The 40,889-nt window shown below is 65.9% G+C and carries 33 protein-coding genes and 2 rRNA genes (1 of these 35 only partly in view); 26 read left to right on the top strand and 9 right to left on the bottom strand.

All coding sequences use genetic code 11. From position 1 onward, the window contains the following. From HHAL_RS01700 to HHAL_RS13175, 12 genes are all read left to right on the top strand, one after another. Positions 1 to 553: ribosomal RNA gene (locus HHAL_RS01700) — 23S ribosomal RNA — on the top strand (it extends 2,342 nt beyond the left edge of the window). 94 nt (positions 554 to 647) lie between these two features. Then, positions 648 to 764: ribosomal RNA gene (gene rrf, locus HHAL_RS01695) — 5S ribosomal RNA — on the top strand. 223 nt (positions 765 to 987) lie between these two features. Beyond that, a complete protein-coding gene (locus HHAL_RS01690) occupies positions 988 to 2,526 on the top strand; it encodes a PilN domain-containing protein (RefSeq protein ID WP_041594998.1) in 1,539 nt (512 codons plus the stop codon). Positions 2,527 to 2,532: 6 nt separating this feature from the next. Then, positions 2,533 to 3,192 (top strand): type II secretion system protein GspM, encoded by a 660-nt coding sequence (gene gspM / locus HHAL_RS01685; RefSeq protein ID WP_011813148.1) that lies wholly within the window; start codon positions 2,533 to 2,535, stop codon positions 3,190 to 3,192. A gap of 1 nt (position 3,193) precedes the next feature. Next, entirely contained in the window at positions 3,194 to 3,565 is a 372-nt protein-coding gene (locus HHAL_RS01680) for a hypothetical protein (RefSeq protein ID WP_011813147.1), read from the top strand. Beyond that, entirely contained in the window at positions 3,562 to 5,178 is a 1,617-nt protein-coding gene (gene mshL, locus HHAL_RS01675; protein ID WP_011813146.1) for a pilus (MSHA type) biogenesis protein MshL, read from the top strand. Before HHAL_RS01680 ends, mshL begins: the two co-directional genes overlap by 4 nt. 29 nt (positions 5,179 to 5,207) lie before the next feature. Then, positions 5,208 to 6,083, top strand: coding sequence for an ExeA family protein (locus tag HHAL_RS01670; RefSeq protein ID WP_011813145.1), 876 nt, complete (start codon positions 5,208 to 5,210; stop codon positions 6,081 to 6,083). Further along, positions 6,080 to 7,321: a tetratricopeptide repeat protein gene (locus HHAL_RS01665; RefSeq protein ID WP_011813144.1), complete on the top strand. Its 1,242-nt coding sequence runs from the start codon at positions 6,080 to 6,082 to the stop codon at positions 7,319 to 7,321. The genes HHAL_RS01670 and HHAL_RS01665 overlap by 4 nt, the downstream gene beginning before the upstream one ends. Positions 7,322 to 7,344: 23 nt before the next feature. Next, positions 7,345 to 9,183 carry a GspE/PulE family protein gene (locus HHAL_RS01660; RefSeq protein ID WP_011813143.1) on the top strand — a complete coding sequence of 613 codons (1,839 nt, stop codon included), beginning with the start codon at positions 7,345 to 7,347 and terminating at the stop codon, positions 9,181 to 9,183. A gap of 12 nt (positions 9,184 to 9,195) precedes the next feature. After that, positions 9,196 to 10,416 carry a type II secretion system F family protein gene (locus HHAL_RS01655; protein WP_011813142.1) on the top strand — a complete coding sequence of 407 codons (1,221 nt, stop codon included), beginning with the start codon at positions 9,196 to 9,198 and terminating at the stop codon, positions 10,414 to 10,416. 199 nt (positions 10,417 to 10,615) lie between these two features. Then, positions 10,616 to 11,119 (top strand): type II secretion system protein, encoded by a 504-nt coding sequence (locus HHAL_RS13630; RefSeq protein ID WP_011813141.1) that lies wholly within the window; start codon positions 10,616 to 10,618, stop codon positions 11,117 to 11,119. Between the two features lie 809 nt (positions 11,120 to 11,928). Then, positions 11,929 to 12,498: a hypothetical protein gene (locus HHAL_RS13175; protein ID WP_144446066.1), complete on the top strand. Its 570-nt coding sequence runs from the start codon at positions 11,929 to 11,931 to the stop codon at positions 12,496 to 12,498. A 276-nt stretch (positions 12,499 to 12,774) separates the two neighbouring features. Here the strand turns inward: HHAL_RS13175 and HHAL_RS12845 are convergent, their stop codons facing one another. Continuing rightward, complete coding sequence (locus HHAL_RS12845; RefSeq protein WP_011813139.1) at positions 12,775 to 13,914, bottom strand: site-specific integrase; 1,140 nt, start codon at positions 13,912 to 13,914, stop codon at positions 12,775 to 12,777. A 668-nt stretch (positions 13,915 to 14,582) separates the two neighbouring features. Between HHAL_RS12845 and HHAL_RS12840 the strand changes: the two genes are divergently transcribed. From HHAL_RS12840 to HHAL_RS13170, 6 genes are all read left to right on the top strand, one after another. Further along, on the top strand, positions 14,583 to 15,068 hold the full coding sequence (locus HHAL_RS12840; RefSeq protein ID WP_081432130.1) for a type II secretion system protein: 486 nt from the start codon (positions 14,583 to 14,585) through the stop codon (positions 15,066 to 15,068). Between the two features lie 167 nt (positions 15,069 to 15,235). Beyond that, a complete protein-coding gene (locus tag HHAL_RS13395) occupies positions 15,236 to 15,388 on the top strand; it encodes a hypothetical protein (protein ID WP_187147872.1) in 153 nt (50 codons plus the stop codon). A 372-nt stretch (positions 15,389 to 15,760) separates the two neighbouring features. Then, positions 15,761 to 16,360 carry a pilus assembly FimT family protein gene (locus HHAL_RS01640; protein WP_011813136.1) on the top strand — a complete coding sequence of 200 codons (600 nt, stop codon included), beginning with the start codon at positions 15,761 to 15,763 and terminating at the stop codon, positions 16,358 to 16,360. After that, positions 16,350 to 16,895, top strand: coding sequence for a type II secretion system protein (locus tag HHAL_RS01635; RefSeq protein WP_011813135.1), 546 nt, complete (start codon positions 16,350 to 16,352; stop codon positions 16,893 to 16,895). The genes HHAL_RS01640 and HHAL_RS01635 overlap by 11 nt, the downstream gene beginning before the upstream one ends. After that, positions 16,852 to 17,376 carry a PulJ/GspJ family protein gene (locus tag HHAL_RS01630; RefSeq protein WP_144446065.1) on the top strand — a complete coding sequence of 175 codons (525 nt, stop codon included), beginning with the start codon at positions 16,852 to 16,854 and terminating at the stop codon, positions 17,374 to 17,376. Before HHAL_RS01635 ends, HHAL_RS01630 begins: the two co-directional genes overlap by 44 nt. Before the next feature lie 13 nt (positions 17,377 to 17,389). Continuing rightward, complete coding sequence (locus HHAL_RS13170; protein ID WP_144446064.1) at positions 17,390 to 18,205, top strand: hypothetical protein; 816 nt, start codon at positions 17,390 to 17,392, stop codon at positions 18,203 to 18,205. 47 nt (positions 18,206 to 18,252) lie between these two features. Here HHAL_RS13170 and HHAL_RS01625 read toward each other — a convergent pair whose 3' ends face one another. Beyond that, positions 18,253 to 19,290, bottom strand: coding sequence for a type IV pilus twitching motility protein PilT (locus HHAL_RS01625; RefSeq protein ID WP_011813133.1), 1,038 nt, complete (start codon positions 19,288 to 19,290; stop codon positions 18,253 to 18,255). 162 nt (positions 19,291 to 19,452) lie between these two features. Here HHAL_RS01625 and HHAL_RS01620 point away from each other — a divergent pair, with 162 nt between their 5' ends. Next, positions 19,453 to 20,067 carry a hypothetical protein gene (locus tag HHAL_RS01620; RefSeq protein ID WP_011813132.1) on the top strand — a complete coding sequence of 205 codons (615 nt, stop codon included), beginning with the start codon at positions 19,453 to 19,455 and terminating at the stop codon, positions 20,065 to 20,067. 41 nt (positions 20,068 to 20,108) lie between these two features. Beyond that, the gene (locus HHAL_RS12420; protein WP_144446063.1) at positions 20,109 to 22,049 is read left to right on the top strand and encodes an Ig-like domain-containing protein; all 1,941 of its coding nucleotides are present in this window, start codon (positions 20,109 to 20,111) and stop codon (positions 22,047 to 22,049) included. 142 nt (positions 22,050 to 22,191) lie between these two features. Here the strand turns inward: HHAL_RS12420 and HHAL_RS01610 are convergent, their stop codons facing one another. Together HHAL_RS01610 and HHAL_RS01605 are read right to left on the bottom strand one after the other, a co-directional pair. After that, complete coding sequence (locus HHAL_RS01610) at positions 22,192 to 23,310, bottom strand: PilT/PilU family type 4a pilus ATPase (RefSeq protein WP_011813130.1); 1,119 nt, start codon at positions 23,308 to 23,310, stop codon at positions 22,192 to 22,194. An 11-nt stretch (positions 23,311 to 23,321) separates the two neighbouring features. After that, complete coding sequence (locus HHAL_RS01605) at positions 23,322 to 24,686, bottom strand: sensor domain-containing diguanylate cyclase (protein ID WP_011813129.1); 1,365 nt, start codon at positions 24,684 to 24,686, stop codon at positions 23,322 to 23,324. A gap of 245 nt (positions 24,687 to 24,931) precedes the next feature. On the opposite strand from HHAL_RS01605, the gene HHAL_RS01600 reads away from it, so the two are divergent. The 6 genes from HHAL_RS01600 to HHAL_RS01575 all read left to right on the top strand — a co-directional run bounded on the left by HHAL_RS01600 (position 24,932) and on the right by HHAL_RS01575 (position 33,413). Continuing rightward, positions 24,932 to 26,851 carry a PAS domain-containing sensor histidine kinase gene (locus HHAL_RS01600; RefSeq protein ID WP_011813128.1) on the top strand — a complete coding sequence of 640 codons (1,920 nt, stop codon included), beginning with the start codon at positions 24,932 to 24,934 and terminating at the stop codon, positions 26,849 to 26,851. 87 nt (positions 26,852 to 26,938) lie between these two features. Beyond that, a complete protein-coding gene (locus HHAL_RS01595; protein WP_011813127.1) occupies positions 26,939 to 28,438 on the top strand; it encodes a protein adenylyltransferase SelO in 1,500 nt (499 codons plus the stop codon). Between the two features lie 182 nt (positions 28,439 to 28,620). Beyond that, entirely contained in the window at positions 28,621 to 29,913 is a 1,293-nt protein-coding gene (locus HHAL_RS01590; protein ID WP_011813126.1) for an arsenic transporter, read from the top strand. 60 nt (positions 29,914 to 29,973) lie between these two features. After that, the gene (locus HHAL_RS01585; RefSeq protein WP_011813125.1) at positions 29,974 to 31,440 is read left to right on the top strand and encodes a circularly permuted type 2 ATP-grasp protein; all 1,467 of its coding nucleotides are present in this window, start codon (positions 29,974 to 29,976) and stop codon (positions 31,438 to 31,440) included. Further along, positions 31,440 to 32,372 (top strand): alpha-E domain-containing protein, encoded by a 933-nt coding sequence (locus HHAL_RS01580; RefSeq protein WP_011813124.1) that lies wholly within the window; start codon positions 31,440 to 31,442, stop codon positions 32,370 to 32,372. The genes HHAL_RS01585 and HHAL_RS01580 overlap by 1 nt, the downstream gene beginning before the upstream one ends. Before the next feature lie 3 nt (positions 32,373 to 32,375). After that, complete coding sequence (locus HHAL_RS01575) at positions 32,376 to 33,413, top strand: zinc-binding metallopeptidase family protein (protein ID WP_011813123.1); 1,038 nt, start codon at positions 32,376 to 32,378, stop codon at positions 33,411 to 33,413. On the opposite strand, the gene HHAL_RS01570 is transcribed toward HHAL_RS01575, so the two are convergent. From HHAL_RS01570 to HHAL_RS01550, 5 genes are all read right to left on the bottom strand, one after another. Further along, positions 33,365 to 34,117: a proteasome-type protease gene (locus HHAL_RS01570; protein ID WP_011813122.1), complete on the bottom strand. Its 753-nt coding sequence runs from the start codon at positions 34,115 to 34,117 to the stop codon at positions 33,365 to 33,367. The two genes, HHAL_RS01575 and HHAL_RS01570, sit on opposite strands and share 49 nt — an antisense overlap. A gap of 58 nt (positions 34,118 to 34,175) precedes the next feature. Next, positions 34,176 to 35,804, bottom strand: coding sequence for a FecR family protein (locus tag HHAL_RS13625; RefSeq protein WP_011813121.1), 1,629 nt, complete (start codon positions 35,802 to 35,804; stop codon positions 34,176 to 34,178). Further along, entirely contained in the window at positions 35,794 to 37,140 is a 1,347-nt protein-coding gene (locus HHAL_RS01560; RefSeq protein WP_187147870.1) for a tetratricopeptide repeat protein, read from the bottom strand. Before HHAL_RS01560 ends, HHAL_RS13625 begins: the two co-directional genes overlap by 11 nt. A 100-nt stretch (positions 37,141 to 37,240) precedes the next feature. After that, positions 37,241 to 39,253, bottom strand: a complete 2,013-nt coding sequence (locus HHAL_RS01555) for a CHASE2 domain-containing protein (RefSeq protein WP_011813119.1) — start codon at positions 39,251 to 39,253, stop codon at positions 37,241 to 37,243. Between the two features lie 2 nt (positions 39,254 to 39,255). After that, entirely contained in the window at positions 39,256 to 40,884 is a 1,629-nt protein-coding gene (locus tag HHAL_RS01550) for an HD-GYP domain-containing protein (protein WP_011813118.1), read from the bottom strand. Between the last annotated feature and the right edge of the window lie 5 nt (positions 40,885 to 40,889).

Raw genomic sequence — 40,889 nt, 5'->3', positions numbered from 1 at the left:
AGACCTACAAGTCGAGCAGGGGCGAAAGCCGGCCTTAGTGATCCGGTGGTTCTGTATGGAAGGACCATCGCTCAACGGATAAAAGGTACTCCGGGGATAACAGGCTGATTCCTCCCAAGAGTCCACATCGACGGAGGAGTTTGGCACCTCGATGTCGGCTCATCACATCCTGGGGCTGTAGCAGGTCCCAAGGGTACGGCTGTTCGCCGTTTAAAGTGGTACGCGAGCTGGGTTTAGAACGTCGTGAGACAGTTCGGTCCCTATCTGCCGTGGGCGTCGGAGACTTGAGAGGCTCTACTCCTAGTACGAGAGGACCGGAGTGGACATACCGCTGGTGTTCCGGTTGTCACGCCAGTGGCACAGCCGGGTAGCTACGTATGGAAGGGATAACCGCTGAAAGCATCTAAGCGGGAAGCCCGCCTCAAGATCAGGTCTCCCTGGACCCTCGAGGTCCCTAAAGGGCCGTCCAAGACGAGGACGTTGATAGGCGGGGTGTGGAAGTGCAGCAATGCATTAAGCTAACCCGTACTAATGGCCCGTGAGGCTTGGCCATATAACACCCAAGCGGATTGAGCACCGACATGCCGTAAGCGCGTGACGGCAACTTCCCCAAACACCAGTGGCTCCACCAGGCCACACCGTTTTTGCCTGGCGACCATAGCGAGCGGGAACCACCCGAACCCATTCCGAACTCGGCAGTGAAACCGCTCAGCGCCGATGGTAGTGCGACCACGCTGTCGTGCGAGAGTAGGTCATCGCCAGGCTCCTACACCAAAACCCCCGACGTCCGATAGGACGCCGGGGGTTTTTTTTGTTGGCCCCAGGTTGTGACAAGAAGACCCATATGGGAGGTGTCGGTGTTCCTTGCGTCTGGCGTGGGAGTATGGTGTTCTGTCGATATCCGCATTAAACGTCAGGCTTCCGCCGCGGATCCCCCCTCCCTTGGCAAGCCTTAACAGGCACTGGGACAAGCAAGGTGACCTTGTGTTGAACGACCTCAGGCAGTGGCTGCCCCTGCCCGGACTCCGCCGTCGGACGCGGGTCGGGGTGTTCCTCGGCAACGAGCATATAGCACTGGCAGCGGTCTCCAGCGATGGCGAGCAACTGCTGGCCTGCGACTTCCGGGACGCCCGGCGCGACAACCAGCAGATGGCACTGCGCGATCTGGTCGAGCAGTACGGCCTGGGTGGCTCCGAGGCCGTGGTCGTCCTCGACGGCACCGACTACCAGACCCAGCAGGTCGATGCCCCGCGGGTCCCCGATGAAGAGCTCTCCGGGGCCGTGCGGTTCCAGCTCAAGAACCTGCTCTACATCCCGCTGGAGCAGGCCATGGTCGGGGCCCACCGACAGCACAGCGATCGCTGGAATCAGGAGGGGCAGCGCGCCCTGGCGACCATCGCCTCGCGCACGCGGATCGAAGGGATCCAGGAGCTGGTCGCCCGCGCCGGGCTCAAGCTCCAGGCCGTACTTCCCCGCGAGACGGTCCTCAACGATCTAAGCGCCGCGGCGACCGAGGGCGCCGGCGGGATCGTCCTCGCCACCCTCGGACGGGACGACGGGCTGATCACCATCAGTCGCGGCGAACTCCTCTACCTGGCCCGTAGCCACTCGGTGGGCACGCGGCGGCTGGCTGAGGACGGCCAGGCCGTCGAGATCCTCGAGGATGAGCTGCGTCGCTCGATCGACTACTTCGACGGGCAGCTGTCCACGGGGCCGGCGAGCCGGATACTGCTCGCGCCCTGCGAGGCGAATCGTGAGCCGCTGATTGACCGTTTCAACGACAGCTTCGAGATCCCCTGCGCCCGGCTGCGCCTCGAACAGATCTTCGACCTGGAACCGCTCGGTGATGAGCTCGACGAGCACACCGAGGCCCACTGCCTACTGGCTGTGGGCGCGGCCCTGCCGCGGCCCGCCGAGGCGAGCCTGTCGATGTACGTTCGTTCGCGTCGGCAGCTGGAGCCCCTGTCGCCGGCAGCGCTGGGGAGCTATGTGGCCGGCGGGGCGCTCTTCCTGGGCCTGATCTCGGCGGTGCACACGCCGCTGTCGCTCGATCGGGAGGGGCGTGCCGCGGAGCGCGAGGCGCAGCGGGACGAGCTGCTGGCGTCGGTGGCGGACCTGGAGGCGGAGCTCGAGGCGCGGGAGATCGACCCCAGCCTCCTCGACGAGCGCGAGGCCATTGAGCGGGACCTCGCCCTGCTGCAGCAGTTCGAAGCCCGGCTGGACACCCTGGATGACCGCGCCCTGGCCGGCTTCTCGGAGCCGCTGCGTGGCCTGTCGCGCCAGCGCGCGGAGGGGGTGTGGCTGACCCACATCCGGCTGCGCTCCGGCGCCGGCGTGTTTCAGGGGCGGGCGGTGGCGGCGGAGGATGTACCTGCCTTCCTCGACGGCCTGGCCCAAGAGCGCGCCTTCCAGGGGTGGCAGTTCGAAGAGTTCCACATCCAGCGCGCCGCGGCTGCGGAGGATACCGCCGATAGCGTCCGTTTCCGCGTGGCCAGCCCCGGTCTCGCCGGTGACGGAGAGGAGTAGCCCGTCATGGACATCCGCCGCAGCCTGCAGCAACTCAACGACGCCCTCAACGCCCGCACGCCGCGCGAGCGCGTGCTGATGGTGATCGCCGGCCTCGGGGTCATCGGCGCGGGGTGGTACTATCTGCTCTTCGAGCCCATGCAGCAGCGCAGCGCCGATGCGCAGCAGCGCATCGAGTCCGCCGAGCAGCAGATCCGCGACCTCCGCACCCAGCGCGAGAGCCTGGAGGCCGAGCTGGGCGACGATCCGGAGGCCGATGTCCGTGCCGAGCTCGATGCCCTGCGCGATGAACTCCTGGCACTGGAACGGGACGTCGGCGAGCGGGTGCCGGAGTTCATCGAGCCCGAACGCATGCGCCAGGTGCTGCGGGCGGTGCTCGCCGAGCACCAGGGGGCGCGGCTGGTCCGCCTCGAGCGCCTGCCGGCGCAGGAAGTGGCCGGCGTGGAGGATGGCGACGACGATGCCCCGCAGATCTTCCGCCACTCCGTCCACCTCGAATTCGAGGCGGACTACGCCACGACCGTCGCCTACCTGCAGGCCGTCGAGGCCCTGGAGTGGCAATTTGCCTGGGAGAGCCTGGACTATGAGGTCACCGATCACCCGCGGGCCCGCGTGCGCGTCCGACTGCACACCCTCAGCGGCCACCGTGCGTGGTTGGGGGTCTAGCGTGCGCGGTGCGCTGACCACCCTCGCGCTGCTCAGCCTCCTGGTCACGCCGCTGGTCCTGGCCGGCGGTGACCCGACGGCGCCGCCGCGGGTCATGCCCCAGGCGCTGGGGCTGCCCGGCGCCCCCGGCACCGAAGGCGAGCTGCCCCGACCGGGCATGGTCCTCAGGGAGGGAGGGCAGCGCTTTGCGCGCTTCGACGGCCGCTGGTACCGCCTGAACGAAGAGGTGGAGGGGGCGCGCATCGTACGGATCGGGTCCTATGGGGTCGATCTGGAAGTCTACGGGGAGCGGTACTACCGACCGGTGGTGGATCACGGGGTCGAGAAGCGGATGCGCACACGCCAAGACGGACTGGGAGGAAAAGGGAAATGAACGCACCACTGAGGCCCGTGCGCCTGTGGCTGGGTGTCGCCGGCGCCGCCGTGCTCCTGGGGGCGTGTGCGTCATCGGGGGATCGGGCGCAGGAGCGCTCCGATCGCGCCGCCGATCACCTGGCGCCGACGGAGCCCGACGAGCAGGTCCGCCAGGAGGATCAAGCCTCCACGCAGGCCCTGGACGACGCGCTCGGTGCCCCCGGCCTGGGTGATCCGCTGGCGCTTCAGCCCGAGGATCCGCGCTTTGACATCACCGCCGACGGCGTCGGTGCCCGCGAGTTCTTCCACGGCCTGGTGGAGGACACCCCGTACAACGTGGTGGTCCACCCGGATCTGGAGGGCGAGCTGTCGCTGACCCTGCGCGACGTCTCCGTCCCCGAGGTGATGGACACCGTCCGCGAGATCTACGGCTACGAGTACAAGCAGGCGCGCACCGGCTTCCTCATCCTGCCCGCCCGCCCGCGGGCCGAGGTCTTCCACCTGGACTACCTCAACGTCCATCGTAGCGGCCACTCCGGCACGCGGGTGACCTCCGGCGAGATCACCGGCGAGGACGACGGCGACGGCGTGATCGGCAGCCGGGTGGATACCGCCTCGAACTCGGATCTGTGGGGGCAGGTCGAGGAGACGGTGAGCCGCATGATCGACGACGACGACACCGCCTCGGTGGTGGCCAGCCCCCAGGCGGGGACCCTGGCCGTGCGCGGCATGCCCGAGTCCCTGCGCCGCGTCGAGGCGTTTGTCGACCGTCTGCAGGGCAGCCTCAACCGGCAGGTGATCCTCGAGGCGCGCATCCTCGAGGTCGAGCTCGGCGACGACTTCCAGGCCGGGATCAGCTGGGAGTCGCTCGGCCGGCACGACGGCCAGGCCCTCGAGGGCTCCTTCCGCCCGGGCGATAACCTGGAGCTGAGTTCGGCCGGGGTGTTCAACATCGGGATCACCCGGGGCCAGGACGGGCAGCGGGGCTTCTTCGAGGGCTTCCTGCGTGCCCTGGAGCAGCAGGGCGACGTCCAGGTCCTCTCGACGCCGCAGGTCTCCACGCTCAACAATCAGAAGGCGGTGATCAAGGCCGGAACGGACTCCTTCTATCAGACGGACTTCAGCATCAACTACCGGACCGTGGAGGTGGGGGGGCAGACCACCACCCAGCCGGAGCTGGATCCCGACTTCGAGCCGTTCTTCTCCGGCATCGCCCTGGACGTCACCCCGCAGATCGAGGAGAGCGGCTGGATCAACCTGCACGTCCAGCCCTCGGTGACCGAGGTGCGCGAGCGGGAGCGCACCCTGAGAACCGGCCGGGGCGATGACGAGGTCCGCTTCTCGCTGGCCGAGAGCGACGTCCGCCAGTCCGACTCCATCGTCCGCGCCCGCAGCGGCGAGATGATCGTCATCGGCGGTCTGATCGAGGAGCGCGAGCAGCAGGAGACCTCCCGGGTGCCGCTGCTCGGGCGGGTGCCGCTGCTGGGCTGGCTGTTCACCCAGGAGCGACAGGAGTCGAGCAAGTACGAGCTGGTGATCCTGCTGCGCCCCCGGGTCGTCGGGGAGGACACCTGGGCCGGCGAACTCGAGGAGCACTCCCGGCGCATCCAGGGGCTGTACGACCACTACTGAGATTGAGACCGCGGAGGTCTGCCGACGCCATGTACCTGGAGCACTTCGGGCTGCGCGAGTACCCGTTCCAGCTGACACCCAACACCGGGTACTACTACGGCCGGGCCAGCCACCAGGAGGCGTTGACCATGCTCTGGGCGGCCCTGGAGAGCGGCGAGGGGTTCCTGCGCGTCACCGGCGAGGTGGGCACCGGCAAGTCGCTGGTCTGTCGGCAGCTGCTGCACAAGCTCGGCGACCACTGGCAGGCGGCCCTGATCCTCAACCCGGCCCTGGATCCGGCCTCGCTGCGCCAGGTGGTGGCCGATGAGCTGCAGCTCGACGCTGGCAACGACTGCATCAACGCCCACGAGCTGCTGCGGGCGCTCCACGCCCGGCTGCAGGAGAACGCCACCGCCGGGCGGCGCACCCTGCTGATCATCGACGAGGCGCAGGTCATGCCCGACGAGAGCCTGGAGACCCTGCGCCTGCTCACCAACCTCGAGTCCGAGGAGGCCAAGCTGCTGCAGGTGGTCCTGCTCGGCCAGCCGGAGCTCGACCAGCGCCTGGCGCAGCCCCACCTGCGCCAGCTGCGCCAGCGCTGCACCTTCCGCTACCGGCTCCAGCCACTGCCGCTGGAGGTGGTCGACGACTACCTCCACCACCGGGTGCAGACCGCCGGCTACCGCGGCCGCGGCCTGTTCATGCCCAAGGCCAGCCGGCTCATCGGCCGGGCCGGGCAGGGCGTGCCGCGGACCATCAATACCCTGGCCCACAAGGCCCTGCTCGCCGCCTTCGGCGATGGGGTGCAGCAGGTGGTGCGGGAGCACGTGGTCCGCGCCATCGAAGACACCGAGACGGCGGACGCCTCGGCCATCGGCATCCGACGCTGGCTGCCGGGGCGCAGCCGTGGGGAGGAACGCACTTGAGTCTGATCAACGAGGTCCTGCGCCAGGCCGCCGAGCGGGAAAAGCGGCCCGGGGCCGGCGATGGCGACGCCGGTGTACAGGCGGCATTCTCGGTGGCGCGCAAGCCCCCGCGCCGCCGCCGCTGGCTGGCCGCCACGCTGGCCGGCACGGTGGTGGTCGCGGCGGTCGGTGGTTCGGCCTACTGGCTGCTGGCCGAGCGCGACACCACCCCGGATCAACTCGCCCTGATCGACGACCCGGACGGGGCCCCCGCCGAGCGTCCCGACGACGTGACACGGCCCGAGCAGAGGCCGGCCGAGGCGGTGGTCAACGGCCTGCTCGAAGAGCGCACCGACGACCCGCAGCAGTGGCTGGTCGCCGCCGGCGTGGACCCGGATCCGCCCGCCGCCCCCCAAGAAACGGCCGAGGCGCCGCCGCCGGCCGCGCCCACCGCCGTGGCGGCGGCGCAGACCGTGGCCGCCGACGCCGTCGCCGAGGGCCGTGCCCAGACCGCGCCGGTGCCCGAGGAGGACGCCGCCGAACCGCTGGGTGCGCTGGTGGAAGAGGCCGCTGCCGAGGCCGAGTCGGCCGCCGCCCCCGAGGCCGCCGAGGCGCAGCCGGAACCGCCCGCCGAGACCGAGTCCCGCGGCACCTTCGTCCGCGAGCCCAGCCGGCCGGACGGCGGCGCCCGGGCCGACAGCCTCATCCAGCAGGCCGAGACCCACCAGCGGGCCGGCGACACCCTGAGCGCCTCCCAGTCCTATCGCCGCGCCCTGGAGATGGATCCGGACCGGCACGAGGCGCGCGTCGGCTACGCCCGGATGCTGGCGCGGGCGCAGCGGACGGAGCGGGCCCGCGGCGTCCTGCAGGAGGGGCTGGAACGGGCCCCGGAGCACGAGCGCATGGCCCGGCTCTACGCCCACCTCTCCGAGGAGCGCGGCCAGCCCCAGGACGGCATCGACGCCCTGGAGCCGGTCTACCGCGCTCAGGAGGGCGAGCCCGGAGCAGTGGCCGCCCACCTGGCGGCGCTCTACCGCCAGACCGGCGCCCACGACCAGGCGCTGATGCTCTACAGCGAACTGGCCGAGGCCGAACCGGACAACGGCCTGTGGCAGGCGGGGATCGCCGTCGCCGCCGAGCAGATGGGCGATCACGAGGGCGCCCTCCGGGCCTGGGAGCAGGCCCGCGAGCGCGAGGGCCTCAGTGCCGAGGTGCAGGCCCACGCCGAGGCGCGCATCGAGGCGTTGCAAGGACGATGAATCCAGCAGAGGGAGTGGCACCCATGAAACGGCAGAAGATTCGCCTCGGCGATCTGCTCATCAAGCGCGGGGTGATCACCCAGGCGCAGATGCAGCAGGCCCTGGAAGCGCAGAAGCAGAGCGGCCGCAAGCTCGGTGCGCAGCTCATCGCCATGGACTTCGTCACCGAGGACCGGATCCTCGCCGAACTCTCCCAGCAGCTCGACGTGCCGTGGGTCAACCCCAACGACTACTGGGTGGACCCGGATGTCGCCAGCAAACTGCCGGAGAGCTACGCCCGGCGCTTCTCCGCGCTGATCCTCGAGGAGACCGAGACCGACTTCCTGGTGGCCATGGCCGACCCCAGCGATCTCATCGCCTACGACGAGATCACCCGGGTCCTGCGCTGCCCGGTGCGCCTGGCCGTGGCCCGCGAGAAGACTCTCCAGGAGCTGATCAACCTCGTCTACCGCCGCACCGACGAGATCAGCAACATCGCCGAGGAGCTCGGCCGCGAGATCACCAGCGCCGACGACATCGACCTCTCCACCCTGCCGGTGGGCGAGGGCGGCGCCAGCGCCCCGGTGGTCCGGCTGCTCCAGTCGCTGTTCGAGGACGCGGTGCAGGTGGGCGCCTCGGACATCCACATCGAGCCGGACGAGCAATCCCTGCGCATCCGCATCCGCCGCGACGGCGTCCTGCAGGAGCAGCTCTTTCGCCAGCGCAATATCCACGCCGCCATGGTCTCGCTGCTCAAGCTCATGTGCGGGCTGAATATCACCGAGCGCCGCCTGCCCCAGGATGGCCGCTTCCAGGTCCGCGTCCACGGCCGCAGCATCGATGTGCGCCTGTCGACCCTGCCGCTGCAGCACGGCGAGGGCGTGGTCATGCGCCTGCTCGACCACAGCGCCGGGGTCAGCTCACTGGATCAGACCGGCATGCCGGCCGACATCCTTCAGCGCCTGCGCCGGCTGATCAAGATGCCCTACGGCATGGTGCTGGTCACCGGCCCCACCGGTTCCGGCAAGTCCACCACGCTCTACGGGGCGCTGTCCGAGATCAACCGCCCCGAGGTCAAGGTCATCACCGTCGAGGACCCGGTGGAGTACCGCCTGCCGCGGGTCAACCAGGTTCATGTCCGCGAGAGCATCGGGCTGACCTTCGCCCGCGTGCTGCGCACCACCCTCCGCCAGGACCCGGACATCATCATGGTCGGCGAGATGCGCGACGAGGAGACCGCCGACATCGGCTTCCGCGCCGCCATCACCGGCCACCTGGTCTTCTCAACGCTGCACACCAACGACGCCGTCTCCACCGCCAACCGCCTGGTGGATATGGGCGTAGAGCCGTACATGATCGCCGCCGGCCTGCGCGCCGTGCTCGCCCAGCGCCTGCTGCGGCGGATCTGCACCCAGTGCCGCGAGCCCTACACCCCGGACGCCAGCGAACGGGCCTGGCTGCGCACCATCTTCGGCGCCGACGAGACGGAATCCCTGTCGCTCTACCAGGGCCGGGGCTGCGCCAGCTGCAGCAAGACCGGCTACAGCGGCCGCATCGGCGTCTTCGAACTGTTGGAGATGGACGCCGATAAGATCGACGCCCTGCGCCGCGGCGACCAGTCCGGGTTCGCCGCCGCCTGCCACGCCGACCTCAGCTACGAGCCCATGAGCCGGGTGGCCCTGCGCTACGCCCGCGAGGGCATCACCACCCTCCAGGAGGTCTCCCGCGTCCTCGGCGAGGCCGACGAGAGCGCCCTGCGCGATGAGGTCCGGGCCGTGCGCGAGGCGGCGCCGACGGACCCCTCCGAGGCGGAGGGGGTGCTCAACGACCCGGCGTCCACGGACACCGACAGCGCCTCGACCGAGGCGTGGCGCCAGGGCTAGGGGGAGCCGCCAATGCCCAAGTTCCACTACCGCGGGCGCACCGGCGCCGGACAGATCCGCGAGGGGACCGTCGAGGCGGTCTCGGTCTCGGCAGCCGCCGACGAGGTCTTCGACCGCGGCATCACGCCCATCGAGGTGCGCCCCGCCGCGGCCGGCGGCGGCAGCCTGGACGCCTTCATCCGGCAGCTCAGCGAGCGGGCGGTCACCCTGGACGAGCTGGTGACCTTCACCCGGCAGTTCCGCGCCCTGCTGCGCGCCGGCGTGCCGGTGGTCCGCGCCCTGCGCGGGCTCGGGCAGAACACCGCCAACGCCCGCCTGGGCCGCACCCTGGAGGAAGTGGCCCAGGGCCTGGAGAGCGGCCAGACACTGTTCGACGCCATGAGCCGCCACCCCAAGACCTTCCCGCGCCTGCTGCTGGCCATGATCCGCGTCGGCGAGGAGAGCGGGCAGCTCGAGGAGTCCCTGGAGCGCATGGCGGCCAGCCTGGATCAGGAGCGCACCACCCGCGAGCGGATCAAGGCCGCGCTGCGCTACCCGACCTTCGTGATGATCGCCATCATCGCCGCCCTGGTGGTGATCAACCTCTTCGTCATCCCGCCCTTCGCCGACCTCTTCGACGGCATGGGCACCGACCTGCCGGCGATGACCGCGCTGCTGATTGGCTTCTCGGAGGGCTTCGTCGAGTACTGGCAGTGGCTCTTCGGCGGCGCGCTGGTGGTGGGCCTGGGCGTGCGCGCCTCCATCGGCACCGACGAGGGCCGATTGCGCTGGGATTACCTCAAGCTGCGCCTCCCCGGCGTGGGCAGCATCATGCGCCGCGCGCTGCTGGCGCGCTTCGCCCGCACCTTCTCCATGGCGGTGCGCTCCGGCGTACCGCTGCTCCAGGCCATGGACTCCGTGGCCGAGGCCACCGATAACGCCCACATCGCCCGCGGCATCCGCGACCTGCGCACCGGCATCGAGCGCGGCGAGGGGCTCTACCAGGTGGCCGAGCGCAGCGGCCTGTTCACGCCCCTGGTCCTGCAGATGCTCGCCGTGGGCGAGGAGACCGGCCAGGTGGCGGACATGATGGACCAGGTGGCCGAGTTCTACGAACGCGAGGTGGAGGAGGACCTGAAGAAGCTCTCCTCCTACATCGAGCCGTTCGTCATCGGCTTCATCGGCGTCCTGGTCCTGATCCTGGCCCTGGGCATCTTCATGCCCATGTGGCAGATGGGCGCCGCCGCCATGTGAGGGCGGGGTGCCTGCCATTTCGATCGTGAAACCTTGTACAACGCGCGGAAAGAGCGTTTAATCAGAGATACGGAGGTGCCACGCAGACAACCAACCGCAAGGACGGTCCCTCGTGGACGCGGTGGGACCTGGCAACACCGGCAACCCGCACACGGAATCTCATCCAAAGACGTTGGAACCAACAGGAGCAAAAGCATCCATGACGAATCAGATGCAGGAACAAACCGGACACACCGGCGTCACCGGACGCCGCAGCGGGCTCATTGAACTGGCCATGAACTTCGTCCACCGCCACAGCAGCGAGCAACGCCAGCGCCGTCAGCGTCAGGAAGGCTTTACGCTGATTGAGTTGGTGATTGTTCTGGTGGTGCTGGGTATTCTTGCGAGCATTGCGATTCCGCAGTTTGCTGACCTTCAGGAACGCGCAACGATAAGCTCCATGGCTTCAACCATGGCAAACGCGAATAGCACCAACGTTATTAATGAGAGACTCGATGGTGCAGGCGTGAGCACTTCAAGCTGGGATAGTGCCAGCGCTGTCGGAGGTTGGGTCAATGACGTTCTGGAAGGCGATCCGTGGAACGATGAATATAATGTCGTTGCTATCACTTGTGAGGATGACCCTGGGACAACTTATGAAAACTTTACCTGCACCCTGGGTAACGACGACGAAACTGTTTCGATCACAAGTATTGAAGAATAAGGCTAGCAGTGCTTGATATTATTAGGGAAGGCTCCGGCCTTCCCTTTTTTATTTCTTTCTTCACCCCCCTTCCCCCAGCATCATCCCCGAACCCCTTCCAGTACCTTTCCCTTGCAACTTGCCATGCATACCCCCATGATGAAACCTCCTAAGCCAATAGGAGGGAATCATGAAAGAATCAATCGAAAATCCATCTTGACGATAAAATCAATGATCTCGTATTTCTCGGCCTGATGCACGATGAGATCATTGTAGACATCCATGAGGACGGCCGTGACAACGACATGGAAGTTCCGATGGTTACTTTGAACGATCTGATGGATGAAGCCTTCAGGGAGGCCGACTCGTTGTATTCGTGATACTGGCGAAACGCTTCGGAGCGTTCGACCAGATCCCTGACAAGGAAGCGTGTGCAATTCTTGGCGTACTGGTCGTAGGGTACCCTACCTTCCAGGCGAAGTCTTTGCAGGTGGCGCACAGAGAAGCCTGTGATCTTGCTGGCGGTCTTTGGAGTGACAGGATCATCGGTGCAAGGGTGCTTTAAACGGACCATCCTTCTCTTTTGCGATCTTGCACACCTTCCCGATTTTCAATTCGTTTTGTTTGGTGATGATTGTGACTAAATACACGTGGAGCAATCTCTAACGCTATAAGGCGATTGGTTGCGCTTCTTTGTGTCGGCTGAAAACAACTTGATCACTTCTCGCGAAAACAGACTGCTGTTTTCCTTGGTTTAATAGTGCCTAAAGAAAAGAGAAATTCTTTATGAAAATGAAGAGATGAGATATAACAACTAAGGAGATAACAATATGGATAATGCAGAACGTCTTAACGATTACAATACTACAAACGATTCTAAGAATTCCCGTGAACAATTTTTGAAATGGTTAAATGAATTTTCCTGTGCCAACAACGTGAAATGGAAGTATTTCATCACATTAACCTTTAAATCGGAAATGAATGATTATGCAGAAACAACGTTCATTGCAAGAAAATTTTACAAAAAATTAAATAATGCCATCTTCGGAACACGATCAAGGAAATCGCTTCGATCATTAATGTTCGTAGAGAAAAGTTACTTTCATGGCTATCATGTACATCTTGTCATTGAGGATTTTATTTCCCGACTTGAAACCAATTCCCAGATAAGCCGTGCCGGCGATGACGATAGATTCAAGCACATTGTCACAATGATTTGGAATAACGTTGATAAGAGAACTGGCAAACCGGATTTTGATCGCTTCTTATCGAGTTTCCAACTTATTGATAACCAAGAAGGTTTATTCCAGTACCTAACGAAGACGTTCCCTTACAATGGTTCCGATTGCTTTCTCTATGACCTTGCGAACTTCACAGGACGATATAATACCCATATCTAAAAGAAAACCCCGATGAGATCTGTTTGATAGTTGTCTCATCGGGGTTTCTTGGTTGCTCCTGAAAGACACTTTAAAACATCACAACTGACCCAACACCTTCCATACACCTCATCCACCCTCACATCAGAGATCACACCTGAACGGACAGAACGTTAGAGACCTCGCTTCATGTCATCATCTATTCCGCTCTATCGCGACACGAAGACTCGACCCTACACCCTACAGCCTCATCCCCGAAAGTCTCTCACACGCTCTGTGTGTCGCTCTCGCTGTGTGTTAGATGATGGTCTCGGCCAGACGGTTGCTGTGGTTGCGAAGACCCTGGGCAGACAAATGTGCATATCTCATGGTCGTTGTGATTTGTGAATGTCCCAAAAGCTCCTTTACCTCATAGATGTTAACACCACCCTGAACAAGAAGGCTTGCATACGAGTGGCGCAGATCATGGAACCGGACACTTTCATCAATCCCGCTATCCCGAAGAACAGCTTTAAAGGGCTTTTGGATGCACTGATACGGCTTGTCTGTTCCTGGCTGCGGAAACAAAAGATCAGTCCCTTCTTGTTTTGGTAGTTCTTTAACCATTTGAACGGCCTTCTCAGCCAGAATGACTTTCCGAGATCCATTTTTGCCCTTTGGGATGTTCCAAATCTTATTGTCTAGATCGAAATCCTCAAATCTTGCAGAAAGAATCTCTGCCTTTCTGGCTCCGGTCAAGACAGCCATCCGAATGATCGAGTAAATATGTGGGTGGTTTCTTCTCCTTGCTGCTTCGAGCATTCTGTTGACTTCTTCACGCGTGAGATAGTTCTCAATTTTGTTATCAATCACGGGTCTTTTAATCTTCTCGGTTGGATTCGAGACAACTCCTGGGATTTCGTTATCCATAGCCACCTTGAACATATAAGAGATTAGTGTTAAAACACGATCCACAGTCGAAGGTGCGTAACCTCTGCTTTTCATGTCATTCATGATGGCCTCAACTTGGTTTCTGTTGATATCTGACATCTTTTTTGTTCCGAGGGTTGGAAGGGCATGATGGTTGAGCATGATCTCGTCCGTTTTCCATGACCTTTTGTAACTTTTAGCATGCGGGAGGTAGCACTCTTCAGCATATTCCTTCAATGTCGGGGACGCTCTGCGAGTGTTCTTTTCTTCCTGTGGATCATGCCCAGATGCCACAATACTGGCCTTTTCTCTTGCAAGGCTTCTGGCATCTTTTAAACTAATCTCTCTAAAACGTGCAAGCTTGCATGATCTCGTCAGTCCGGCATGATTGCGGTAACGATAAAAGTACGTTGCCGAACCAGTCGGTCTTACTTCTACGATAAGGCCAGGAGCCTTTCGGTCAGACAAAACTTTCTTTCTCTTCTTCGCAAACTCCTTTTTAATTGATTGTTCAGTAAGGTTTTCCATTGGTTTCTTCTCCTTGTATTATTGGTTGGGCATCGACACCTGAGTACATAGTAATGACATCTGATGCATCACGCAAGAGGTTTGAGGTAGACATCGAAGTCCTGGCTCTCGTCGCCGGCCTCAGGGCAGCGCGAAGCTTTCTCGGCGTTTCCCAAAAGCATATCTCAGAAGAAACAAATATATCTTTGCCGACCCTAAACCGTCTTGAACGACTAGAGCGATTCCCACGGTATAGCACCATCCTCAAACTTACAAGGTACTTCCGAGAAATCGGGATACATCTTGTCTACACTGAGGGAGACGGTTTTTATTTAAACGTAGAGCAGAGGGTGCTAGAAGGAATAAAAAGACGCATCGAAAAAGGCGAGCCAATTACGGCGAGGGCGGGATTATTTAAAGATAGGGGCAAAAACGAACCGAATGGTTAGGTATATGTTTGGTCATTTCGATGGCATCCTTGTCCGAGTACTTGTGCTTTGCGCTACCAGTGTGAAAGGCTTTCAAGGATGTGGGTGATGACTCGGTCGACGTTCAATGAACCCCTAGAGTGAGCCTTCATGTTGTGCATGTGATATGTCAGACTCACAGCGCAATCTTTGATCGTTCGTAAACGACTGTTCTGCAAGGGAATATCGGAACGCTGCTGTTTATGGCTCATTGAACTGGCCATGAACTTCGTCCACCGCCATAGCAGCGAGCAACGCCAGCGTCGTCAGCGTCAGGAAGGCTTTACGCTGATTGAGTTGGTGATTGTTCTGGTGGTGCTGGGTATTTTGGCGGCGATTGCGGTGCCGCAGTTTATCGGTGTGCAAGAAAGGGCAACAATTACCAGCTACACTTCTGCGATGGCCGCCGAGCTTCAGAACGCCAATGTTCAGAACCGCATGAGGGGCGAAGGTTCCAACTCTAATTTGCCAACAAATTGCGACTTTGAAGGCGGGGATTTTAACACTTTTACTGGTGGCAGTGTTGTGGACGGAATAGATGTGTCCGGTTACGAATTCGTGACCGATGAGGAGCCGGAAAGTTATATTGGTCGGTATACCATCCCTGATCTAGACGGCGGGACGGATCCAACCCGTTGTTATGTTGTTGAAACTGATAGTAATGGCGAAAATGGCGAAAATGGCGAAGGCGGTGATGACGATGCTTAGTAAATGAAAACCTTAGCTATCAGCGGGAAGGCCCCGGCCTTCCCTTTTTTATTTCTCTCTTTACCCCATCCCCCAGCATCGTCCCCGAACCCCTTCCTATACCCTTCGCTTGCAACTTGCCATGCGTACCTCCATGATGAAACCTCCTAAGCCAACAGGAGGGAATCATGGAAGAATCCATCGAAACCCGAACCCATCTTGACGATAAAATCAATGATCTCGTATTTCTCGGCCTGACGTACGATGAAATCATGGTAGACATCCGTGCGTACTGCCGTGAGAACGGCATGGATGTTTCGATTCCTATCCTTGAACGATAGGATGAGTGAAGCCTTCAGGATCGCCTTTGATCTTGATGGCGCAATACACGCTCGATGCGCGTGACACCGCAGTGTGTGGATCCCACAGCCCCGCACAGGATGCCAGACGGGCGGGCAGGCTCCGCCGGGATCTGCGTACACCGAACGGCCGCGGCTGCCGGCAGTCGCCGGTGCCTCCACCGCCCGGGGTGAGTCCGACGCATCCAAGATTTTCGAGGTCGACCGCGGCTCAATATCCCCGTTGCGTGCAGTGCTATTCGCGCCTATATTGGATGTGTACCGGTCCGCACCCTAACCCCCGTCGGGTCGCCGGAAGCGGCGATACACCCCGCAACCACCGGACATGTCCGCGCCACACTGGGATGGTCTGCCATGCCGCGTCCCCGCGATGTCACGCCCAGCGCCCCGCGGCGCGGGTCGGAGCTCCCGAGCGCCCGCCGGCGGGTTGGCGGTCGGCGGCGTGATCCGGCCCCGCATCGGTGGGGCAGTGGGGCGGTTACAGCGCGCCACCGGGGCGTAACCCTCATCGAACTCATCCTGGTCCTGGTGATCCTCAGCATCCTGGCCGGCATCGCCGCCCCGCGCCTGGGCGGCTTCACCGACGGCCCCAGCGTGAACGCCGTCAAGAACGGCCTGATCAGCGACCTGCGCAGCGCGCGGGGCAAGGCCATGGCGTGTAGTGGGGCGGATTTGAAGGTGGATCTGGGTCGTGCTTGGGCGATGACTTGGGAGTCCTCGGGCGACGGTTGCGGCCCCCTACGGGGGCTGACGGAGCGGGATGGCGTGACGGTGACCAGTTCGCCCGATGCTTTCCGCCTGACCTATCCGCACGGCGAGCTGGTGGCTGACGATGGCGGAGAAATCAACGACAAATCCTTCGAGGTCGCGCTTAGTAAGGGGGACGCCTCCCGAACGATGTGTGTTCGTGTAGCGACCGGCAGTGTCACCCGGGGGGAATGCAATGAAGACTAGCGGCCTGCGGCTCCACCTCAATACGGCACGTCCTGGCGGGAGGCACGGGAGCGGGTTCCGCCGCAATACTCGATCGGCCCAGCGTGGCCTCACGCTCATCGAGATGATTGTGACCATCGTGGTGCTGGGGATCGCCATGGCGGCACTGGCGTCCTTCTATCCGTTCTTTGCCACGCTGCCCGATGCCGAGCGGGTGGAGAAAGCGGCCAGAAATGCGGAGAGCTGTGCTGAGTTGATTATCGCGGCATCGCGGACCGATGACGAAGACGAAAATGCGGTGTTCGACCCGCATCGGATTAAAGACAATACGGAAAATGGCGAAGACCTAACCGCTGAGAGCCCCGGAATTGGGATTGCGGCGGATCTCTGGAACCGTTTTTGTGGCGCTGCTGATGAGGAAACGGACTCGCTCGTCCGAGTTTCTCGTGTTGAAGAAGATGACGCGGCGGCGGTGCTAGTCATCAGAATCGGCTATGAGGGGCCGGGGGTCGGTGGCCTTGATCCGCTTTATGTGGGTTTCGACGCTGATGAGTGAGGGGGCGGTGAGTACCACCCACAAGCGCAACCCGAAAGGGGTCAATAAACAGGCAGGACTCACCCTCTGGGAGCTGATCCTCGTTCTGGTGCTGGCCGGTATGGTGGCGGTCATGGCAGCGCAACCGATTTCGGCACTCTTTAACATCTCTTTCGCGCTTGAGGAAGAGCTAGACAAGCGGTCGGATGTGGTGTACGCGGTTCAGCGCCTGAGGCAAGAGATTCGTTCACGTCCAGGTACCTCGTTCTCGTGCAGCGATATAAAAGCTAAAGAGGATGAGATAACGCTTGAAAGGGAGGAGGATCCGAGCCTGCGAGTGCCGGTTCGCGGGCTGATCGTAAATGGGAGCGAAGTGCCCTGTGAGAACCCGGAAGATACGGGCGTGGACGGTTTTTATGTCATCACGCTGACCGTGAGCCAAGGCGATGATGTGGTAAGTTATGACTTCGGAGTAACTCATCGAGCAGCTTTGAGCCCATAGCTTGGGAGGGCGGATGGAGTATTACTCACATACGTTAGGAAGAGCGGAGGTGGCCGTCCGCTTTAAAAAAACTCAGGCTGGATCGATGTTGGTTATGGGAGTCGTCACGATTCTTGCTATTGGACTTTTGTTAGCTGGCATAGGAAGAATGGTAGAAAGCCGCGCATCCGTGGTTGTTGACAGCCTAGTCGACGCGCAGGCCTTTTATGCGGCTGAGAGCGCTCGGATGAAGAGGGGGGATGTTGACTTCCCTGGCGGGCAGATCTACTCCAAAAAAAATCCTGGTTTCATAAGTGGCAATCCCTGTGAACAAATGGATTTGTATGTCGGGTGGGTTGGGGAAAGCCAATCATGGGGCAATGCTCATGCTAGGCACGCGATTTGTTACCCCGGTGGGAGTGAGTTGGATAGGGAATATGCCGAAAGGGAGGATGACTGGGACGCTGTAGATGGGTGGGATAAAAAAGATTACGAGAACGTTTTAATCCCTGAGGGCGAAAAAGCACAAGGTGGTGGTAATGCCGTGGTTCGTGGGGGGGCATGTCTAGCGAGTGGCGCTAGCATTACAGGTAAAGTGTCATTTGAAGGTGACGTGTTTATCCAGTCCAAAGCTGAGGGGAATAATCCGGATAAGGAATATTTCTCTGGGGGTGCGCCAGATTTTGGGGGGTGTATCTATATTGAGGGGGAGGTAGCCGAACCGTCTCATATTCATCAATATGGCGGATGTGATGAAGAGCCGGGTGAGCCGACTGAAAACGGGCATTGGTGTGGGGTGTTTGAAAATGACCCCGCGAGCGGTGGCAATTGGGGATATGCGGTTTTCTAAGTAAAAAGGCGTTAGCAAGATCAGCTTTTAAGGAGAGGGTGAGAGATCTATTGGTATGCCTGAGACCGCCCACCCCTCCGCCCCGCCTCCTCCATTGACACCACGCCCTGCTGCACCAGCTGCTGCAGGGCGTGGTCGAGGGTCTGCATCCCCTGGGACTGCGCCGTCTGCATCGTCGAGTACATCTGCGCCACCTTGTCCTCGCGGATGAGGTTCCGGATGGCCGAGGTGCCGAGCATGATCTCGTGGGCGGCGACGCGGCCGCCGTTGGCGCGCTTGAGCAGGGTCTGGGCGATCACCGCCTGGAGCGATTCCGAGAGCATGGAGCGGACCATGGCCTTCTCGGCGGCGGGGAAGACGTCGATGATGCGGTCGATGGTCTTCGGGGCCGAGGAGGTGTGCAGCGTGCCGAAGACCAGGTGGCCGGTCTCGGCGGCGGTCAGGGCCAGGCGGATGGTCTCCAGATCGCGCAGCTCGCCGACGAGGATCACGTCCGGGTCCTCGCGCAGGGCGGAGCGCAGGGCGGCGTCGAAGCTCTGGGTGTCGCGGTGGACCTCGCGCTGGTTGATCAGGCAGCGCTGCGGCTCGTGGACGAACTCGATGGGATCCTCGATGGTGAGGATATGTCCGTAGTCGCTGCGGTTCTTCTCGTTGATCATCGCCGCCAGGGTGGTCGACTTGCCGGAGCCGGTGGGCCCGGTGACCAGGATCAGCCCCCGGGGCAGCTGGCAGAGGTCGCGGAAGATCCGCGGCGCACTCAGGCCCTGCAGGGTGGGGATCTCGTCGGGGATGGCCCGGAAAACCGCCCCCATGCCGCGGTCCTGCTGGAAGGCGTTGACGCGGAAGCGCCCGATGCCGCGGGCGGCGAAGGAGAAGTCGGTCTCCATCCGCGCCTCGAACTCGCGGCGCTGGCCGTCGTTCATGATGTCGTAGACGCGGCGCTGGACGTCCTTGTGGCTGAACGCCGGGGCGTCCACGCGGCGGATGTCGCCGTCCACCCGGATGATCGGCGGCTGCCCGGCCGAGAGGTGCAGATCCGAGGCGCCCTGTTCGACGGCGAAGCTGAGCAGCTTGGTAATGTCCATGGGACCCCTCGGGGAATTGGCCGGTTTGTTAGCAGACTATCAATCGGGTCAGCCACCAGCAAGCAGAAGCTGAGACGGGATGAGCTGCGGCAATAAGGCGCGGCGGTGGAGTGGGGGAATCTGATAAAATTCACACCTAAACCGGTGAAAAGGAGCTTCGCCATGCGAGGCCTGCGTCTCTCCGTGCTAACCGCAGCGCTGATCCCACTGGCAGCCACCTCCTCAGCGGTGCATGCCCATCTGTCCCATCAGCCCACTTTGGACATCGGCGTTTACGGCGCCTGGATGGATATCGATCCGCTGGATGACGATCTCATCGGCATCGGCGGCGAGTTGGAAGTCAACTGGGGCTGGCTGCTGGCCCGCGGGGCTATCGAGGGCTACGAGGGCCAGGGGGCGGACACCGAGGCAGTGCGGGGCGCGGTCGGGCTCGGCCTGATCCAGCCCTGGACGGAAGATATCGCCATGATTGGTGAGGTCGGTGGACGTTACCTGGATCACGACCAGCAGCTGCCTTGGGGGAGTGATCGCGCCGACGTCACCGTGGAGTTCGGGCTCCGGGCCTGGTCGCGAGCCTGGCAGGAGACTCAGGCGCGCCTGAGAACTGACATGCGGGCCGTTGTCGCCTACCCAACCGATTCCGATGCGGACCCGCAGGCCGGCGGGCGCCTGGAGCTCAGCGCCGCGCCCGCCGAGGCCGGTTTCGCGCTCTTCGCCCGCGGCGAATGGCTTTCGGACGAACGCAGCGCCGCCGTCGGCATGCGCTACCGCTACTGAGTCGATTGCGCAGGGAGCAATGAACCATGGAGGTTCTCAAGGTGAGCAGTCCCATCCCCCGCGTCTGCTGGCTGGCACTGATCCTGGCCGCCTTCCTGACGGCCGGTTGTATCAGTGACAGCGATGACGACGATGATGCGAGTTCGGAGACCCAGGAGGAGTCGGGGGAGAACGGTGACGAAGACGACGGTGATGATGATCCACTGCCGCCCTCCGAGCCGTCCGATAAAGCGCTGCAAATCGGCGCGTGGGGTGACGGTGGTGAGTTTGAATCGGGTTCGCTGACCTTCGGCCTGGACGGCATCGGCCCCAGTGGGACGACCTCGGTCGAGGCGGTCGTGGTCGATGAGGATGTTGATCCGGTCGGCGAAGATGACAACGTCCAGGTGCGGTTCACCTCGGACTGTGTCGAGGCGGAGGAGGCTGCGTTCAGCCAGAGCCGCGTGGAGGTCATCGATGGGGTCGCGCAGACCGATTACACCGCGCAAGGGTGTGCGGAGAGCGATACCATCCGCGCCGAGGTGGAGTTGACCGATGAGACGATCCAGGCCTCGGCGGACCTGCGGATCCTCAATATCGGGTCACTGGTTTTCGAGGAAGCGGATCCGGAGCACATCGGTCTGGAAGGGATGGCCGGGGTGCGGGAAACCACCTCCAACGTTCGCTTCCAGCTGCTGGACGTGTACGGCGATCCCATCGAGGGCGAACGGATCGAGTTCGAGGTGACGCCCAAGACGGGAGGGCTGGAGCTCGATCGGACCAGCGCGCGCACCGACGAAGAGGGGCGAGTATCGGCCCAGGTTCTGGCGGGCACGGTTGCGACGCCGGTCCGTGTGACTGGGCGTGTCCAGGGCAATCCCAATATCGCGGGTCAGTCTGAGCGGCTCTGGGTCAGCACGGGGATCCCCACGGAGGAGGGCCTGTCGCTCTCTGCCGAGCGTCTGAACGCCGATGCGTGGAGTTGTGACGGTGAAGTCGTCGAAATCACCGTTCGTGCCCGTGACCGGTTCTCAAACCCGGTGATCGACGGGACGACCATCAACTTTTCCACCCAGGGTGGCGCCATCGAGCCGAGCTGCCAGACAGAGGATGGGGTGTGCACCGTCGAGTGGCGAAGCCAAAACCCGCGTCCGGAGACCGGACGCACGACCATTCTGGCCTACGCGATTGGCGAGGAGAGTTTCCTCGACCACACGGGGGACGGCCGATTTGGTCGGGCCGAGGCAGAGGCCTGGGTGGATGCGAGGGACGACGACGACAAGGACAAGAACCAGATCTGGGCCGATACCGGTGAGCCGTTCCGCGACGATCACGAGCAGTGGTTCGATGAACCCATGGACTACGCCTCTGAAGAGTTCACCCCCGGGGTGGATGGGATCTTCTTCGACTTCGATGGCAGCAGCCTCGCATCCGAGGGGTACGACTTTGAGGAGAGCAACAGCGGGACCTGGACAGGGCCGAACCAAAAGTTTGATGGCCTCCTCTGCAAAGAGGATGAGCTAGAGAGTGTTCCAGAGGTTGGGTGTGGTGAGGACTTCGCGGGTATCGGTGCGCAGACGGTCCTGGTGATGTCGGGTCGTCTGCCGTTCAGGATCGAGCCAGAGAGCGATGAGGATGTCGTCCTCGAAGACGGTGCCAATGATGTAACCTTCGTCGTCCGTGATGGCAATGACCAACCGCTCCCGGCCGGCACGGAGGTCCGCATCGATGCCACCGTCTATCAGAGCAGGATCGACGAGGACTTTGATGTCGATCTGGTCCTGGGGCCCCGGAGCTTGACCGTCGGCAGCACCAACCAGGATTCGTCAGCGGACGACTGGAGTGGGGAAGAGGGCGTGGATGAGTTCACCTTCACGCTCAGGCCGCTGCCGGATGGGCTCGAGGATGGGTGGCCGGTGGTCATCGAAGTGGAGACGCCCGGCGAGGCCTGCTGGCCGGTGCAGCGGAGCCGCTCCATCTCCGTGAAGAGCCCCGACCCGTAAGGGTGTAGCAGAAGCCGTCGATCAGCGCCGGAGCCCGATATCCTCGGCGGGCTCCGGCCTGAGTTCACCCCACGGATCCTGTTCGCGCAGTGTCGGCGTGGCGGTGTGGCCTTTCGGCCCCGCCGCCGTGCCCCCGCTGGCATCAATCCCGCAGCCGCAGCCCCGGCCCGTCGTCCGACTCCGGCCCCGTGGGATCCTCCCCCTCCAGCTTCACCCGCAGCCGCACCTCGTTGGCCGAGTCGGCGTGGGCGAGGGCGTCCTCGTAGCGGATCCGTCCGGCGCTGTAGAGCTCGAAGAGGTGGTGGTCGAAGGTCTGCATGCCGGGCTCTTCCGACTGCGCCATGGTCGCCTTGAGTTCGTGAATGGCGCCGTTGCGGATGCGCTCCTGGATCAGCGGCGTGTTGAGCAGGACCTCCAGGGCGGCGACGCGGCCACGGCCGTCGGCGGCGGGGATCAGCTGCTGCGCCACGATGGCCTGCAGGTTCAGCGACAGGTCCATGAGCAGTTGCTCGCGCCGGTCGCTGGGGAAGAAGTTGATGATCCGGTCCAGGGCCTGGTTGGCGTTGTTGGCGTGGAGGGTGGCCAGGGTCAGGTGGCCGGTCTCGGCGAAGGCGACGGCGTAGTCCATCACCTCGCGGGAGCGCACCTCGCCGATGAGCACCACGTCCGGCGCCTGGCGCAGGGCGTTCTTCAGGGCGGTCTCGAAGCTGTCGGTGTCCACGCCCACCTCGCGCTGGGTGACGATGCTGCGCCGGTGAGGGTGGATGAACTCCACCGGGTCCTCGATGGTGAGGATGTGCCCCGGGTGGTGGGTGTTGCGGGCGCCGATCATCGCCGCCAGGGAGGTGGACTTGCCCGTGCCGGTGCCGCCGACGAAGAGGATCAGCCCGCGCTTGCGCCCGGCCAGCTCGCCGAGGATCCCGGGCAGGGCCAGCTCCTCCAGGGTGGGGATCTGCGTCTCGATGCGGCGGATGACCAGCCCCGGCTCGCCGCGCTGGTAGAAGGCGCTGACCCGAAACCGTGTCCCGTCGTCGAGGACGATGGCGAAGTTCGCCTCGCGGGTCTGCGCCAGGGCCGTCTGCTGGGTGTCGTTGAGGGTCGCCGCCACCAGGGCGTTGACCGCCTCGGAGGAGAGGGGCGGTTGGTCGGTCAGCGGGGTCAGGGCGCCGTCGATCTTCAGCGCCGGCGGGCTGCCCACGGTGATGAACAGGTCCGAGGCCTGGCGGGCGACGGCCTGGGCGAGGAGGGCCTGAATGTCCATGGCGGGGACTCCTACAGCTGGGAGTAGCGGACCGTCCGATTGCGGCCGCGGTGTTTGGCCGCGTAGAGGGCCCGGTCGGCGCGCTGCTCCAGCGACTCCAGGCTGGTGCCGGGTTCGGCCGCCGCCACCCCGAGGCTGATGGTCACCGTGCCCACGCCCTCGAAGGCGGTGGTCTCGACCTGGTGCCGGATGCGCTCGGCGAGCACCTCGGCGCCGGCCTCATCGGTCTGGCTGGCCAGGATCAGGAACTCTTCGCCGCCCCAGCGGCCCATGTGGTCGGTCTCACGCAGCACCGATTCGATGCGCCGGGCCATGAGCCAGAGGACCGCGTCGCCGGTGGCGTGGCCGAAGCGGTCGTTGACCTGCTTGAAGTGGTCCACGTCGAACAGCAGTACTGCGAAGGGCGTGTGGTGGCGGATGTAGGCGGCCTGGGCGGCGCGCAGCAGCTGCTGGATCTTGGCCCGGTTGAACAGGTCGGTGAGCGGGTCGTGGGCGGCCCGGTACTCCAGCTCGCTGTGCAGCTCGCGCTGTTCGGTGATGTCCTCGTTGATGCCCACCAGGCGCTGGATGCGCCCGTGCTCGTCGTCGATGCGCTGCCAGACGGCGCGGATATCGCGGGTCCGGCCGTCCGGGCGCTGGATGCGGAACTCCACCTCGCGCCGTTCGCCGTAAGTGGGTTCGCGGCGGGTGAGCGCCTCCAGGCGGTCGTGGTGCTCAGGGTCGAGCAGGGCCACCCAGTCGCGGTAGGTGACCGGGCGCTGGGATTCCTCCAGGCCGTAGATGGCCATCATGCGCTCGTCCCAGTGGTAGGTGTCGGTGATGGCGTCGTATTCCCACACCCCCAGCCCGGCGGCCTCGGTGGCCAGCTTCAGGCGCTGCTCGCTCTCGCGCAGGGCGCGCTCGTAGTAGTCGTACTGCTCGGTGAGGTCGGTCATGGCCAGGGCGACCAGCGCGGTGTCGCCACCATCCCCCGGCAGCGGTGCGGCGTTGATCGACAGGACGTGCCGCTCTTCGCCCCCGACGGCGATCTCGCAACGGGCGTCGGACAGGGGGGTGCCGGTGATGGCCACCAGGCGGAAGGCGAGGATCTCGGCCGGCGGTGCCGGGGCGTGGCCGTCTTCCGGCGTGGCGGTCTGGTCGAGCCCGAGCAGCTTGCGCGCCTGGGGGCTGGCGAAGACGATGCCGCCTTGGCCGTCGAGCACGGCGATGGCGGCCACTTCCGTGGCGAGCACCAGCGCGGGCAGCGCCAGTCTCAGCTGCTGGTCCTCCGGCTCGGCAACCGGTGGGCCAGTGAAGGCTCGGTCGAGTTCCTCCAGCGCCCGGCGGATCAGTTGGTTCGAGCTTTCCTTGTCTGCGCGGCTCTCTTCTGACGCCATCCAAAATACCCGTTCCTGAACGCCCGTGGCAGCCGCGCGAGGGGGGAGACGCGCCTTCCCTGCTTGCCGTGGGATTTCCTTGACCGTATCCAAGTTAAGCCAGTGCCGCCCACGCGTCCACCGCCTGGCGCCGCTGGCCCGAGTTCGCGTGCAGAAAGCCTCGGGCATCGTGCGGGTACTTAAGGTATCATGAAACCACCAATGTTTGCTGCCGGGGTGCATGGAGGCGCCGCACGGAGGAGCGAGTGACGGAGCCTTCCCGCTACGGTTGGGACGACGCGATCAACGCCGTCCACAGCCTGGTCTTCCTGCACGATGGCGACTACCGCATCCTGCGGGCCAATCGCGCCTACCTGGAGTGGGCCGGCGCCTCGACTGAGGAAGAGGTCATCGGCCGGCCCTATTGGGAGGTCTTCCCCCGTGGTGACGGCCCCCTGCCGGCGTGCCGCCGGGCCATGGAGCAGCTCGGCGCCGGATCCCCCCAGGCCGGGGATGGCGTCGAGTCCAGCGAGGAGATCGAGTTGCCGAGTGGCGAGATCTTCCGTTCGCGCTCCTACACGGTGCGCGAGGCGGATGGCAGCTACCGCTGCTCGGTCCACATCCTTGAGGACATCACCGAGCAGCGGCGTCTGGAGCAGGCCCGGCAGGGCGCCGAGGCCAAGGTAAAGGCGATCGCTGCGGCGGCCCGGGACGCCATTGTGCTGATCGACGATGACGACCGCCTGGTCTACTGCAACGCCGCCTTCGAGGCGCTGCTCGGCTACGAGGCCGGGGAGCTGGTCGGCAGCCCCTTCCACGAACAGGTGGCGCCGAGCCGTTACCGGACCTCGGCGCGGACGGGGATGCGCCGCTTCCGGGTCTGCGGGGGTGGGGCGGTGATCGATCAGCGCACCGAGATCGAGGCGCTCCACCGGGATGGCCACGAGGTACCGCTGGAGCTCTCGGTCTCGCCGCTGCAGCTCGACGGGCGCTGGCACGCCGTCGGGGTGATGCGGGATATCAGCGAGCGTCGGGCGTTGGAGGTGGATCGTCAGCGCGCCGAGGCGGATCGCAATATCTTCCTGGCGGCGATCAGTCACGACCTGCGCACGCCGCTCAACGCCATCGTCGGTTTTACCGACCTGCTGGCCCGCTCCGAGCTCGATACCGAGCAGCGCCATCACGTCGGGCTGTGCCGCAGCGCCAGTCAGACCCTGCTCGGGCTCATCGATACCGTCCTCGAGCTCTCGCGTCTGGAGGCCGGTCGCGTGGAGCTGCGCGACGAGCGTTTCAACCTGCCGGCGTTCCTGACCACGCAGATCGGTCTGCTTCAGCCCATGGCCGAAGAAAAAGGCCTATCGCTGATCTGGTCGCTGGAACCGGACATGCCCGGCTGGGTGCGCGGCGATCCGGTACGCTTCGGGCAGGTTCTCTACAACCTGGTCAGCAACGCCCTGAAGTTCACCGAGACCGGCTCGATCCGCGTCGATGGCGCGCGCAGCACCTGCGGGCGTCTGATGTTCACGGTGGCCGATACCGGGCCGGGGATCCCCGAGGCGGATCAGGGCCGGATCTTCGACGCCTTCTGTCAGGGCGGTCCGGTGCTCGCCCGCAAGGAGGGCAGCGGGCTGGGGCTGAAGATCTGCCAGGAGCTGGTGCGGCTGATGGGCGGCACCATCCAGCTGGTGAGCACCCCGGGCGTGGGCACCACCTTCCGCTTTACGGTCACGCTGCCGAGCGCGGAACCGGACCGGGCGGAGGCCGCGGCGGTGCCGCAGGAGGCCGTGGATACCGAGGCGCCGGTGGGGCAGGGGCTCTGGGTGCTGGTGGCCGAGGATGATCCGACCAACGCCTTGCTGTTCCAGAAGCTGCTGGAGCAGGCCGGCTGCCATGTGACGGTGGTCGGCAATGGCCGGGAGGCGGTGCGCCACTGGCAGCGCGCGTCGCCGGATCTGGTGCTGATGGATCTGCAGATGCCGGAGGTGGACGGCCGCGAGGCGACCCGCCGGATCCGCGCCCGGGAGGCCGAGGACTGGCTGCCGCGCACCCCCATCGCCCTGGTCACCGCCCACGCCCTGGACAGCTTCCAGCAGGAGTGTTTTCGCATCGGTTGTGATGCCTACCTGACCAAGCCCCTGGATCGGGCGGAACTCTGGCAGTTGCTGGCGCGGGTGCGCGCCGCTTAGCCGGCTTTCCCGGATGGTCCGTGGGCCGAATGCGGCCGGGCAGCGCGGCATCATGGTTTTCTAGCCAGCGGATTGCGGGGTTGTGCCATGCATCCACCGGTCAGTGCGCTCGACAGCCTCCCCTGGGAGGCCACCTACGCCGCGTTGCCCGCAGCGTTCCACGTCCGGCTCGAACCTACGCCGGTGGGCCACCCCCGGTGGGTGCAGCTCAACCTCCCGCTGGCCCGGCAGCTCGGACTGGATCCAGAGCGGCTGACGACCCCCGAGGCGCTGGCGGTCTTCGCCGGCAACCGCGTCCCCGCCGGGGCCGACCCCATCGCGCAGGCCTACGCCGGTCACCAGTTCGGACACTTCGTCCCGCAGCTCGGCGACGGCCGGGCGCTGCTGCTCGGCGAGCTGATCGATGTCGATGGGGTGCGTCGGGATATTCAACTCAAGGGGGCGGGGCGAACGCCTTTCTCCCGGGGCGGGGACGGGCGATCGCCCATCGGCCCGGTGGTCCGGGAGTATCTGGCCAGCGAGGCCATGGCCGCCCTGGGGGTGCCCACCACCCGCTCCCTGGCGGCGGTGGCCACCGGCGAGACCGTCTGGCGCCAGGGCCCGGAGCCCGGGGGCGTGCTCACCCGGGTGGCGGCCAGCCACGTGCGCGTGGGCACCTTCGAGTATTTCGGCCAGCGCGGTGATCGCAGCGCGCTGCGCCGGCTGGCCGACTACGTGCTCTACCGTCACTATCCGCACTGTGCCCAGGCGCCGCGGCCGCATCAGGCGCTACTGGAGGCGGTGGCCGCCGCCACCGCGGAGCTGATCGCCGCCTGGATGCATATCGGCTTCATCCACGGGGTAATGAACACCGATAACCTCTCCGTCGCCGGCGAGACCATCGACTACGGGCCCTTCGGTTTCCTCGACGCCTTCGACCCCGCCACCGTCTACAGCTCCATCGACCGTTTCGGCCGCTACGCCTTCGATCAGCAGCCGGCCATCGGCGAGTGGAACCTGGCGCGCCTGGCCGAGGCCCTCCTGCCGCTGCTCGATGACGACCCGGACACCGCCGTCGATCTCGCCCGTGAGGCGCTGAGCGGCTACCGGCCGCGCTTCGAGGCGGCGCACCGCGCCGGACTCCGGGCGAAGATCGGGTTGGCCGAGGAGCGCCCCGGCGACGACGATCTGGTCCACGACCTGCTCCGGCGCATGGCCGCCGAGGGGGCGGACTGGACCCTGACCTTCCGCCGGCTCAGCGATCTCGACGGCGCCGATGCCCGGGGCGATGAGCCGTTCCGGGGCGGCTTCCGGGATCCACAGGCTGCCGACGACTGGCTGGCGGCCTGGCGGGGGCGGCTGATGGCCGAGCGCCGCAGCGATGCCCAGCGCCGTGCGGCTATGCGAGCGGTCAACCCCGCCTTCGTCCTGCGCAATCACCTGGCGCAGTGGGCGGTGGACGCCGCCACCGAGCGCCTGGACTTCGCCCCCATGGAGCGGCTGCTGGTGGTGCTCGGCGACCCCTTCTCGGATCAGCCGGAGCACGCCGATCTGGCCCGTCCCCCAGAGCCGGGGCAGGCCGTGACCCGCACCTTCTGCGGGACTTGAGGCGGACCCTGCGGGGCTGGCCCCGTCCGGACGGGGCGGGGGTGGCCGGGCGGTGCCGCGCGAGGGATCGAGCCGCGCGCTCGTCAAGATATGGTTGACCGTATATACGTCTGCTCATACCCTCTCTTGCGAACAATCAAGCCCGCTTCCATCGGCCGACCGGCCAAAAGGATAACCACCCCATGCTGTTAGCCGCGATTGCGATCTTCGTCGTCACCATCGCCCTGGTCATCTGGCAGCCCAAGGGCCTGGGGATCGGCTGGAGCGCCACCGCCGGCGCCCTGGTCGCGCTGGCCACGGGCGTCGTCGAGCTCAGCGATGTGCCCATCGTGGTCGATATCGTCTGGAACGCGACCCTGACCTTCGTGTTCATCATCATCATCTCGCTGCTGCTCGACGAGGCCGGCTTCTTCGAGTGGGCCGCACTCCACGTAGCGCGCTGGGGCAGGGGCAGCGGTCTGCGCCTCTACGCCTTCATCATCCTGCTCGGTGCCGCGGTGGCGGCGATCTTCGCCAACGACGGCGCGGCGCTGATGCTCACCCCCATCGTGCTGGAGATGCTGCTGGCTCTGGGCTTCACCGCAGGGGCGGCCTTCGCCTTCGTGATCGCCGCCGGGTTCATCGCCGATACCGCCTCGCTGCCGCTGGTCATCTCCAACCTGGTGAACATCGTCTCGGCGGATTTCTTCGGCATCGGCTTCAAAGAGTATGCGACGGTGATGGTGCCGGTGACCGTGGTCTCGGTGGTGGCCTCGCTGGCGGTGCTGACCCTGTTCTTCCGCAAGCAGATCCCGCGGGTTTACGAGACCCACGGGCTGCGCGATCCGCAGGAGGCGATCAAGGATCCGGCGGTCTTCAAGGCCGGTTGGGGGGTGCTCGGCCTGCTGCTCTTCGCCTTCCTGGTGATCGAGCCGATGGGGGTGCCCATCTCGGCGATCGTCGGCGTCGGCGCCGCGATCCTGCTCGCCGTGGCGGCGCGGGGCCACGCCATCGCCACGCGGACGGTCCTCAAGAACGCCCCCTGGCAGATCGTCATCTTCTCGGTGGGCATGTACCTGGTCGTCTACGGCCTGCGCAACGAGGGGCTGACCGGCGAGGTCGCCGGCCTGCTGGATGTCATCGCCGAGCAGGGTGTGTGGGTTGCGACGGTGGGGACCGGCTTTATCGCCGCCTTCCTCGCCTCGGTGATGAACAACATGCCCGGTGTGATGGTGGTGGCGCTCTCCATCGATGAATCAGCGGCTACCGGGCTGGTTAAGGAGGCGATGATCTACGCCAACGTGGTCGGCTCCGACCTGGGGCCGAAGATCACACCCATCGGCAGTCTCGCCACGCTGCTTTGGCTGCACGTGCTGGCGCGCAAGGGGGTGCACATCACCTGGGCCAAGTACTTCGCCATCGGCATCGTGATCACGCCGCCGGTGCTGCTGGTCACGCTCCTGGCGCTGGCGGGGTGGCTGACGGTGTTGCACTGACCGCTAGAAAGCCTGGCACGGAGTGTGCTTAGCTAGGGGAGGGCGAGAGAGGAGCTCCCCATGGCACCACGTTTTCAGGGCTTCGACACCGATCAGCGTTACGACGAGCTGCTGCGCCCCGACGGCACGCCGCGCCCGGCGGCGCGGCTGCTGTTCGAGTACCTGCGCTCGATCTGCGAGGACGACCTCGCCGAGCGCATGCGGGCGGTGGACGCCTTCATCCGCGACAAGGGGGTGACCTTCACGGTCTACAGCGACGGTGAGAACATCGACCGCGCCTGGCCGCTGGATGTCATCCCCCGCGTGGTGGACGCCCGCGAGTGGGCGCAGATCGAGGCCGGGCTCAAGCAGCGGCTCGCCGCCCTCAACGCCCTGATCGAGGATCTCTACAACGACCAGGCCGCCATCCGCGACGGCATCCTGCCCCGGGAGATCCTCGAGCAGTCGCGCAACTTCCGGCCGCAGTGCCAGGGTCTGAAGCTCCCGTATGGTGCATGGGCCCACATCTGCGGCACCGATCTGGTGCGCGACCGCGACGGCACCCTCTACGTCCTCGAGGACAACCTCCGCGTTCCCTCCGGCGTCTCGTACATGCTGGAGAACCGCGAGGTGATGAAGCAGGTCTTCCCGGAACCCTTCGAGGGCTCCGGGATCCGCCCCCTGGATCACTACCCCGGGCAGCTGCTCGACGCCCTGATCAGCCTGGCCCCGGCGGACGCCGACGACCCCGAGGTGGTGCTGCTCACCCCGGGGATCTACAACGCCGCCTACTTCGAGCACACCTACCTCGCACAGCAGATGGGCATCGAGCTGGTGGAGGGGCGCGACCTGTTCGTGGGCGACGACGATTGCGTCTACATGCGCACCATCTACGGCCCGGTGCGGGTGCACGTGATCTACCGGCGCATCGACGACGACTTCCTCGACCCGGAGGTCTTCCGGCCCGACTCGGCCCTGGGGGTGCGCGGGCTCATGCGCGCCTGGCGGGCCGGGCGGGTGGCCATCGCCAACGCCCCGGGAGCCGGTGTGGCCGACAACAAGGCGGTCTACTCCTTTGTCCCCGAGCTGATCCGCTACTACCTCGGTGAGGCACCGCTGCTGGCCAACGTGCCCACCTGGCGCTGCCTGTTCGACAACGAGCGCGCCTACGTCCTCGAGCACCTGGACGAGCTGGTGGTCAAGCCGGCCAACGAGTCGGGGGGGTACGGCATGCTCATCGGCCCGCACAGCGATGCGGCCACGCGGCAGGCGTTCGCCGAGCAGATCCTGGCCGATCCGGCCAACTTCATCGCCCAGCCGACGCTGAGCCTCTCCACCGTGCCGACGTTCAACGGTGAGGTGCTGGAGCCGCGCCACGTGGATCTGCGCCCCTTCGTCCTGCAGGCGGCCCGGCAGCACGTGACCACCGGTGGCCTCAGCCGTGTCTCCAACGCCCGCGACTCGCTGGTGGTCAACTCCTCCCAGGGCGGCAGCAGCAAGGACACCTGGGTGGTGGATGTGGGTTCCGATGCCGAGGAGGGCGGCTGATGCTTTCGCGCCTGGCTGAGCACGTCTATTGGATGGCCCGCTACCTGGAGCGGGCCGAGAATACCGCGCGGCTGATCAGCACCGGTACGCACCTGGCGCTGGATCAGCCCCACGCGGTGCGCATCGACTGGCGGGCGCTGGTGGAGGTCCTCGGCGGGCCGGAGGCCGCGGCGCAGTGCGACCCGAACCGTACCCCGGAACGCGCCGCCATGCTTGAGCTGATTCCCGCCTCGCAGCACCCGAGCTCGATCCACGCGGCGGTGGTGCGGGCGCGGGAGAACGCCCGCACGGTGCGCGATCTGCTCCCCGACGAGCTGCGCGAGCGGATCAACCAGCTCTACTTCCACACCCACCGCGGCGCCGAGACGGCGGTCGATCGGACCCACCGCTTCGAGTACCTGCGCGGGGTCATCGAGTACGCCCAGGGCATCAGCGGGGTCATCGAGGGGACCCTCTCCCGCGGGCCGACCTACCAGTTCCTGATGCTCGGCCGCCACCTGGAGCGCGCCGACATGACCACCCGCACCATCGACGTGCGGGCGGCGACGCTGCCCCGGGACGAAGACGACCACCCACCCACCTGGGACGACGCCGTGTGGATGAACATGCTGCGCTACCTGGGCGGCTACAGCCAGTTCCGCCAGCAGCGCGGCCCGGGGATCCAGGGGCCCGGGGTGGTGGACTTCCTGCTGCGCGATGACCGCTTCCCGCGCTCGGTGCGCTTCTGCACCCAGCGCATGGAGCGGGCCCTGGGGGAACTCCCCCACCCCGAGTCGCCGTGCCGTCTGCTCGCCGCCGCCGAGGAGCGGGCCACCGCGCCGGTGGAGGCGCCGCTGGATGCCGGGGCGCTGCACCGGCGGCTGGATGCGCTGCAGGTTGACCTCAGTCAGGTCCATGCCAGTCTGGGGGAGACGTACTTCTCGGAAGGCTGAGCCATGCGCCTCTTCCACTGCGCCTGCGGCAACCGGCTGCACTTCGGCAACACCCGTTGCCTGAGCTGCGGCCGGGCGCTGGGCTTCGATCCGGCCCGCCGCGCGGTGGTGGCCCTGGACGCCGGCGCCGACGGGCTCTGGCGGGCCCCCGGGGGCGGCGGGCAGCGCTACCGCAACTGCGCCAATGTGGTGGCCGCCAGCTGCGACTGGCTGGTGCCGGCGGAAAGCGGCGACGCCCTGTGTCTGGCCTGCCGCCTGACCGACACCATCCCCGACCTGGATAACGAGCTCAACCGCATCTACTGGGGGCGGCTGGAGGCGGCCAAGCGCTACCTCATCACCGATCTGCTGCGACTCGGCCTGCCCCTGGCCGACCGCTGGCAGGACCCGCAGCGCGGCCTGGTCTTCCAGTTCCTGGCGGATGCCGATACCCCCGAGGGGCCGCAGCAGATCATCACCGGTCACGCCGGGGGGCGGATCACCATCAACGTCGCCGAGGCCGACGAGATCCACCGGGAGCGCACCCGCATCGCCTTGGGCGAGGCCTACCGCACCCTGCTCGGGCACATGCGCCACGAGATCGGCCACTACTACTGGATGCGGCTGATCGAGGGCTCGCCGTGGCAGGAGCGTTTCCGCGCGCTCTTCGGCGACGAGCGCGAGCCCTACGAGCAGGCGCTGCAGCGCTACTACCAGTTTGGCCCCCAGGGGCCGGACTGGGCCGTGCGCCACATCAGCGCCTATGCGGCCTCGCACCCCTGGGAGGACTGGGCCGAGAGCTGGGCGCACTACCTGCACATCACCGACGCCCTGGAGACCGCCGGCGTCTACCAGCTCACCGGGATGCCGCAGGCGGGGGAGGACATCGAGCAGCTGCTCGAGCGCTGGCACCAGCTCAGCGAGGCGCTCAACGCCCTGTCGCGCAGCCTCGGGCAGCGCGATCCCTATCCGTTCAAGGTCACCGAGCCGGTGGCCGAGAAGCTGCGCTTCATTCAGGAGGTGGTGGGGGCGGCCGGGTCCAGCGGCGGGGCGGCCAGCTGATCGAAGAGCTGCTGCAGGCCGTCCCGCCAGGCATCGCGTAGGTCGGCGAAGTAGGGGTCGTCCGGCTGGAAGGCCCGGTAGTGGCCGGGGTCGAGGCTGTCGCGCCGGTAGGTGAGGAGCTCCACCGGCGGGCCCACGGAGAGGTTGCTGCGCATGGTCGAGTCGATGGAGATCAGCGCGCAGGTGGCGGCGCGCTCCAGTGGCAGCTGCTCGGAGACGATGCGATCGAGGATCGGCTTGCCGTACTTGGTCTCGCCGATCTGCAGGAACGGGTGCAGTGGCGAGGCGGTGATGAAGTTCCCCTGGGGATAGACCATGTAGATCCCCGGCGCCTGCCCCTGGATCTGACCGCCGATGAGGAAGGTGGCCTCCACCGCCAGGCCGTTCTGCTGTCCGGACTGCTCCACCGAGCGGCGCTGCAGCTCGACGCTGACCTCACCCAGGTACTCGGCGGCGTCCTCGAGGGTGGGCGTGTTCGCCAGCGAGGGCTCGGCGCCGGTCTGCCAGTCCCGGTTGAGCCGCCGGACCACCGCCTGGGTGGTGGCCAGGTTGCCGGCGGAGAGCACCACCAGACTCCGCTCGCCGGGGCGGGCGTAGGCGAACATCTTGCTGTAGGTGCTGACCTGATCGACCCCGGCGTGGGTGCGGCTGTCGGAGGCGAAGACCAGGCCTTCATCCACAGCGATGGCGAGGCAGTAGGTCATATCTCGCCAACCCTAGCAGCGGGGGCGCCGGACCACAACGCGCCGGGTGTGGGCGGATTCAGTCGTCCAGCTCCAGGAAAAAGACGCCGTCCACCGCCCAGTCTTCGTTGTCATCCGCCTGGAAGTCGAACTCACCCAAAAGCTCCAGGGTCTCGTCCATCTGCGAGAGCATGGCGGCGAGGTCGCCGGAGAAGCCATCGGCCGACTCCCCAAGGATCAGGATGTCGCCGGAGACGTTGATGCCTTCTGCGAGCGCTCCTAGGTTTGTGTCCTTTCTGTCGGTGCGCCAGATCAGGTGATTCTCGTGGTCGGGTCGGTACTGCCGGATCTCGAAATGCTCAAGTGTGACGGCTTGGTCCTCAGCAATGGTGATCCGCGCATCCTCAAAAGCAGCACCTTGGTCGCCAAGGAGGCCGCGAGACCAACCCGCCTCCACCCACCCGCCATAAAAGGGGAGTTCTTCCTCCGGCTCGAGATCGACCTCATCGACGTAGCTCTCCCCCTGTATCCAGAACCCCCCGATCTCGTCGCTATCGGTTTCAAACCAGTATCCCCACTCCCCGGTCGCGGGACCGAACTCCTCCTGCTCGTCGTCCGCGTGGAAATCCCAGTCCCCTTCACGGGCCATCTCCTCCCGCTCCTCGAGTGTCGGAGTGCGGAAGAAGAGCGGATCGTCGGCCCCCCGGGCGTCGCCGCGGATGTAGACGAAGGATTCACCGGGCTCGGGGACGACGCCCGCGGCGTCGGGGTTGATGTCGACGAGTAGGTCGTGGTCCAGCTCTACGGTGTCATCGATGTCGTCGGTGTCGTCTTCGGCCTCCTTGGCTGCGGTTTCTTGCTGCGCCACCGCGATCCCGTCATCGGTTGCCGGCTCCACCGGTGCATCGACGGTCGCCGGGAGATCGCTGTCCTCCGGCGTGTCCATGTCGCCTTCCGTCTCTTCCGAGGCCTGCTGCTCGTCGGTTGAGGTCTCCTCGGCGTCGTCTTCGGATGGCTGGGAACCGTTCTCGTCCGTCGCTTCCGAGTCCTCCGGCGTATCAGGCGCGGCCTCATCGAGCGCCGCCAGCTCCGCCGGCCGCTCGGGCAGCGCCTCGGGCGGCAGGTCGGCGTCCACCACCCGGTAGTAGTCGGTGCGGGCGTCGTCGCCGGTGTTGATCCGTTGCCGGTTATCACCGCGGTTCTCGGCATAGCCGCGACCGCGGGGCGTGCCGCCGGCGGTGATGCCGTCGCTGTGGGCGAGTTCGAAGATGGTCCCGCGGATGCCGATGGTGGCCACCTCGGTCTCGATGGTGTAATCGTCCTCGCCACTGATCTGCCCGGTGATGGCGCGCAGGCCGCCCTCGATCAGGCTCTTGCGGCTCTCCCCGGCACCGCTGTCTTCGTCGAAGTGGTAGGCCTCGATGTGCAGCTCGGTGTTCTCGGTCAGGCTCAGGGTCTGGCCGTCGTTGAGCCGCATCTGCAGCCGCGAGCGATCGTCCGTCTTGAGCCGGTCGCCGGCGCGGATCTCGTCGCGGCGCCCCACGGGCTGTTCTTCGCCGTCGCGGATCAGCACCGGGTCGCCGCGGTTGGCGAGGACGATGCCGATGCGCTCCTCCGCTGCGACCAGGGGGATGTAGCCGGCGGTGCCGCCAAGAACGGCAGCGGCCAGAACCAGCGGGGCGGCCGCGCGGCCGGGCTCAGTAGTCATAGCGCACTCCGGCGAAGATCTCACGCTGGGTGAACTCGAACAGGTCGATGTTGGAGCGCTTCTCGCGCAGGGCGCCCTCGGCGAAGCCGGTGAATCCGGAGTCCCACAGCGGGTGGGCCAGGGCCCCGCGGAGCTCGAACGTCGTGGCCCGCTCGGCGGTGTTGTCCTCCTCCGGGAAGAGGCCGAGGATCGCGCGCGCCTCGCGGGCCCGCTCGTGGGAGGCGGTGAGCGTGACGCTGGCGGTGGCGTCCTGGAACAGGTCCCGTTGGGCGCCTACGAATGCGCCGGCGCGGGTGGTGGTGAACGCGTCGGCGTCGGCGTCCTCATAGGAGGCCGCCAGGCCGGTGTAGAGCAAGAGCCCGCTATCCGGGTTGAGGACGTGCAGCGAGGTGGCGGAGGCGCCGAGGGTGACGGCGTCGCGGTCGTCGTTGTCGTAATCGGCGTAGGCCAGCTGGCCCTGCAGGCGCAGTTGGCGGTCCGGGGCCCCGGGGAGCACCGCCTGGGGCAGGAAGGCGACGCGGGTGCGGAAGGTCTCGCCGTCCAGGCGGGTGTGTTGCACCTCCACCGGCAGGCGGTAGGAGCGGCCCTGTGCCCCCTCGAACGACAACCCGCCGCGCAGGCGCGCTTGGGTCTGGTCGGCGGCGCTGACGTCGCTGTGGCGGCGGTGCTCCACCTCGCCACGGTAGTGGTAGCTGCTGCTCCGGGTGCGGGGGCGGCGGTGTTCCAGCTGCGCGCGGGTGTCGAGGAAGGTATCGGACTCGCGCTCGAAGGTCTGCGGGAAGACGCCGAAGAGCAGGAACTCGTCGTCCGCCGCCGAGAGCGGGTTGGAGTCGTAGCCAGCGGCGGCGGCGACCTCCAGTCGGGTCTCCGGGCGGCGAGAGGCGAGCCGGGCGTCAATGACCTCCAGGAAGCGGCGGATGTTCTGGGCCACCGGCTCCGGTACATCGGTATCCAGCACGCGCTGAAACTGACGCTGAGAGGCCTCGTGATCCTCGGCCGCGAACAGCGCGCGGGCGTACTCCAGACGGTAGCGCGGCACATCCGGGGCGACCATGACGGCCCGGTCGAAGTGCACCACCGCCTCGTCGATATCCCCGCTGCGCAGGTAGGCGCGCCCGGCCTCGAAGTCGTAGATGGGGTATCCGGCGAGTTCCTTGTGGGTTCGGGCCAGGGTGAGGGCCTGCCCGGGGCGGTCGGCATCGAGTTCCCGCCGGATCTCCAAGGCGACCCGGTCCGGATTGATCTCAACCTTTGTAGGCTGGGACGGGGGCTCCGCGGTTGCCAGACCGGGGCCGAGCGCAAGGTAGAGGGCGCAGAGCCCGGTGCGTTTGATCATACCCAGCCGTCCCATAGCTGCCCTGGAGAAGGGGTTAACCTTGGCGCCCTTACGGTTAAGCTAAGCGAGCCGGGCTGAAATTGGAAGCCATAAAAAAGGTTCAGGTTTCTGCAGGTGACTGCGTGGCCTCGACCGGCTCGTAGAGCGTGACCGGTTGGCTGCGGCCCTTGACCTGGATCCGATCGATCTCGCGGAACCCGTAAACCGTCTCCAGGCCGGCACGGGTGTGCTCGGTGACCAGGAGCCCGACGCCGTAGGCCTTGGTCTGCCCCTCCACCCGGGAGGCCAGGTTCACGGCGTCGCCCAGGGCGGTGTAGGCGCGGCGATAGGCGGAACCCATGTCGCCGACGGCGGCGGGTCCGGAGTTCAGGCCGATGCCGATCTCGATCGCCGGCAGCCCCTCGCGGGCCAGCTCCTCGCGCAGGCGTTCCGCCTCGCGCTGCATGGCCAGCGCGGCGGCGACGGCGTGGCGGCGGTGTTCCGGGTCGTCCATGGGCGCCCCCCAGAAGGCCATGATCAGATCCCCCACGTATTTGTCGATGGTCCCGCCGTGCTCGAAGATGACCCGGGTCATGGGGGTGAAGAAGCGGTTGAGCAGCTCGCGCAGGGCCACCGCGTCGAGCCGTTCGGAGAGCGTGGTGAAGCCGCGGATATCGGCGAAGAGCACCGTGATCTCGCGGGTTTCCCCCGTCTGGGTGTAGGCGGTGGGCGCCTCGGCCATGCGCTCCACCAGCTCCGGCGGGACGTACTCGCCGAAGCGTTGGCGCAGCTGGTGGCGGCGGCGGTGCTCGAACAGGAATCCCCAGGTCAGGTTCCCGGCGCCGATCAGCAGGACCGCGGCCAGGGGGCCGGCGGCGCCCAGGGCCAGATCCCACTGGGCCCAGGCCCACAGATTGCCGCCGACGAGCAGGGCCAGCAGCCCGGCCGTTACGGCCAGCGTGGCCAGCGGGCCGAGAAACGGCAGCAGCCCGGCGGCAACCAGGCCTGCGGTGAGCGTGGTGACCAGGTTGGCGCCGTCCACCCAGGCCGGCTTCCGGGGGAGGTCGTCGGCGAGGATGCCGGCAAGCAGATTGGCGTGGATCTCGACGCCGGGGAAGGCCGCATCGGTCGGGGTCGGGCGCAGGTCGTAGAGGCCCATGGCGCTGGTGCCGATCAGGGCGATGGCGCCCTCCAGGGCGTCGGGGTCGGTCTCACCGCGGAGTAGGTCCACGGCGCTGATGTAGGGGAAGCTGCCCCGGGGGCCGCGGTAGGGGATCAGGGCCTGGCCCCGGGCGTCGGTGGGCAGCCGGGCGGCGCCGAGCTCGATGGCGTCTACGGCGGTGTGCGCGCCGAGGGCCACCGTCTCGACCCGGAAGTCGTCGAGCAGCTGATAGACCCGCGCCGTCTCCAGCGCCAGGCCCGGATAGACGGCATCGCCGTGGCCCAGCAGCAGCGGCGCCCGGCGCACCACGCCGTCGGCGTCGGGGATGACGCTGAAGGCGCCGGCGCCGGTGGCCGCCTCCTGGAGTGCAGGGCGGTTGCCGGTGTACGCCTGGAAACGGTGGATCACCGGCGTCCCGGTGCCCAGCTCCTCCGCGCCTCGAGCCGGCTCGGGCAGGGTGCCGGTATGGGTGGCGGTCTCGTCACGGTGCAGGAAGAAGCCGAGCACCGCGTCGCCGCGCGCCAGCTGCTCGGCCAGGTGCCGGTCGCCGTCGAATCGCGGAGCGAGTTCACCGAGGCGTTCTCGCAGCGCCGGGTCGTCGACCCCGCGGGCCACCCGCTCCGCCGGATTGCGCTCGGGCTCGGCGAAGACGATATCGAAGGCGACGACGATGGTGCCGGCGGCCCACAGCTGCTCCAGCAGATCGGCCATGGTCGCCCGCGGCCAAGGCCAGCGGCCAACGGCGCCCAGGCTGCGTTCGTCGATGTCGATGATGACGATCTCGGCATCGTCGTGCTGCTCGATGCCGGTCCGCTGGGACCAGACCAGGCGCTGGTCGTAGATGAAGTGCTCGGCGGTCTGTACGGCGTCGCGCAGGGGCGGCCAGTCGCTGCGGGTGGCGCCGAGGACCAGGGCGAGGAGCAGGAGGCCGATGGCCAGGGGAGCGAGGCGGTTGCGCAGGGGGGTCGGCACGGCTACGGCCGGTAGCCGGGGATGGCGGTCTCGTCCACCGCGTCGATGGCGCTCGGGTGCATGAACTGGCGGGCGTAGTCCAGGTAGACCCCTTCACGGATGAAGAGGTCGAACAGCTCCGGGTCGAAGTGGCCGTCCTGGGTCATGAAGCCCATGATGCGCACCGCTTCGCTGAGCTTCTTGCCTGGCTTGTAGGGGCGGTCGGCGGCGGTCAGGGCCTCGAAGACGTCGGCCAGCGCCATCATTCGGGCCCGCCGGCACATCTGCCCGCCGGTGATGCCGTCGGGGTAGCCGCCGCCGTCCATGCGCTCATGGTGCTGCGAGGCGATCTCCGGCACCCGCTGCAGGTGGCGCGGGTAGGTGAGCTGCTCGAGCATCTCGCGGCTGACCCGCACGTGGTCGCGCATCTGCTCCATCTCCGCGGCGCTCAGGGTGCCGCGGCGGATCTGCAGGTGCTCCACCTCTTCGGCGCTGAGTAGCGGGCGCCGCTCGCCCGCGGCGTCCGTCCAGCTGTAGGTGCGGGCGATGGCGGCGACCCGTTCGCAGGCCTCGTCGTCCATGGCCTCGCCGCCGATGTTGGCGCTGCGCAGGAAGGCCAGGTCGTCGTCGAGGCGCTGGACGAGGGCGCGGTAGTCGGCATCGGCCTGCTCGGCGTCCCGGTCCACGCCCTGCTCGCGGGCGGCCAGCCGGCGGCGCAGTCGTTCGGCCTCCGCCTCCTGGCGGACCACGGCCGCACGGGTCGCGACCTCTTCGATGCGATCGGTCTGGCGTTCCAGCTTGGTGGCCTTGTTCACCACCGCCTCGGGGGTGGTGACCTTGCCGCAGTCGTGGAGCCAGGCGGCCAGGCGCAGCTCTTCGTGTTCCTCGGCGCTCAGGCGGTAATCGGCCAGCGCCCCCTCGCCGGTGCGGCAGGCGGCGTCGGCGATCATCAGCGTCAGCTGCGGGACGCGCTCGCAGTGGCGGCCGGTGGTCGGGTTCTTGCGGTCGATGGCCCGGGCGAGGACCTCGGTGAACGACTCGAACAGCTGCCGTTGGGTGTCGATCAGGCCTTGTTTGGTCAGGGCAATGGCCGCCTGGGAGGCCAATGACTCGGCAATCCGGGCATCGCGGCCGGTGAAGGGGACCGTCTGTCCCTCGCGCACGGCGTTGATCAGTTGCAGGACACCGATGATGGTCTGTTCGTGGTCGCGCAGCGGGACAGTGAGGAAGGACTGCGAGCGGTATCCGGTGCGCGCGTCCACCGCGCGGGTGCCCGAGAAGTCGAACCCCTCGGCGTGGTAGGCATCGTCGATGCGCACGGTTTCGCCGGAGACCGCCGCGTAGGCGGCCACGTTGCGGGTGTTCGGCGTGTCGTCGGCCAGGTAGAGGGGGAGGGGCGAGAAGTCGATGGGCACCCCGGACGTGCCGCCCAGGTGGAGACCGAGAGTGTCGTTGTGGACGGTGTCGAAGTGCAGCTGCCCCTCGTGGACCCGGTAGATGGTCCCGGCATCCGCCTCCGTCAGCTCGCGCGCACCGGAGAGGATGCGTTCGAGTAGGCGATCGGTGTCCTGCTCCGCCGAGAGGGCGACACCGACCTCCAGCAGCTGCGCCAGGCGCTGCTCAGTCAGCGGCGGTGGGTTCAGTCCGTCCACCGGAG

This window comes from Halorhodospira halophila SL1, assembly GCF_000015585.1.
Taxonomy (GTDB): Bacteria; Pseudomonadota; Gammaproteobacteria; order Nitrococcales; family Halorhodospiraceae; genus Halorhodospira; species Halorhodospira halophila.
This window is presented reverse-complemented; position numbering and strand designations above follow the sequence as displayed.

Coding starts and splice junctions, on each gene's coding strand:
- HHAL_RS01590 (WP_011813126.1), top strand. CDS start 28,621: ATGCTGTTAGCCGCGATTGCGATCTTCGTCGTCACCATCGCCCTGGTC.
- HHAL_RS01670 (WP_011813145.1), top strand. CDS start 5,208: ATGTACCTGGAGCACTTCGGGCTGCGCGAGTACCCGTTCCAGCTGACA.
- HHAL_RS01620 (WP_011813132.1), top strand. CDS start 19,453: ATGCGAGGCCTGCGTCTCTCCGTGCTAACCGCAGCGCTGATCCCACTG.
- HHAL_RS13175 (WP_144446066.1), top strand. CDS start 11,929: ATGGATAATGCAGAACGTCTTAACGATTACAATACTACAAACGATTCT.
- HHAL_RS01655 (WP_011813142.1), top strand. CDS start 9,196: ATGCCCAAGTTCCACTACCGCGGGCGCACCGGCGCCGGACAGATCCGC.
- HHAL_RS01570 (WP_011813122.1), bottom strand. CDS start 34,117: ATGACCTACTGCCTCGCCATCGCTGTGGATGAAGGCCTGGTCTTCGCC.
- HHAL_RS13630 (WP_011813141.1), top strand. CDS start 10,616: ATGACGAATCAGATGCAGGAACAAACCGGACACACCGGCGTCACCGGA.
- HHAL_RS13395 (WP_187147872.1), top strand. CDS start 15,236: ATGGAAGAATCCATCGAAACCCGAACCCATCTTGACGATAAAATCAAT.
- HHAL_RS13170 (WP_144446064.1), top strand. CDS start 17,390: ATGGAGTATTACTCACATACGTTAGGAAGAGCGGAGGTGGCCGTCCGC.
- gspM (WP_011813148.1), top strand. CDS start 2,533: ATGGACATCCGCCGCAGCCTGCAGCAACTCAACGACGCCCTCAACGCC.
- HHAL_RS12840 (WP_081432130.1), top strand. CDS start 14,583: ATGAACTTCGTCCACCGCCATAGCAGCGAGCAACGCCAGCGTCGTCAG.
- HHAL_RS01625 (WP_011813133.1), bottom strand. CDS start 19,290: ATGGACATTACCAAGCTGCTCAGCTTCGCCGTCGAACAGGGCGCCTCG.
- HHAL_RS13625 (WP_011813121.1), bottom strand. CDS start 35,804: ATGACTACTGAGCCCGGCCGCGCGGCCGCCCCGCTGGTTCTGGCCGCT.
- HHAL_RS01595 (WP_011813127.1), top strand. CDS start 26,939: ATGCATCCACCGGTCAGTGCGCTCGACAGCCTCCCCTGGGAGGCCACC.
- HHAL_RS01635 (WP_011813135.1), top strand. CDS start 16,350: ATGAAGACTAGCGGCCTGCGGCTCCACCTCAATACGGCACGTCCTGGC.
- HHAL_RS01605 (WP_011813129.1), bottom strand. CDS start 24,686: ATGGCGTCAGAAGAGAGCCGCGCAGACAAGGAAAGCTCGAACCAACTG.
- HHAL_RS01640 (WP_011813136.1), top strand. CDS start 15,761: ATGCCGCGTCCCCGCGATGTCACGCCCAGCGCCCCGCGGCGCGGGTCG.
- HHAL_RS01575 (WP_011813123.1), top strand. CDS start 32,376: ATGCGCCTCTTCCACTGCGCCTGCGGCAACCGGCTGCACTTCGGCAAC.
- HHAL_RS01560 (WP_187147870.1), bottom strand. CDS start 37,140: ATGATCAAACGCACCGGGCTCTGCGCCCTCTACCTTGCGCTCGGCCCC.
- HHAL_RS01660 (WP_011813143.1), top strand. CDS start 7,345: ATGAAACGGCAGAAGATTCGCCTCGGCGATCTGCTCATCAAGCGCGGG.
- HHAL_RS01585 (WP_011813125.1), top strand. CDS start 29,974: ATGGCACCACGTTTTCAGGGCTTCGACACCGATCAGCGTTACGACGAG.
- HHAL_RS01580 (WP_011813124.1), top strand. CDS start 31,440: ATGCTTTCGCGCCTGGCTGAGCACGTCTATTGGATGGCCCGCTACCTG.
- mshL (WP_011813146.1), top strand. CDS start 3,562: ATGAACGCACCACTGAGGCCCGTGCGCCTGTGGCTGGGTGTCGCCGGC.
- HHAL_RS01610 (WP_011813130.1), bottom strand. CDS start 23,310: ATGGACATTCAGGCCCTCCTCGCCCAGGCCGTCGCCCGCCAGGCCTCG.
- HHAL_RS12845 (WP_011813139.1), bottom strand. CDS start 13,914: ATGGAAAACCTTACTGAACAATCAATTAAAAAGGAGTTTGCGAAGAAG.